The 56,986-nt window shown below is 61.5% G+C and carries 51 protein-coding genes and 1 pseudogene (2 of these 52 cut by a window edge); 12 read left to right on the top strand and 40 right to left on the bottom strand.

Annotated features, from left to right (window positions below):
• From pabB to ACZ3GY_RS11130, 4 genes are all read right to left on the bottom strand, one after another.
• On the bottom strand, positions 1-720 hold the 5' portion of the coding sequence (gene pabB, locus ACZ3GY_RS11115; RefSeq protein WP_465910067.1) for an aminodeoxychorismate synthase component I. 636 nt of this gene lie to the left of the window's left edge; only the first 720 of its 1,356 coding nucleotides appear in the window; the start codon lies at positions 718-720; its stop codon lies off the left edge, out of view.
• A 157-nt stretch (positions 721-877) separates the two neighbouring features.
• Positions 878-2,578 (bottom strand): DEAD/DEAH box helicase, encoded by a 1,701-nt coding sequence (locus tag ACZ3GY_RS11120; RefSeq protein WP_465910068.1) that lies wholly within the window; start codon positions 2,576-2,578, stop codon positions 878-880.
• A gap of 335 nt (positions 2,579-2,913) precedes the next feature.
• On the bottom strand, positions 2,914-3,312 hold the full coding sequence (locus tag ACZ3GY_RS11125; protein WP_465910070.1) for an ester cyclase: 399 nt from the start codon (positions 3,310-3,312) through the stop codon (positions 2,914-2,916).
• Between the two features lie 115 nt (positions 3,313-3,427).
• On the bottom strand, positions 3,428-4,201 hold the full coding sequence (locus ACZ3GY_RS11130) for a spermidine synthase (RefSeq protein ID WP_465910071.1): 774 nt from the start codon (positions 4,199-4,201) through the stop codon (positions 3,428-3,430).
• A gap of 172 nt (positions 4,202-4,373) precedes the next feature.
• On the opposite strand from ACZ3GY_RS11130, the gene ACZ3GY_RS11135 reads away from it, so the two are divergent.
• The 3 genes from ACZ3GY_RS11135 to ACZ3GY_RS11145 all read left to right on the top strand — a co-directional run bounded on the left by ACZ3GY_RS11135 (position 4,374) and on the right by ACZ3GY_RS11145 (position 6,877).
• Positions 4,374-5,720 (top strand): class II 3-deoxy-7-phosphoheptulonate synthase, encoded by a 1,347-nt coding sequence (locus ACZ3GY_RS11135; RefSeq protein ID WP_465910072.1) that lies wholly within the window; start codon positions 4,374-4,376, stop codon positions 5,718-5,720.
• 174 nt (positions 5,721-5,894) lie between these two features.
• On the top strand, positions 5,895-6,062 hold the full coding sequence (locus ACZ3GY_RS11140) for a DUF2897 family protein (RefSeq protein ID WP_463565298.1): 168 nt from the start codon (positions 5,895-5,897) through the stop codon (positions 6,060-6,062).
• A 59-nt stretch (positions 6,063-6,121) separates the two neighbouring features.
• Positions 6,122-6,877, top strand: a complete 756-nt coding sequence (locus tag ACZ3GY_RS11145) for a CPBP family intramembrane glutamic endopeptidase (RefSeq protein WP_465910073.1) — start codon at positions 6,122-6,124, stop codon at positions 6,875-6,877.
• A 53-nt stretch (positions 6,878-6,930) separates the two neighbouring features.
• Here the strand turns inward: ACZ3GY_RS11145 and ACZ3GY_RS11150 are convergent, their stop codons facing one another.
• The 5 genes from ACZ3GY_RS11150 to ACZ3GY_RS11170 all read right to left on the bottom strand — a co-directional run bounded on the left by ACZ3GY_RS11150 (position 6,931) and on the right by ACZ3GY_RS11170 (position 11,628).
• Complete coding sequence (locus tag ACZ3GY_RS11150; protein WP_465910074.1) at positions 6,931-7,446, bottom strand: hypothetical protein; 516 nt, start codon at positions 7,444-7,446, stop codon at positions 6,931-6,933.
• A 108-nt stretch (positions 7,447-7,554) separates the two neighbouring features.
• Positions 7,555-8,142 (bottom strand): hypothetical protein, encoded by a 588-nt coding sequence (locus tag ACZ3GY_RS11155; RefSeq protein ID WP_465910075.1) that lies wholly within the window; start codon positions 8,140-8,142, stop codon positions 7,555-7,557.
• The gene (locus ACZ3GY_RS11160) at positions 8,139-8,735 is read right to left on the bottom strand and encodes an RNA polymerase sigma factor (protein WP_463566073.1); all 597 of its coding nucleotides are present in this window, start codon (positions 8,733-8,735) and stop codon (positions 8,139-8,141) included. Before ACZ3GY_RS11160 ends, ACZ3GY_RS11155 begins: the two co-directional genes overlap by 4 nt.
• Entirely contained in the window at positions 8,732-10,393 is a 1,662-nt protein-coding gene (locus tag ACZ3GY_RS11165) for a vWA domain-containing protein (protein ID WP_465910076.1), read from the bottom strand. The genes ACZ3GY_RS11160 and ACZ3GY_RS11165 overlap by 4 nt, the downstream gene beginning before the upstream one ends.
• A 413-nt stretch (positions 10,394-10,806) precedes the next feature.
• Entirely contained in the window at positions 10,807-11,628 is an 822-nt protein-coding gene (locus tag ACZ3GY_RS11170; protein ID WP_463565303.1) for an AraC family transcriptional regulator, read from the bottom strand.
• A 102-nt stretch (positions 11,629-11,730) separates the two neighbouring features.
• On the opposite strand from ACZ3GY_RS11170, the gene ACZ3GY_RS11175 reads away from it, so the two are divergent.
• Positions 11,731-12,957: an MFS transporter gene (locus ACZ3GY_RS11175; protein WP_465910077.1), complete on the top strand. Its 1,227-nt coding sequence runs from the start codon at positions 11,731-11,733 to the stop codon at positions 12,955-12,957.
• Positions 12,958-12,990: 33 nt separating this feature from the next.
• Here the strand turns inward: ACZ3GY_RS11175 and ACZ3GY_RS11180 are convergent, their stop codons facing one another.
• The 4 genes from ACZ3GY_RS11180 to ACZ3GY_RS11195 form a co-directional block, all read right to left on the bottom strand.
• The gene (locus ACZ3GY_RS11180; protein ID WP_463565305.1) at positions 12,991-14,433 is read right to left on the bottom strand and encodes an aminotransferase-like domain-containing protein; all 1,443 of its coding nucleotides are present in this window, start codon (positions 14,431-14,433) and stop codon (positions 12,991-12,993) included.
• Positions 14,434-14,615: 182 nt separating this feature from the next.
• On the bottom strand, positions 14,616-15,425 hold the full coding sequence (locus tag ACZ3GY_RS11185) for an OmpA family protein (protein WP_465910079.1): 810 nt from the start codon (positions 15,423-15,425) through the stop codon (positions 14,616-14,618).
• Entirely contained in the window at positions 15,422-15,694 is a 273-nt protein-coding gene (locus tag ACZ3GY_RS11190; RefSeq protein ID WP_465911013.1) for a DUF4398 domain-containing protein, read from the bottom strand. The genes ACZ3GY_RS11185 and ACZ3GY_RS11190 overlap by 4 nt, the downstream gene beginning before the upstream one ends.
• A 90-nt stretch (positions 15,695-15,784) precedes the next feature.
• A complete protein-coding gene (locus ACZ3GY_RS11195; RefSeq protein WP_463565307.1) occupies positions 15,785-16,615 on the bottom strand; it encodes a substrate-binding periplasmic protein in 831 nt (276 codons plus the stop codon).
• 99 nt (positions 16,616-16,714) lie between these two features.
• Here ACZ3GY_RS11195 and ACZ3GY_RS11200 point away from each other — a divergent pair, with 99 nt between their 5' ends.
• A complete protein-coding gene (locus tag ACZ3GY_RS11200; protein WP_463569976.1) occupies positions 16,715-17,689 on the top strand; it encodes an alpha/beta fold hydrolase in 975 nt (324 codons plus the stop codon).
• An 80-nt stretch (positions 17,690-17,769) separates the two neighbouring features.
• On the opposite strand, the gene ACZ3GY_RS11205 is transcribed toward ACZ3GY_RS11200, so the two are convergent.
• Together ACZ3GY_RS11205 and ACZ3GY_RS11210 are read right to left on the bottom strand one after the other, a co-directional pair.
• Positions 17,770-18,699, bottom strand: coding sequence for an electron transfer flavoprotein subunit alpha/FixB family protein (locus ACZ3GY_RS11205; RefSeq protein WP_465910080.1), 930 nt, complete (start codon positions 18,697-18,699; stop codon positions 17,770-17,772).
• Complete coding sequence (locus ACZ3GY_RS11210) at positions 18,700-19,449, bottom strand: electron transfer flavoprotein subunit beta/FixA family protein (RefSeq protein WP_225833181.1); 750 nt, start codon at positions 19,447-19,449, stop codon at positions 18,700-18,702.
• A 313-nt stretch (positions 19,450-19,762) separates the two neighbouring features.
• On the opposite strand from ACZ3GY_RS11210, the gene ACZ3GY_RS11215 reads away from it, so the two are divergent.
• Positions 19,763-21,427 (top strand): electron transfer flavoprotein-ubiquinone oxidoreductase, encoded by a 1,665-nt coding sequence (locus ACZ3GY_RS11215; protein ID WP_465910082.1) that lies wholly within the window; start codon positions 19,763-19,765, stop codon positions 21,425-21,427.
• 45 nt (positions 21,428-21,472) lie between these two features.
• Here ACZ3GY_RS11215 and ACZ3GY_RS11220 read toward each other — a convergent pair whose 3' ends face one another.
• The 3 genes from ACZ3GY_RS11220 to ACZ3GY_RS11230 form a co-directional block, all read right to left on the bottom strand.
• Positions 21,473-22,039 (bottom strand): DUF1285 domain-containing protein, encoded by a 567-nt coding sequence (locus ACZ3GY_RS11220; protein ID WP_465910083.1) that lies wholly within the window; start codon positions 22,037-22,039, stop codon positions 21,473-21,475.
• A 43-nt stretch (positions 22,040-22,082) separates the two neighbouring features.
• Entirely contained in the window at positions 22,083-22,688 is a 606-nt protein-coding gene (locus tag ACZ3GY_RS11225) for a DUF4823 domain-containing protein (protein WP_225833187.1), read from the bottom strand.
• A gap of 101 nt (positions 22,689-22,789) precedes the next feature.
• The gene (locus ACZ3GY_RS11230; RefSeq protein ID WP_225833189.1) at positions 22,790-23,428 is read right to left on the bottom strand and encodes a TetR/AcrR family transcriptional regulator; all 639 of its coding nucleotides are present in this window, start codon (positions 23,426-23,428) and stop codon (positions 22,790-22,792) included.
• Between the two features lie 74 nt (positions 23,429-23,502).
• Between ACZ3GY_RS11230 and ACZ3GY_RS11235 the strand changes: the two genes are divergently transcribed.
• Positions 23,503-24,636, top strand: a complete 1,134-nt coding sequence (locus ACZ3GY_RS11235; protein WP_465910085.1) for an aminotransferase class V-fold PLP-dependent enzyme — start codon at positions 23,503-23,505, stop codon at positions 24,634-24,636.
• 318 nt (positions 24,637-24,954) lie between these two features.
• Here ACZ3GY_RS11235 and ACZ3GY_RS11240 read toward each other — a convergent pair whose 3' ends face one another.
• The 13 genes from ACZ3GY_RS11240 to ACZ3GY_RS11300 form a co-directional block, all read right to left on the bottom strand.
• On the bottom strand, positions 24,955-25,737 hold the full coding sequence (locus ACZ3GY_RS11240) for a TatD family hydrolase (protein ID WP_463565314.1): 783 nt from the start codon (positions 25,735-25,737) through the stop codon (positions 24,955-24,957).
• 82 nt (positions 25,738-25,819) lie between these two features.
• On the bottom strand, positions 25,820-26,176 hold the full coding sequence (locus ACZ3GY_RS11245; RefSeq protein WP_465910086.1) for a PilZ domain-containing protein: 357 nt from the start codon (positions 26,174-26,176) through the stop codon (positions 25,820-25,822).
• Positions 26,177-26,210: 34 nt separating this feature from the next.
• A complete protein-coding gene (locus ACZ3GY_RS11250; protein ID WP_465910087.1) occupies positions 26,211-27,197 on the bottom strand; it encodes a DNA polymerase III subunit delta' in 987 nt (328 codons plus the stop codon).
• A complete protein-coding gene (tmk, locus tag ACZ3GY_RS11255; RefSeq protein WP_463565316.1) occupies positions 27,190-27,822 on the bottom strand; it encodes a dTMP kinase in 633 nt (210 codons plus the stop codon). Before tmk ends, ACZ3GY_RS11250 begins: the two co-directional genes overlap by 8 nt.
• A complete protein-coding gene (gene mltG, locus ACZ3GY_RS11260; RefSeq protein ID WP_225833206.1) occupies positions 27,819-28,889 on the bottom strand; it encodes an endolytic transglycosylase MltG in 1,071 nt (356 codons plus the stop codon). The genes tmk and mltG overlap by 4 nt, the downstream gene beginning before the upstream one ends.
• Before the next feature lie 3 nt (positions 28,890-28,892).
• Entirely contained in the window at positions 28,893-29,705 is an 813-nt protein-coding gene (gene pabC, locus ACZ3GY_RS11265) for an aminodeoxychorismate lyase (protein ID WP_465910088.1), read from the bottom strand.
• Complete coding sequence (gene fabF / locus ACZ3GY_RS11270) at positions 29,705-30,949, bottom strand: beta-ketoacyl-ACP synthase II (protein ID WP_463565319.1); 1,245 nt, start codon at positions 30,947-30,949, stop codon at positions 29,705-29,707. Before fabF ends, pabC begins: the two co-directional genes overlap by 1 nt.
• Before the next feature lie 216 nt (positions 30,950-31,165).
• Positions 31,166-31,402, bottom strand: coding sequence for an acyl carrier protein (gene acpP / locus ACZ3GY_RS11275; protein ID WP_225833212.1), 237 nt, complete (start codon positions 31,400-31,402; stop codon positions 31,166-31,168).
• A gap of 192 nt (positions 31,403-31,594) precedes the next feature.
• A complete protein-coding gene (gene fabG / locus ACZ3GY_RS11280) occupies positions 31,595-32,338 on the bottom strand; it encodes a 3-oxoacyl-ACP reductase FabG (protein ID WP_465910089.1) in 744 nt (247 codons plus the stop codon).
• A gap of 15 nt (positions 32,339-32,353) precedes the next feature.
• Positions 32,354-33,304: an ACP S-malonyltransferase gene (fabD, locus tag ACZ3GY_RS11285; RefSeq protein ID WP_465910090.1), complete on the bottom strand. Its 951-nt coding sequence runs from the start codon at positions 33,302-33,304 to the stop codon at positions 32,354-32,356.
• A 99-nt stretch (positions 33,305-33,403) separates the two neighbouring features.
• Positions 33,404-34,420 carry a phosphate acyltransferase PlsX gene (plsX, locus tag ACZ3GY_RS11290; RefSeq protein ID WP_465910091.1) on the bottom strand — a complete coding sequence of 339 codons (1,017 nt, stop codon included), beginning with the start codon at positions 34,418-34,420 and terminating at the stop codon, positions 33,404-33,406.
• A gap of 3 nt (positions 34,421-34,423) precedes the next feature.
• Positions 34,424-34,606: a 50S ribosomal protein L32 gene (rpmF, locus tag ACZ3GY_RS11295; protein WP_025167420.1), complete on the bottom strand. Its 183-nt coding sequence runs from the start codon at positions 34,604-34,606 to the stop codon at positions 34,424-34,426.
• Positions 34,607-34,618: 12 nt separating this feature from the next.
• Positions 34,619-35,146, bottom strand: a complete 528-nt coding sequence (locus ACZ3GY_RS11300; RefSeq protein ID WP_225833221.1) for a YceD family protein — start codon at positions 35,144-35,146, stop codon at positions 34,619-34,621.
• Positions 35,147-35,257: 111 nt separating this feature from the next.
• Here ACZ3GY_RS11300 and ACZ3GY_RS11305 point away from each other — a divergent pair, with 111 nt between their 5' ends.
• The 3 genes from ACZ3GY_RS11305 (at position 35,258) to ACZ3GY_RS11315 (ending at position 37,259) form a co-directional block, all read left to right on the top strand.
• Positions 35,258-35,836: a Maf family protein gene (locus ACZ3GY_RS11305; RefSeq protein WP_465910092.1), complete on the top strand. Its 579-nt coding sequence runs from the start codon at positions 35,258-35,260 to the stop codon at positions 35,834-35,836.
• A gap of 277 nt (positions 35,837-36,113) precedes the next feature.
• Complete coding sequence (locus tag ACZ3GY_RS11310; protein WP_465910093.1) at positions 36,114-37,058, top strand: aliphatic sulfonate ABC transporter substrate-binding protein; 945 nt, start codon at positions 36,114-36,116, stop codon at positions 37,056-37,058.
• 66 nt (positions 37,059-37,124) lie between these two features.
• Complete coding sequence (locus ACZ3GY_RS11315; protein WP_465910094.1) at positions 37,125-37,259, top strand: hypothetical protein; 135 nt, start codon at positions 37,125-37,127, stop codon at positions 37,257-37,259.
• Positions 37,260-37,613: 354 nt separating this feature from the next.
• Here the strand turns inward: ACZ3GY_RS11315 and recD are convergent, their stop codons facing one another.
• Genes recD through recC form a run of 3 tightly spaced genes read right to left on the bottom strand, consistent with a single transcriptional unit; the run spans position 37,614 to position 46,716 of the window.
• Complete coding sequence (recD, locus tag ACZ3GY_RS11320) at positions 37,614-39,638, bottom strand: exodeoxyribonuclease V subunit alpha (protein ID WP_463565327.1); 2,025 nt, start codon at positions 39,636-39,638, stop codon at positions 37,614-37,616.
• Positions 39,635-43,270, bottom strand: coding sequence for an exodeoxyribonuclease V subunit beta (gene recB, locus ACZ3GY_RS11325; protein ID WP_465910095.1), 3,636 nt, complete (start codon positions 43,268-43,270; stop codon positions 39,635-39,637). Before recB ends, recD begins: the two co-directional genes overlap by 4 nt.
• Positions 43,267-46,716, bottom strand: a complete 3,450-nt coding sequence (gene recC, locus ACZ3GY_RS11330) for an exodeoxyribonuclease V subunit gamma (RefSeq protein WP_465910096.1) — start codon at positions 46,714-46,716, stop codon at positions 43,267-43,269. Before recC ends, recB begins: the two co-directional genes overlap by 4 nt.
• Positions 46,717-47,040: 324 nt before the next feature.
• Here recC and ACZ3GY_RS11335 point away from each other — a divergent pair, with 324 nt between their 5' ends.
• On the top strand, positions 47,041-47,883 hold the full coding sequence (locus ACZ3GY_RS11335) for a prohibitin family protein (protein WP_465911014.1): 843 nt from the start codon (positions 47,041-47,043) through the stop codon (positions 47,881-47,883).
• Between the two features lie 306 nt (positions 47,884-48,189).
• On the opposite strand, the gene ACZ3GY_RS11340 is transcribed toward ACZ3GY_RS11335, so the two are convergent.
• Positions 48,190-49,053: a methyl-accepting chemotaxis protein gene (locus tag ACZ3GY_RS11340; RefSeq protein WP_465911015.1), complete on the bottom strand. Its 864-nt coding sequence runs from the start codon at positions 49,051-49,053 to the stop codon at positions 48,190-48,192.
• A pseudogene (locus ACZ3GY_RS11345) lies at positions 49,045-50,112 on the bottom strand (methyl-accepting chemotaxis protein); the annotation flags it as partial. The gene ACZ3GY_RS11340 and the pseudogene ACZ3GY_RS11345, both read right to left, overlap by 9 nt.
• A gap of 333 nt (positions 50,113-50,445) precedes the next feature.
• On the opposite strand from ACZ3GY_RS11345, the gene ACZ3GY_RS11350 reads away from it, so the two are divergent.
• The gene (locus tag ACZ3GY_RS11350) at positions 50,446-50,634 is read left to right on the top strand and encodes a chaperone modulator CbpM (protein ID WP_465910097.1); all 189 of its coding nucleotides are present in this window, start codon (positions 50,446-50,448) and stop codon (positions 50,632-50,634) included.
• Between the two features lie 35 nt (positions 50,635-50,669).
• Here ACZ3GY_RS11350 and ACZ3GY_RS11355 read toward each other — a convergent pair whose 3' ends face one another.
• The 4 genes in view from ACZ3GY_RS11355 to ACZ3GY_RS11370 are tightly spaced (at most 1 nt apart) and all read right to left on the bottom strand, a layout consistent with a single transcriptional unit that may run on beyond the window.
• Positions 50,670-51,683 (bottom strand): Fic family protein, encoded by a 1,014-nt coding sequence (locus ACZ3GY_RS11355; RefSeq protein WP_465911016.1) that lies wholly within the window; start codon positions 51,681-51,683, stop codon positions 50,670-50,672.
• Positions 51,683-55,159 carry a DEAD/DEAH box helicase family protein gene (locus tag ACZ3GY_RS11360; protein ID WP_465910098.1) on the bottom strand — a complete coding sequence of 1,159 codons (3,477 nt, stop codon included), beginning with the start codon at positions 55,157-55,159 and terminating at the stop codon, positions 51,683-51,685. The genes ACZ3GY_RS11355 and ACZ3GY_RS11360 overlap by 1 nt, the downstream gene beginning before the upstream one ends.
• Position 55,160: 1 nt before the next feature.
• Positions 55,161-55,403: a 3'-5' exonuclease gene (locus ACZ3GY_RS11365; protein WP_465910099.1), complete on the bottom strand. Its 243-nt coding sequence runs from the start codon at positions 55,401-55,403 to the stop codon at positions 55,161-55,163.
• A protein-coding gene (locus tag ACZ3GY_RS11370) for a UvrD-helicase domain-containing protein (protein ID WP_465910100.1) crosses the window boundary here: on the bottom strand, positions 55,364-56,986 show its 3' portion. It continues 63 nt past the right edge of the window; 1,623 of the gene's 1,686 nt are visible here — the last part of the coding sequence; its start codon lies off the right edge, out of view; its stop codon occupies positions 55,364-55,366. Before ACZ3GY_RS11370 ends, ACZ3GY_RS11365 begins: the two co-directional genes overlap by 40 nt.

The following is a 56,986-nucleotide window of genomic DNA, read 5'->3' on the forward strand; positions in this document are numbered from 1 at the left end:
CGTCAGGTAGCCGGAAAACGGCGTCGGGCAGGCCTCACGCAGCGCGCAGTAGGCTTGCCAGGGCTCGCCCTGATAAGCGGCTCGAAAGCGCTGGGCGAAATTGACCTGGTAGCAATCACCGGAAGCGATGTAAGCATGAATGCGGGCGATGGCGCTGGCGTAGGCATCCGCTTCGATATCGGCCTGGAAGGGCCCAAGCAAGGCGAATGGCGCATCTTCCGCTACTACCGAGGGCGCTCCCTGGAACAGAGAGAGCAAACGCGCCTGCTCGCTGCTGGAGAGCGAGGGATGAAATACCAGTTGGCTGGTCTGCGCTTGGTGGTCGCTGATCAGTGCCCATGCGTACAGACCGAATACGGCATCGCCCAGACCCAGGTCGTCCCTGGCCTGCTCGGGCAGCACTTCGATGCGACGACCGAAATCGTAGCCGAGGTAACCCAGCAGGCCACCTGCGAACGGCAGCTCAAAGCCGACCGGCAGCTCGGCCTCGCCCAGCGCAGCCAAGCCCTCGCGCAAACGCGCGAAAAAGTTGGCGCCTGACTCGCCTTCCTGCGGGCTAAGGGTCGCCTGGGGCCAAGCGCTGAGCAGGTCGTAGCGCCCACGCGTGGCCGTCGGCCGCCCGGAATCCAGCAGCACCGCACCCGGTGCCTGGCGCACCCGCTCGAAATAAGCGGCAGGATCGGCCTGATAAGGCAGGGAATGGACAAGACAGGTAGACATTCAACACATCGCACAAACAAGGACGGCCGATTGTAGAGCCGCAGAAGGGATCGTCCTAGAGCTGTCGCCGCTTCGAGCGCCTGAGTGGACGATTTTTCAGTCACCGAAAACGACTCGGGGGAGCCAATGGCTCCCCCGAGTGTTACAGCATCGCTGATCAGTCTTCGCGATAACGGCGCAGCTTCAACGGCTTACCGGCAACGCGAGTGTCCTTGAGCTTGCCCAGCAGGTTCTCAAGACCTTCTTCTGGCAGTTCCACCAGGCTGAAGCTCTCGCGGATCTGGATGCGGCCGATGGCCTCACGAGCCAGACCACCCTCATTGAGGATTGCACCCAGCAGGTTTTTGGCAGCGATGCCATCACGCGCACCCAGCGCGGTACGGCAACGAGCACGGCCTTCGCCCAGCGGCATTGGCGCACGACGTTCGCGGTATTCACCACGCTCAGCAGTACTACGCTCACTGCTGCCGCGCTCACCATCACGCTCACGGCGCTCACGCGGAGCACCACCAGCGCCCGGCACGAGCGGCTGCTCGCGCTCAACACTGGCCAAGTCCAATGGCTGACCATTGGTGGCTTTTTTCAACAGCGCGGCGGCCAGGGCACGCAGGCTGCAACCGATATCAGCGGTCAGGCGATCAAGCAGCTCACCGTGGCTGGCTTCGGCATCAGCGACCAGCGGCGACAGGCTATTGGTCAACTTCTTGATACGCGCGTCCAGAACTTGCTGGGCGTTCGGCAGCTTGGCCTCGCCAACCTTCTGGCCGGTCACGCGTTCAATCACTTGCAGCATGCGGCGCTCACGCGGCGTCACCAGCAGCAGCGCACGGCCATCGCGACCGGCACGGCCGGTACGACCGATACGGTGCACGTAAGACTCAGGGTCGTACGGCATGTCGACGTTGAATACGTGAGTGATGCGCGGCACGTCGATACCACGGGCAGCGACGTCGGTGGCAACAACGATGTCCAGACGACCATCCTTGAGGGACTCGATCACGCGCTCGCGCTGGTTCTGGGCGATGTCACCGTTCAGCGCAGCAGCCTTGTAGCCCTTGGCTTCCAGCGCAGCGGCCAGATCCAGGGTCGCTTGCTTGGTGCGCACGAAGGCGATCAGTGCATCGAACTCCTCGACTTCCAGCAGACGCAATACGGCGTTGGTCTTCTGATCAGCATGGATCATCAGATGCGTCTGCTCGATACGCGAGACGGTCTGAGTCTTGGTGGCGATCTTGATGTGCTGCGGATCGCGCAGATGCTTCTCGGCAATGGCGCGAATCGAATGCGGCAGAGTTGCAGAAAACAGTACGCTCTGGCGGCTTTTCGGCATGGCTTCGAAGATCACTTCGAGGTCATCCATAAAGCCCAACTTGAGCATTTCGTCCGCTTCGTCGAGCACTAGGTACTGAATGGTCGACAGTACTTTTTCGTCGCGACGCAGATGGTCGACCAAGCGACCCGGCGTGGCCACGATAACCTGAGCGCCCTGGCGGATGGCTTTGAGCTGCGGGCCCATTGGCGCGCCGCCGTAGACAGCCACTACGTTCAGGCCAGGCATCTGCTTGGAGTAGGTCTCAAACGCGGTGGCAACCTGCAGGGCCAGCTCACGGGTTGGCGCGAGGATCAGCGCTTGTGGCTCACGCTTGCTCGGGTCTATTTTCGACAGTAACGGCAAAGCAAAGGCTGCAGTTTTACCGGTACCGGTCTGTGCCTGACCGATCATGTCCTGACCGGAAAGGATGACCGGAATGGCCTGAGACTGGATGGGCGACGGCTCTTCGTAACCGACAGCGAGTACAGCAGCGAGAATATTAGGGTGAAGTCCGAGTGCGGCGAAGCCGCCGATTTCCTGGGTCATGGGTCTGCCTCTAGTGCATCCGCAAAGACCCATGTTCCAAAGCTGCACATGCCATGTAGGACCTTGTGGGTCACCCTGGCAGCCTGGTCGGCGGGGATTTGCGAAAACGTGGTGGAAAGTGAATCGTCAAGATAGCCCGCTTGGCGGACTGGCTGCCGGAAATAGCTTCCCGGCGAGTTGCACGACTTGAACGTGGCCATGAATTGGCCGGCGCGTACTATACCGGAATTTCCACACGCATGTGTTGTTTTTACAACAATAAAGCCGCTCTTCAGCTAGACGCCAGCCCTTCCGCGACATTGTGCCGCAGCCTTGCTGCCGGACTGATCGGCCGGTCAGACCCGGCCTGCCAACTGAGCCTCGATCGCCGCCTTGTCGACGACCGACCAGACCTCGGCGATCTTGCCAGCGCTGAACGCATAAAAGACGTTTTCGCTGAAGGCGACTTTGCGGCCATTCACCGGCAGATCGAGAAACCGGCCTTTCGGCGAGCAGTGAAAATCCAGGCGGCTGGCGACGACTGACTCTTCGCAGGTCAGCAAGCGAATATTGAAGCGCAGGTCGGGAATCTCGCGAAAGTCCCGCTCAAGCATTTCGCGGTAACCGGACAAGCCCAAACGCCGGCCATTGTGAATCGCATCGTCATGAACGAAATTTCCCAGATTTGCCCAATCCTGAAGATTGAGGCAATCGATATAAGCGCGATATATCACGCGAAGATCTTGCTCGCTCATGGCATCGCTCCGTCAACATGGTTCTAGGGGCTGATCAGCTTTCAGTGCACCTCACGTTGCAGCGAAAGCTGATCAGCCCCTAAAAGGACATTGCAGATGCTGGTTAATTCCGGCCTCAACTGGCCATGCGCACGGCATTGATCAACGGCAGCAGCGAATAACCGAGCCGCCCCGCCAAGGCTTCAGCGCGGCGGCTTACAGCCTCGCGATCAAAGCGCTGATCGAGTTCGGCAGGCACTAGCACCACCACGTTGCCCTCCACCACCGGGCACTCCCAGTAATGACGGTGGTAAAGCCCGCGCAGCAGCGCCGCGCCCAAGGGCTTGCCATCCTCACCTGCCCATTGGTTGATGATCAGCCAACCACCCGGATTGAGCTTGGCTCGGCATTCATCGAGAAAGCGCCAAGCCAGGTGGCCAACACCGGGGCCGGTATCGGTATAGAGGTCAACGAAGATCAGATCCGCAGTTTCCGCACTCGGCAACAGCTCCATGGCATCGCCAATGCGTATGGTCAGCCGCGGATCGTCTTCCAGCCCCAGATATTCCATGGCCAGGCGCGGCACATCAGGGCGTAGCTCGATGGTCTCGACATCCTCGAGCGGCAGGAACTTCAGGCAGGCCTGAGTCAGGTTGCCCGCGCCAAGACCGAGGAACAGCGCTGTCTCCGGGGCTTCATGGCACAGCGCGCCAGCAAACATGGCACGGGTGTAGTCATACTCCAGCCAACTCGGGTCGGCGGTGAATACGCAGCTCTGCTCGATCGACTCACCGAACTCGAGAAAACGGTATTCGCCAATCTCCACAACACGGATCACGCCAAAGTCATCGTGCACCTCAGCCAGTACCACCTCTTCCTTCATGTCCTCCACCGGGGGCAAGCCAGGCATGCGCAGATTCTCCACCATCGCGTTCCCCGGCTCAGGCCGGGCTGAGACCGATTGTCGATGATGCACAGCGTTCAGGTCACGCGCTAAATGCCCGGCAATAGCGCGAACGTGCATGCATTGAGGCCCACAGGGATCGGTTACCATGGCTTACCGTCAAATAAGAGATGCCACCATGAGTCAGCCTTGGAGCCCCGACAGTTGGAGAAGCAAATCGATCCAGCAACAACCCCTCTATCCAGATGCCGCCAAGCTGAGTCAGGTCGAACAGAGTTTGGCCAGTTTTCCGCCACTGGTGTTCGCCGGAGAGGCACGGGAGCTGCGCAAGCAGTTTGCCGAGGTTACCCAGGGCCGGGCATTTCTGCTGCAGGGCGGCGACTGCGCGGAAAGCTTCGCCGAGTTCAGCGCGGCGAAGATCCGCGACACCTTCAAGGTATTGCTGCAGATGGCAATCGTCATGACCTTTGCTGCCGGCTGCCCGGTGGTGAAAGTCGGGCGCATGGCCGGCCAGTTCGCCAAGCCGCGCTCGGCCAATGATGAAACCATCGACGGCGTCACCCTGCCCGCCTACCGCGGCGATATCGTCAACGGAATCGGCTTCGACCCGGCCAGCCGGGCGCCCGATCCCCAGCGTCTGTTGCAGGCCTACCACCAGTCCACCGCCTCGCTGAACCTGTTGCGCGCCTTCGCCCAGGGTGGCTTTGCCGACCTGCACCAAGTGCATCGCTGGAACCTCGATTTCATCGCCAACTCGGCATTGGCGCAGAAGTATCACCAGTTGGCCGACCGCATCGACGAAACGCTGGCATTCATGCGCGCCTGCGGAATGGACAGCGCAGCCCAGGTCCGCGAAACCAGCTTTTTCACCGCCCACGAAGCACTGCTGCTCAACTACGAAGAAGCCTTCGTGAGGCGAGACAGCCTCACCGGCGACTTCTACGACTGCTCAGCACACATGCTGTGGATCGGCGATCGTACTCGCCAGGTGGACGGCGCCCACGTCGAGTTCCTGCGTGGCGTGGGCAATCCCATCGGCGTGAAGGTTGGCCCGAGCATGACCGACGAGGACTTGATTCGCCTGATCGACATCCTCAATCCGGACAACGATCCGGGTCGCCTCAATCTGATCGTGCGTATGGGCGCCGACAAGGTCGAAGCCGGCCTGCCACGACTGATCCGCACCGTGCAGCGCGAAGGCCGTCAGGTGCTGTGGAGCAGCGACCCGATGCACGGCAACACCATCAAGGCCTCGAGTGGCTACAAAACCCGTGATTTCGCGCAGATCCTCGCCGAAGTTCGGCAGTTCTTTGCCGTACATCATGCCGAGGGGACTTACGCTGGCGGCATACACATCGAAATGACCGGCCAGGACGTTACCGAGTGCATCGGCGGCGCCAAGCCGATCACCGAAGCAGGCCTGTCCGACCGCTACCACACTCACTGCGACCCGCGGATGAATGCCGATCAGTCCCTGGAACTGGCGTTCATGATTGCCGAAACCCTGAAGCAGGTGCGCCGTTAGGACGGGATAAGCGACGGTGGATCAGACTGCAATGATTCACCGTCATCAGCCTGCCAAGCTCACATGCCCTTCCCTGCTTTAACCTGAACGAAGCCAACCGACCAACGGTCTTCTGTAAAGAGCCGATCAACACCGACCTTATCAAGGCTCACCTATCCATAGAAGGAGTCGTATATGCCCTGGTATGCCTGGTTGATTCTGATTGTGGCAATCGGCTCCATTGTCGGTGGCCTGCTTATGCTACGTGACACGGCGAAGAAACTGCCGCTCAGTGAAGATCAGCTGAAACGCATCCATGAGCGCAACGTCGAGCAGGATGCCAAAGACGCTCAGGATCGCTGATCGTCCTCGAGCAACCTAGGTCACTGCCCTGTAAACTGCGCCTCCGATCAGGAGGCGCAATGCCCTTATCTCTCCGACTGCTATTGCCGGTTTCCACCCTCGCGACGGGTGTGATCCTGGGCTTCATCGAGCCAGTGGGATTGCTCGTCGCCTGCCTGTTCATCGCCCTGGTGCTTGTTGCTGACCGTCTGCCCGCGCGGATCTGGTATGCATTGGTGCTGATCGCCAGCCTACTACTGGCAGCGCACCTGCTGCCCGGCTTCGAACCCTGGATTATTAGGGAGCCCGAGCGGGTCAGCAGCGACGCGCCGCCCTATCTGCTGCGGCTGTCGTGGGACAAACTGCTGGTGGGTTGCACCCTGCTCGCCTGGTGGCTTGGCTTGCCCTCACAACAAGGCGACAAACCGATGCTGGCCATGCAGGTATATGTGGCGACACTGCTCACAGTGCCCACTCTGGCACTGCTGCTGGGAGTCGTGGCCTGGCAGCCGAAGTGGCCCGACATGCTCTGGCCCTGGCTGATCGTCAATGTGGGGGTGGCCGTGCTGGCGGAGGAGTTGCTGTTTCGTGGTCTGCTGCAGCGGTGCCTGGTCGAATGGCTCGGCACCTGGCAGGGAATTCTCTGCGCGTCCCTGCTGTTCGGCGCCGCACATATTCCGTTCAGCCCATGGTTCGCGGTAGTGGCGACCATCGCCGGGGTCGGCTACGGCCTGGCATTTCATCTGACCGGCCGGCTGAGCGTCGCCATCACCCTGCATGGGCTGGTCAACCTGCTGCATTTCACGCTGCTGAGCTACCCGATACGTCTCGGCTGATTGTTATGGCCTGAAACCGAGACGAGGGGGCGACTCAGTACGTGCAGTCCTGGTTAACGGCGAAACTCGAAATGCAGCTCTGCACCTTCGACCGAATTGGAAAACTCGGTGCCGGCCTCCCCGGTCAGCAGCTTGCCGCTGAGCTGGAAGGGGTTGAGCGAAGGTTTCTTCTCATCAAAGAACGCCGGCAGGATTGGCGGTAGCCCATCCTCGGCAGCCCGGTTTTCGGCGTCGAGCTGGGCGGCCAGTTCTTTTGGCAGACTCAAATCCAGCTTGGTCTTGGGTGGAGCCTGCACGACTTTCTGTGTTTTTTTCTCGGGCTTGGCCCGTTCTGCGGTCTTTTTGGCGGCCGCAGCAGGCTCAGCTTTCTCTACCGCCTCTGCGGCAGGCGGAGGTGCAACCTCTTTGGTCGCGGCCTCGGCAGGCTGCTTGGCTGGCTCGGCTGGCTGGCTGGTGGTAACCGCCGGCTCACTGTTCTTGCGCGGCGTCTCCCCGCCCTGCTCATCGGAGCCACAAGCGCTCAGCAGCACGGCAAAGAGTATTGGCAATAGGTAACGCGTCGAGGTCATCGGGGCAGTTCACGCAGTTGCGTTAAAAACTCATTCTAAAACGCCTGAAAAATAACGCCAGCCGGGCTGCACGAATGGCAGCACCGCCTGTCGATCCATAGTGGTGCGTTATGGTTGCGGCAAACGCATCAGCTCGGCCTCGACGTCCAGATCGGGATGTTGCTCCCTTAAGCGCTCGACCCGCTGCTCGGCCTCTTCCCCCTCGCCGCGCGCCCGCAGATCGGCGATCTCACGCAGCGCGTTCAACACATTGCCCGGCAATGGCGCGGTCTTGGCCGCCATGCGTGCAACGATCTTTGGCGCCTCGACCGCTTCGGCCATTACCGAACTCGCCGCAGGGCTTGGCGGCGCCTGCAATGCCATCGGTGCAGGAGCCTGGCGCTGCATCGCTGCTGGCGGCGCGTCATAGGTTGGCGGTACCTGCTCGAGGGTTTTCAGGCTCAGGCCAAGCCCCAACCCGAGCACCGCCAGACAGCCAAAGGCTGCCGACCAGCGCCCGCGCCCGGATGCGCCAGCCAACCAGCCCAGCAAACGCTGCCAGGCACTCTGCGCCTGCGGCTCTTGTGGCCTCGAGGCCTCGGCGGCGGCAGCCAGAATGCGGGTATCCAGCGCGGACGATGGCTGCTCACGATCGCACTGGCGCACGTGCCGCAGCAGAGCCTCGTCGCGCTCGAGATCGCGCGGATGATCGTTCATGGTGATACCTCTTCGGTCACGCTGAGCAGGCGACGCAATTTCTGCATCGCATAGCGCAGGCGACTTTTTACCGTTTCTGCCGGCGTGTGGGTCAGCTCGGCAATCTCGTGCAGCTCCAGATCGGCATGGGCGCGCAACAGAAAAACTTCGCGCTGCTCCGCAGGCAGGTCATCGAGTGCAGCCTGGATCCGCGCCTGATCCTGGCTAAGACTGAGTTGCTGCTCAGGATCAGGATCGCCACTGGCCTGGTCATGCAACTGCTCGTCGAACACGTCCTCATGCTGCTGACGCTTGCCATGCTTGCGCCAGTGGTCAATCAGGCGGTTGCGGGCGATCTGGTAGAGCCAGGTCTTGAACAGCACCGCCGCCTCGCGCTGCAGGGACTCACTGCGGATCAGGCTCATCCAGGTGTCCTGGAATACCTCTTCGGCGACCGCATGGTCGCCACACAAACCGAGCAGAAATCGAAACAGGCCAAGGCGATGCCGCTCGTAGAGTTGCGTAAAGGCAGCGGCATCGCCGGCCCGGTAGCGACGCAACAGCTCGGCATCGCCGGGCTCGACGGCAGTTGGGGGATTGGCGGTCACACTCAGTCGACTCCGGTAGCGCGGGAATCGCCAGTTTGCAGGCTTTGCGCCAGTTCCACCAGTTGCACGAACTCATTGCGCAGACCGAACGGATCGTCGCCACGACTGCCCCGCGCCAGCGCCGCCGTAGCGGCCCAGTCGAAGCTTGTGGTGTAGCGGCCACCGCTCAGTTGCTGGGCGAAGGCTGCCACGGAGGCCGCAAAACGCAGATCCTCACTGGCCTTGCTGATCGGCGTGTAGGACGCAGGCGCCTCGATGGCTGTCTCCAGTAGACGGCTGTGGTTCTGCTCGGGCGTCTTGTAACGGATGCGTAGCCAGGCCAGCTCGCTGTCGCCTGAGGTCGTTTGCGCCGCCTGACGATAGCGCAGCGGCTCCAGCCAACCCTGGTTGCCGACCGGCACGATCTCGTACAGCGCGGTCACGCTGTGCCCGGCACCGATGTCGCCAGCATCGACCTTGTCATTACTGAAGTCTTCACGCTTCAGGGCTCGATTCTCGTAACCGAGCAGACGGTACTCGCTGACCTGAGCGGGATTGAACTCGACCTGAATCTTCACATCCCGGGCGACCGTGGCTAGGGTCGAACTAAGCTGCTCGATCAGCACCTTGCGCGCCTCGCGCAGGTTGTCGATGTAGGCGTAATTGCCATCCCCGGCGTCGGCCAGTTGCTCCATCAGCAGCTCGTTGTAATTGCCCGTACCGAAACCCAGCGTGGTCAGCGAGATACCGCTCTTGCGCTTGTCGGCAGCGAGCGCCTTGAGGCTCTCGAAGTCGCTGATGCCGACATTGAAATCACCATCGGTGGCCAGCAGGATGCGATTGATGCCGCCTTTGATGAAGCCCTTCTGCGCCTGCTGGTAGGCGAGCTGGATGCCCGACTCCCCCGCCGTCGAACCGCCAGCCCGCAACTGCTCGATAGCCGCGCGGATATCCGCTTTGCGCGAGCCCGACGTCGGCTCCAGCACCACACTGGAGTCACCGGCATAGACCACCAACGACACGCGATCCTGAGCACGCAACTGGTCGACCAGCAGCTTCAGGGTGCTCTGCACCAGCGGCAGGCCATCTGGGCGATCCATCGAACCGGATACGTCGACCAGGAACACCAGGTTGGCGGCCGGCAACTCGGCGACCTGCAGGTCGGACGCCTTGATGCCGATCCGCAGCAGGCGGCTCTGCGGGTTCCAGGGCGTCACCGCCAGCTCGCTGCCGACCCCGAACGGCGCGTTGCCGCTGGGCACCGGATAGGCATAGGGAAAGTAATTGACCAGCTCCTCGAGGCGCACCGCTTCGGCCGGTGGTAACCGCCCCTCGTTCAGAAACCGCCGTACATTGGCGTAGCTGCCGGTATCCACGTCGATGCTGAAGGTCGACACCGGTGCCTCGGCAACCGACTGCACGGGATTGGCGGTCAGGCGCTGGTACTGCTCGCGACTGGCTTCGGTGACTGCCGCATAGGCATGATCAGCGGCGATTGGCGCGGCCATGCGCGTCATCATCGGTGCGGGACGAACCTGTTTCTGGATCGATGCAGCTTCAGTGGCAACCGGTGGCTCGCTGCGCGACGCCTCGGCAGCATCGTCATGACTGGCAGTGCAGGCAGCCAAAGACAGCACAACGCTGCCAGCAAGGCCACACAACAGAGGTTGGGGAATCATTTTCATGGTGCATCTCCTAGATAAAAAGAGTCGCTCTGATCCAGTAGACGCAGGCACCCCGCGTTTCGGGTTAACCGGGGCTCGTATGAAAGATCGCCGAACGCAGATACTTGCGCACGCAATCTAGGGTCTGTTGACGTTTCAGCGCGAGCCGCGTTGCTGCGAGAAATCTCGCCAGGCTAGGCGGAGGACGCAGGGAATTGTTGTTCCCTTGCCAAGTCCTCCAACGACGCATGGCGAGATTTCCCGCGCAACCCGCAGGGCCGGGCTCGTTTTGCCGAGATGCTGCGTTTCTCGGTGGCTCATTTGGCCAGCCAAATTTCGCACCTCGTGCCTTGCCTCGCGACAAAACGGGCTCCGGCGCGGCCGTGCGTGAAACCTCAACAAACCCTAAGATGGGGCGCCGCTAAAAAAGTGGCTTATCGAAAAAAGTTGCTGGGGGGCGTACCGAATTGCTTCTTGAACATGCTGGTGAACGCGCTTGGGCTTTCGTAGCCAAGCTCGCCAGCGATATTGATGATCTTCTCGCCCCCGGCAATTCGCTCCAGAGCGAGAAGCAGGCGAGCCTGCTGACGCCACTGACCAAAGGTCATCATCGTGCCTTTTTGAAATAGCCGCTGAATGGTTTTTTCATCCAGGTTCAGCCGAGCACTCCATTCGGATAGCGTGGAAGCGTCTCCGGGATCCGCCTGCAGGGTCGAACAGATAACCGTGATGCGTGGATCAGTTGGCTGCGGCAGATGTAGCGGCAGCGTCGGCAAGACTGCCAGCTCATCCAGAATCAGGCTCATCACTCTCGCCTCGCGCGAGTTCTGCAGGTACGGCTCCGCTATGTAGACAGAAGCCTTGATCAGTTCACTCAGAAGGGGAGAAATGCTCACGGCCCTGGTTTCGGTTGGCAAATCCGTCAGTTCATCAGGTCGTACGAAAACGCTGCGCATCTTTACAGGCCCTACGCAGCGAACCTCGTGAGTTTCTCCACTTGGCATCCAGAGGCCTCGACTCGGCGGCACAATCCATTGGCCCAATGCCGAGCGCACGACCATGACCCCCTGAATGGCGTAAATCAGCTGATGCTTGTTATGGCAATGAGGCGCGATATGCCAATCGCTCGGGTAATCGGTAGCGCTGCACCTGACCCGCCAATCCACGGCATCGATCTCACTAACGAGCTCATTCAGTAACTTGATCATTTCGCCCTTTTTGAGACAGTTATATCCCCATTCCCGCGAGACAGACATTTTCATCGCGCCTAGGATAGCGCCGAACCCTGAAATCCAGCAGCGAATTTCCGTCGGGCAGACTGCCTGCCGAGCACGCTGCTTTGTCTGGAAGCGTCTCGTATGTCGATCAGCTCCACTTCCCCTGCAACTGCACCCAGTTCAGTCGCTGAACAGGCCAGCCCTCTGGTCATGCGCGTGATCGGCGCCTGCGCCCTCGCGCACCTGATCAATGATCTGATTCAGGCAGTACTGCCGTCGATCTACCCCATACTCAAGGCCAATTATGGGCTGACCTTCACCCAGGTCGGCCTGATTACTCTGGTATTCCAGCTCACCGCTTCGCTGTTGCAGCCCTGGGTTGGCTATCACACTGATCGCCACCCCAAACCCTGGCTGCTGCCTGCCGGTTCGCTGTGTACCCTGGTTGGTATTCTGCTGCTGGCTTTCGTTGACAGCTTTCCGGCAATTTTATTGGCCGCAGCCCTGGTTGGTATTGGCTCTTCGACTTTCCATCCGGAGGCCTCGCGGATCGCCAGGCTAGCCTCAGGCGGCCGCTTTGGCCTGGCGCAGTCGACCTTTCAGGTGGGTGGCAACACCGGCAGCGCCTTCGGCCCATTACTGGCAGCCGCCATCGTCATTCCATACGGCCAGGGCCACGTGGCCTGGTTCGGCCTGTTCGCCGTATTCGCGATACTGGTGCTCTATGGCCTGAGCCGCTGGTACCGCAATCACCTCAACCTATTTAGACTCAAGCAAGGTGGCCAGGCAACTCATGGGCTGTCGAAGCGGCGGGTAACTGCAGCCTTGGTGGTGTTGGCGCTGCTGGTATTTTCCAAGTACTTCTACATGTCCGGCTTCACCAGTTTCTTCACCTTCTACCTGATCGAGAAATTCGGCGTCTCCATCGCCAGCTCTCAGTTGTATCTGTTCCTGTTTCTCGGCTCGGTCGCTGCGGGCACTTTCTTCGGCGGACCGATTGGCGATAAGGTCGGGCGTAAAAAAGTGATCTGGTTTTCAATTCTCGGCGTAGCTCCCTTCACCTTGGTGCTGCCCCACGTCGACCTGTTCTGGACCGGCGTACTGAGCATGATCATCGGCTTCATTCTCGCCTCGGCCTTTTCGGCCATCGTGGTCTTCGCCCAGGAGCTGATGCCCGGTAACGTCGGCATGATTGCGGGCCTGTTCTTCGGCATGATGTTCGGGTTCGGGGGTATCGGCGGCGCATTCCTGGGCTATCTGGCGGATATCCACGGTATCGAATACGTATTTTTCCTGTGCTCGTTCCTGCCGTTACTGGGAATCCTGACGATTCTGCTGCCTTCTACGCGAGCAAGTAGCGGCGCCTGAACAGGCCTCACCGGTTATGCATAAGGTAGGCCTCTAGAACCCGCTGGTCGCCGCCTCCTGACAGAGCTGACTGGCCAGCATGCCCAGGGTCATCAGCGCGCGCTCCGCTTCGCGATTCCACGGGATACCGCAGTTGAGGCGCACACAGTGATTGAACTGCTCGGTGTTACTGAAGATCAACCCCGGCGCGATGCTGATGCCCTGCTGCAAAGCACTGACATGCAGATCCTTGGTGTTGACCCGCGCGGGCAGGCTGACCCAGAGGATAAAACCGCCATTGGGCCGAGTGATCTGCGTGCCTTCGGGAAAATACTGCTGCACAGCCAACTGAAAGGCGCTGAGGTTCTTGCGGTATTCCTGACGGATATGCCGCAGGTGGCGGTCATAGCCACCATTCTCCAGATACGCTGCCACGGCCATCTGGGTGACGCTGCACGCCGAGTGGGTGGTGAACATCTGCAGCCGTTGGACTTCGTCGTGATACTTGCCAGCGATAATCCAGCCAATCCGTACGCCCGGTGACAAGGTCTTGGAAAAGCTCGAGCAGTACACCACACGCCCTTCCAGATCCCCGGCCTTGAGCGCCTTGGTACGCCCCTGCTCGAACATCAGCTCACCGTAGATATCGTCTTCGACAATCTGGATATCGAAGTCGCTGGCCAGGCGCAGCAGCTGTTTCTGCCGGGCCTCGGGAATGGTGCCGCCCAGTGGGTTACTCAAGCGCGCGGTCAGCACCAGCGCCTTGATCGGCCACTGGCTGGCAGCCAGTTGCAGAGCCTCGACGCTGATCCCGGTGGTTGGATCACTGGGGATTTCGATGACCTTGAGACCGAGCAAATCGGCCAGTTGCAGCAGGCCATAATAGGTCGGCGATTCGGTGGCGATCAGGTCGCCGGGGCGCGTCAGCACACGCAGCGACATCTGCAGCGCATCAACGCAACCGTGGGTAATCACCACTTCCGAAGGATCGACCAATACGCCTGCATCGCGCATACGGATCGCCACCTGCCGGCGCAGTGGCTCGAAACCTGGGCTGAACATGTAGCTGAAGGCGCGTGGACTCTGAAAGCGGGTGACCTTGGCAAGTTGCTGATGCAGCGATCGAACTGGAAGGTAGTCGACGTGAGGAACCGCAGCACCGAGCGGAAACACACCCTCGCGGCGCGCTTCGCCTAGCACCTGATTGATGATACTGCTACGCGTCACCAGGCCGGGTCGCTCGACCCGAGCGATATCAGGGGTATCGGCGGTCAGCGCTGGCGTCTGATGGACATAGAAGCCGGACTGCGGCCGCGCACGGATCAGGCCAAGGTCTTCCAGGTTGGCATAAGCCTGCAACACCGTGGCGTGGCTGACGCTGAGCTGAGCACTCATTTTGCGCACCGAAGGCACCCGCTCGCCGGGCTGATAGACGCCACGACGGATATCGTCCGCCAGCTGCTGAGCGATACGCTGATAGAGCAACAGATTGGTCATGGCTGTCTCATCCCGGTACTGAACCATAACAGTACTCCAAGTGAATGTTTCTGTACCGGTACAGCCCTGAAATATCTCGACGATACAGCCGCTTGTGACAGCCCAAAGAGTGAACGCCAGAGATGGCAGGCCATAAAAAACCCCGCCCTGAAGTACAGTGACGGGGTTCCTGGCCGGCAGACTTAGCGAGTGCTGCCTAAACGCCCCTGCTCATCGGAGAACACGATCTCGACCCGGCGGTTCTGCGCACGGCCCTTGGATGAGGCGTTTTCCGCGACCGGGAAGCTCTCGCCAAAGCCTTGTACCTCAATACGTTTGGCATCCACACCCAGATCGATCAGCGCATCGGCGACGGTCTGCGCGCGGGTTTTGGACAAGAGCAGATTTTCCTCGCGCTTGCCGCTGCTGTCGCTGTAGCCCTCGATACGCACGATGCGCCGCGGGTTCAATTGCAGAAACTGCACCAACTTCAATACGGTACGGTTGGCGTTGGTTTTGAGACGTACATCACCGGCATCAAACAGCACGTCACCAAGCGTCATCACCAAGCCGCGATCCGTCTGCGCGGTTGCCAGACTAACGATCTGCTCCTCAAGCCAGGCGTTCTGTTCTTGTACGCTGGTCAGCTTGGCTTCGCGCAATGCCAATTGCAGGCGCTGGCGCTCAAGTTCCAACCTGGCCGCGCGCTCCTGATCCATGGCGAGTTGAGCATGTTCACGAGCGATCTCGCTGTAACGCTGGCTCAGGTAAGCGTAGTGAGCCACATCGTCGGCGCTGCCCCAATAGCCGGACAACCGTTCGGCACGCCCCAAAGACTCGCCCGCACGGATGACGTCCTTAGGGGCGCTACGCAGCACTTGAGGATCCTCCTTGACTGCCTGAAAGCTGGCTCGGGCAGCCTCCAACGTAGCGCTATGTTCGTCATTGAGCCCGGCACAACCCGCCAGGGAAATACCGAGCAGCACCACGGTGCATGCGCGCAACCGGCTCATGGCATCGCTCCGAGTTGATTGCGCAGCCGTTCGTTATGGCGATTCAACTCCACAAGTTGCGCCTGACTGCGTAGCGTCAGCACGCGAGCCTCCGCCAGACGGGCATCGAGCTCGGCCTGTTCAGCCTGAATACGCGCGGCGCGATACGCCTTATCGTCCATGGCGGTACGCGCCTGGGCAAGTTTGTCTTCCGCTTGGGCCAACTCGGCGACAGTCTCGCCGGCTGCAACGGTACGAGCCTGCTCGACCACCTGCTCGGTCAGACGCATCTGCTCACTGGGAGCTGGATCGCTGGCACAGCCCTGAAGTAACAGCAGCGCCAGAGCGGCGCCGGTATATCGATAGATCACAAATTCGTCCTACTGATTCGGAACACTGGCGGACGCTTGCGGCTGTTGTTCCTTCCAGCGCTGCAAGTTGCGTTGCAGAAGGGTTTGCGGCATGCCAGCGGCGGTAAATTCTGTCATTTTCTTGGCCAACTGTCCGCGCAACCAGGCATCGTTACAGGCGGAGTTATGCGACAGCGCCAAATGCAGCCCTTCACTGGAAACCGGCGGCTCGAGCACCTGCAGGTCATCCTGCAAACCCAAAGACGAGGCTAGCGCCTGCCCCGGATAGCGCTCATAAAGCACATAATCGGTACGGCCAAGCAGCAGCTTCTGGAAGGCCTGGGTCAGGCTAGAGACACCTTCGAGGGTGAGATTGTTCTTGGCATAGGCATCGAACGTCTGCCCGAAGCTGTTATTGACCAGAGTATCGCCCGTGCGGCCCTGCAGATCAGCCCAACTGGCGTACGGAAAGTCGCTGCCCTTTCGTACCCAGACCACGCTTGGTGTAGACAAAAACGCCGGGTGAACGAAGTCCATACTTTCCAGGCGTGGCACGGTCAAGAAGGCACCGGCCAGCATATCGATACGCCCACTACGCACGTCTTCCTGTGCCCGCGACCATGGCCCGGCGTAGACGACCTCGATACCAACGCCAAGCTCTTCGGAAACCGCCTTGAGCAGATCGACGGTAGCCCCAATCAGTTGTCCTGGGTTCTGGGGGTCACGCCACAGATAGGGCGGGTATTCAGGATTACCGGTAGCGATCAGCCGCTCGCACTTGCCGGCGGCCTGCACGCCACTCGACAGCATCAATCCGGCGAGCAACCACAACCCTGACCTGACTAAACCTCGCTCAAGCATTGGCACTCTCTCGATTCAAATACCGGCCAGCCATCCACCGGCGGAAGATTCATGACATGCTAGCTCATTACGCCTCCGATAATCAGTGATAGACGCAGCATGAAGAAAATCATTCTGATGGTATTCGCCCTGCTGGCCAGCGCTGCAGCGGTAATCCTTTACCTGTCACCGGCCGCACAGCTGGCGAGTTACCAGCACGTCGAGCAATGGCGCGCCGGGCTGCATGAGCGCCGCACCAGCGTAAACGACTTGGACATCAGCTACTACGAGGGCGGCCCACAGAGCGCCGAAACCGTGCTGCTGGTACACGGCTTCGGTGCCGACAAAAGTACCTGGCTATGGTTCGCTCGGGAGCTTACCGAGCGCTATCACGTCATCATCGTCGATCTACCCGGTTTCGGCGCCAGTAGCAGGCCACATGGCAGCTACGATGTCGGCACCCAAAGCGAACGCCTGGCTGCGTTCATCGATGCACTGTCGATAAGGCGACTGCATCTGGTCGGCCACTCCATGGGCGGGCATATCGCGGCGTTATACGCGGCCCGTTACCCGCAGCAAGTCACTAGCCTTGCCCTGATGGCCAATGCCGGCATCAATGCGCCGCAGCGCAGCGCCTTCTTTCAGCGTCTGGAAGAACACGGCGACAATCCTCTTCTGATAGAAAGCACGCCGCAGTTCGATCAGCTCCTCGACTGGCTATTCATCGCACCGCCACAACTGCCAGAGCGTATCCACCAGTACCTGGCGCAACGTGCCGTCGACGACAGCGCGCATCAGCGGCAGATTTTCGAGCATCTGCGGCAACGCTACCTGCCCCTGGAACCCGAGTTGCCACGGATCAGCGCCCCAACGCTGCTGCTCTGGGGTGACCAGGATCGCATCCTGGACGTATCCAGCATCGAGGTGATGAAGCCGCTGCTCACCAACGCAAGCGTGGTGATAATGAAAAACTGCGGCCACGCGCCGATGCTTGAGCGGCCGGAGGAAACAGCAGCACAATACCTCCGCTTCGTCGACGCATTGAAGCAGCATGAGCCAGAACAGACCATCCAGAGCAGAGCACCTGCCGCGTGACGCCCCCTCAACCCCAAGATGATCGCAACCAATAAAAAACCCGCTCACTGAGCGGGTTTTTCGTTACTGCAAAAGCGGGATCAAACCAGCTTTTCCAGCTCCGGTACGGCTTCGAACAGGTCGGCTACCAGGCCATAGTCGGCAACCTGGAAGATTGGTGCTTCCTCGTCCTTGTTGATCGCGACGATCACCTTGGAGTCCTTCATGCCAGCCAGATGCTGGATGGCACCGCTGATGCCGACCGCGATGTACAGCTGCGGGGCGACGATCTTGCCGGTCTGGCCGACCTGCATGTCGTTCGGCACGAAACCGGCGTCGACCGCAGCACGGGAAGCGCCGACCGCTGCACCGAGCTTGTCGGCCAGGGTGTACAGGTGCTTGAAGTTGTCGCCGTTCTGCATGCCGCGACCACCGGAGACCACGATCTTGGCAGCAGTCAGTTCTGGACGGTCGGACTTCGCCAGTTCTTCACCGACGAACGCTGACTTGCCGGAATCGCCGCCCGCCGAAACGTTTTCGATGGCAGCGGAACCACCCTCGGCCGCCACGGCGTCGAAACCGGTGGCGCGCACGGTGATCACTTTCACGGCAGCGGAGGATTGCACGGTAGCGATGGCGTTACCGGCATAGATCGGACGCTTGAAGGTGTCCGGGCTTTCCACGGAGACGATCTCGGAGATCTGATCGACATCCAGCTGCGCAGCGACGCGCGGCAGAATGTTCTTACCATTGCTGGTAGCGGCAGCCAGAATGTGGCTGTAGGCATTACCCAGCTCGACCACCAGCGGCGCGACGTTTTCCGGCAGCTGATGAGCGAATGCAGCGTTGTCGGCAACCAGTACCTTGGCGACGCCAGCGATCTTGGCAGCCGCTTCGGCGGCAGCGCCAACGCCTTGGCCGGCGACCAGTACGTGGATGTCGCCACCGATTGCTTGAGCAGCAGCGACGGTGTTCAGAGTCGCTGGTGCCAGCGCGGAATTGGTGTGTTCAGCGATAACCAGGATAGTCATTTAGATCACCTTCGCTTCGGTTTTCAGTTTCTCGACCAGTTCGGCGACCGACTTGACCTTGATACCCGCACCGCGTGCAGCTGGCGCTTCGACCTTGATGGTCTTGACGGTGGAGGCAGTGGAAACGCCCAGCGCGTCAGGGGTCAGGGTTTCCAGCGGCTTCTTCTTGGCCTTCATGATGTTCGGCAGCGAAGCGTAGCGCGGCTCGTTCAGGCGCAGGTCGGTAGTGACGATGGCCGGCAGATTCAGCGCGACGGTTTGCAGACCGCCGTCGATCTCACGGGTGACGTTGACCTTGTCGCCGCTGACTTCCACCTTGGAGGCGAAGGTGCCCTGGGCGTAGCCGGTCAGCGCAGCCAGCATCTGGCCGGTCTGGTTGTTGTCGCTGTCGATTGCCTGCTTGCCGAGGATGACAAGCTGCGGCTGCTCCTTGTCGACCACTGCCTTGAGCAGTTTGGCGACCGCCAGGGAGTTCAGCTCTTCGGCCGACTCGACCAGAATGGCGCGATCGGCGCCCAGTGCCAGAGCGGTACGCAGTTGTTCCTGCGCTTGGGTCGGGCCGATGGAGACGACCACGATTTCGCTGGCGACGCCCTTCTCTTTCAGGCGCACGGCCTCTTCAACGGCGATTTCGCAGAAAGGGTTCATCGACATCTTGACGTTGGCAAGATCGACGCCGCTATTGTCCGGTTTGACGCGAACCTTGACGTTGTAATCGACCACTCGTTTGACAGCTACAAGAACCTTCATGGATTCCTCGTTACTCTCCGGTGAATAGGAATGTCGCCAGAAGCGAGCATGCGGGTGATGCAGGCAAGCAAACACCATAGCTCAGGCGGCGAGCGCAAAACCGCCCGTATCTTGACCGTCCGCCCTGGCTCGGTCAATACGCCCTGGCTGCGAGCCATTCGTGTTGTAGCCCGATTCTAGCAGGCCTACAGAAAATTCAAACAAACGTTTGTATTGGCCCTAATCGAGGCTGGCTATATACTGCGCGAGCGTGCCTTGGGAAGGTTGCTGGCTCGCCATGAAAAATTAGAGAGCCCTGATGAGGAGATAGCCCGTGGAACGCGAATTTATGGAGTTCGACGTCGTCATCGTCGGCGCCGGCCCTGCCGGCCTGTCCGCCGCTTGCCGCCTGAAGCAGAAGGCCGCGGAGGCTGGCCAGGAAATCAGCGTTTGCGTGGTCGAGAAAGGCTCCGAAGTGGGTGCCCACATCCTTTCCGGCGCTGTCTTCGAACCGCGAGCCCTGGACGAACTGTTCCCCGACTGGAAGGAACTGGGCGCGCCGCTGAATACGCCGGTAAAAGGCGACGACATCTACGTGCTGAAAGATGCCAACAGCTCCGTCAAGGTTCCGGGCTTCTTCGTGCCCAAGACCATGCACAACGAAGGCAACTATATCATCTCCCTCGGCAATCTGTGCCGCTGGCTGGCTCAGCAGGCCGAGAATCTCGGCGTGGAAATCTACCCGGGCTTCGCCGCTCAGGAAGCGCTGATCGATGAAAGCGGCGTGGTTCGCGGCATCGTTACCGGCGACCTGGGTGTCGACCGTGAAGGCAACCCGAAGGAAGGCTATTACACCCCTGGCATGGAACTGCGCGCCAAGTACACGCTGTTCGCCGAAGGCTGTCGTGGCCACCTCGGCAAGCAACTGATCAAGAAGTACAACCTCGACAGCGAAGCCGACGCTCAGCATTACGGCATCGGCATCAAGGAAATCTGGGACATCGACCCGAGCAAGCACCAGCAGGGCCTGGTGGTGCACACCGCTGGTTGGCCGATGGACATCATGGGCACCGAGAACACCGGCGGCTCCTTCCTCTATCACCTGGAAAACAACCAGGTGGTGGTCGGTCTGATCATCGACCTGTCCTACGCGAACCCGCACCTGTCGCCGTTCGACGAATTCCAGCGCCTCAAGCATCACCCGGTATTCAAGCAGTACCTCGACGGCGGTAAGCGTGTCGCCTACGGCGCCCGGGCCATTGCCAAGGGCGGCCTGAACTCGCTGCCGAAGATGGTATTCCCGGGTGGCGCTCTGATCGGCTGTGATCTCGGCACCCTCAACTTCGCCAAGATCAAGGGCAGCCACACCGCCATGAAGTCCGGCATGCTGGCTGCCGAGGCCATCGCCGAGGCCCTGGCTGCAGGTCGTCAAGGTGGCGACGAGCTGGGCAACTATGTCGATGCCTTCAAGGCCAGCTGGCTGTACGACGAACTGTTCCGCAGCCGCAACTTTGGCGCGGCGATCCACAAGTACGGCGCCGTGGTCGGTGGCGGCATCAACTGGGTCGACCAGAACCTGCTCGGCGGCAAGCTGCCCTTCACCCTGCATGACAACAAGCCAGATTACGCCTGCCTCAAGCCTGCCGCAGAGAGCAAGAAGATCGATTACCCGAAACCGGACGGCAAGCTCAGCTTCGATAAACTGAGCTCGGTGTTTCTTTCCAACACCAACCACGAAGAGGAGCAGCCCTGCCACCTCAAACTGGCCGACCCGAGCATTCCGATCGACAAGAACCTGCCGCTGTATGACGAACCGGCGCAGCGCTACTGCCCGGCCGGCGTGTACGAAGTGGTCGCCAATGACGATGGCAGCAAACGCTTCCAGATCAACGCGCAGAACTGCGTGCACTGCAAGACTTGCGACATCAAGGATCCCGCCCAGAACATCACCTGGGTGGCGCCTGAAGGAACCGGCGGGCCTAACTACCCCAATATGTAAGTGTTGAACTTAAAAAGGCTCCCTTGGGAGCCTTTTTCATGGGCGCTATTCCAGCGGCCCGATAGGAAAGAACACGCCACCACTCCACACGCCCAGCCAGGGCTGGCCGTCGATTTCACGAGTTTGCGCCAGCTCGACCAACTGGTAGAAAACGTTGCGATGGATCAGCGCTTCCAGGTTGGCCCGCACGTGCACGTAGGGCGATGGCTCCTGAGTCTGCGCATCCAGCTCGACCCGCAACGGATGCTCGTCACCCGCCTCGACCTCGTCGCCGACATTGCTGACGAAGCGCAGCACCTGCCCTTCACCCTGCCCCGACACCTGCACGGAGACCGCCACGAAAGGCGCGTCATCGACCTTGATGCCGACCTTCTCTACCGGCGTGACCAGAAAGTAATCGTCGCCATCACGGCGAATGATCGTCGAAAACAGCCGTACCATGGCTGGCCGACCTATGGGCGTGCCCATGTAGAACCATGAGCCGTCGCGGGCGATACGCATATCGATATCGCCGCAGAAATCGGGATTCCACAGATGCACCGGCGGCATGCCCTTGCTACCCGCTGGCGGAATCTGCGCCAGTAGATCACCGGCCTTGTCGCTGTCACTCATTAACCGTTCCTTACGCTCCGTGGAGCACCAGGCGGCAGTGCCCTCAACGACTGAATCCGAGCAGTGTACGCGCATAATCCTCGAGCGGCGCGCGGATCAGATCCTCTGGACTGGCGTCGTAGAACGTCAGGAATCCGCCACGACTGCGGATCCGCGCGGTATCCACTAGATAACGGGTATTGGTCTCGATCAGCATCAGCTGCAGCACGCTGCGGTCGGTACCGAGCCGATCGAAAGCCTCCTGATCTTCCCACTCCTCCATGGTGCCGATACGGTCATCGGCATAGGCGAAGCGGGTGTAGAGCAGATAGTGGGCACCGGCGGCGCGCGCCTCACCCAGCGCCTCGTCCAGGCCGACGGGGGCTCTGGCGCGGCGCACCATGGGGAAGTATTCGACGAAGCCGCGGAATGCTTCCTCGGCCACTACGTTGGGCCGTGGGTAGGCGTGCTTGCCACTTGGCGCGAAGTGGCCCTGGGCAATGTAGATGAACGAATCACCCTGCAACCGCCAGGACGCCGAGCGCCGCACCTTGCTGTGATCCAGCACGCCTGCATCACGCAGGTGGTAGGTGGCGCCATCGGCCATATCGCTGACATTCATGCAGCCAGCCAGGCTCAGCAATATGGCCAGGGCGAACAGATTACGCATGTGAACTCTCCCGACACCGGCGACGGAAAACCGGCGAATGACTGCTCCAAGCAGGTTTCGCGCCAGTCGGCTCACGCGTGGCCCGAATAGGGCCCGAGGGGTCAGGCGGGAGGCGTCTCGCTATCGCGCTTGCGCTTGTTGCCCATGCGCACGCCGATATCCATCAGGAACTGGAAGAAGCCTTCCTGATCTTCCAGCACATTGCTCCAGAACGGCGAGTGATAGAGCGCCACGGCCCCATGCACCAGTGCCCAGGCAGCGCAGTAGTGGAAGTACGGCGGCACGTCTTCGAGCTTGCCCTCGCTGATGCGACCCTTGATCAACTGGGTGAGACGCTCGAAGTTGGAGGCGCGAATGCTGTGCAACTGCTCGACCAGCTCAGGCACCTGATTGCCCTTGACCACCTTCTCTTCGAGGCGGTCGAACAGCCGGTAACGCTGCGGGTCACGCATGCGGAATTCGAAGTAGGCCCGCGACAGCGCCTCCTTGTCACGGTCGATATCGGACGAATGCAGCAACTCGTTCAGATCGCGCTCGTAGTCGAGCATCAGCCGCAGGTAAATCTCCGCCTTCGACTTGAAATGCTTGTAGATGGTGCCTTTGCCGATACCCACGGCGTCAGCAATCATCTCCACAGTCACGCTGTCCTCGCCCTGCTCGAGGAAGAGTTTCAGGGCAATGTCGAGAATCTCCTGCTCGCGGCGGCGAAACTCACGGATCTTGCGGGGTTCTTTCTGCATAAGGAAATGACAAGGTCGGAATTCAAGTCCGGTATTATGCCTAACTAACGCCAAATTGCACGGATCACGCGCTCATGAATGCCATCATCGACGAGTTTCCCCAACCGGCCGATCTCTACTACCTGAATCACGCTGCAGTCGCCCCCTGGCCGGCACGCACCGCACGGGCCGTAGAGCGCTTTGCCCGCGAGAACATCACCACTGGCGCGCGTGATTATCCGCAATGGCTGGAAACAGAACGCCGTCTGCGCGAGCGCCTGGCACGCTTGCTCAACGCGCCCTCACGAGCCGACATCGCACTGGTCAAGAACACTTCGGAAGCCCTGTCGTTCGTGGCTTTCGGCCTGGACTGGCGTGATGGTGACCAGGTCATCATCAGCACCGAGGAATTCCCGTCCAACCGTATCGTCTGGGAAGCACTGCGCCCACAGGGCGTAGAAGTCGTCCAGGTCAACCTGCAGGACGGCGATGCCGAAAGCGCCTTGCTCGCCGCCTGTACGCCCCGTACCCGCCTGATGGCCATCAGTGCAGTGCAATACGCCAGCGGTTTGCGCCTGGATCTGGAGCGCCTCGGTACCGGCTGCGAACAGCGCGGCGTTCTGCTCTGCGTCGATGCCATCCAGCAGCTGGGCGCCATGAGCATGGACGTGCAAAGCAGTCATTGCGCCTTCGCCATGGCCGATGGTCACAAGTGGCTGCTCGGCCCTGAGGGCCTCGGCGTGTTCTATTGCCGTCAGGACTTGCGCGAGCAGTTGACCCTGCATGAATACGGCTGGCACATGCTCGAGCACGCTGGCGACTATGACCGTGACGACTGGCAGCCAGCCCGCAGCGCCAGGCGCTTCGAATGCGGCAGCCCCAACATGCTCGGCGCCATGGCGCTGGAAGCGAGCCTATCACTGCTTGAAGAGGTCGGCATGCCGAGTGTCGAACAGGCCGTGCATGAGCGCGTGCAGTGGCTGCTCGACGGCCTACAGGGCATCCCCGGTGTACAAATGCGCAGCGTAATCGAGCGCGAGAAGCGCGCCGGTATTCTCACATTTTCCCTGGGCGGCTGGGACAATCGGGCCCTGCACGAGCACCTCAAGAGCGAACAGATCATCTGCGCCCAGCGCGGGGGTGGCATCCGTCTGTCGCCACACTTTTACACCGAGCCACGGGTCATCGAACACACCCTGAAACGGCTGCAGCACCTCGCCACCAAATGAGCACTCAGCAACGAGAAACGTATTCCAAATCCGTTTAAACCGGGAGTGGACGTCTACCATACATGACCAATACTCAAGGTACCGGCGCGGCATATCCCCCAAATGTTGCGGCGGCCGAAGTGCCGAGGATCGCGCACTTCGCTTGGCTCCTAATGGTCTTGACCCGGATTCCGTCCCGAAGCCGGGTTTTTTTTGACCTACATTACCTAACGTCCCAAGACGCCTGTTCAAAGGGGCCATTGCACGCAATGCCACAATCGCCCCCAGCTTTTTTGATAGCCAACCGCAGACTCCTCAAGCGCTTGACTCAGAAGGCGCTCAGGCCACACGAGCCAGAGGGAACAGCCGCTTGAAGTTCTCGCCCGTTTGTCGCGCCAGTTCTTCGTAACTGACGCCACGCAGCACCGCCAAGTACTCGGCGACATCGCGCACATACTCCGGCAGGTTGGGCTTGCCACGGTGCGGGATCGGCGCCAGATAAGGTGAATCGGTTTCTACCAGCAAACGATCCGCCGGCACCTGACGGGCGACTTCGCGCAATGCATCAGCATTGCGAAAGGTGACGATGCCGGACAGGGAAATATAGAAACCGATATCCAGCGCCGCCTTGGCCATTTCCCAATCCTCGGTAAAGCAGTGCAGCACACCAGCCTGTGGCAATGCCGCCTCACGCAGCAATGCAAGGGTATCGGCGCGGGCTTCGCGGGTGTGCACGATCACTGGTTTTCCGGTGATCTGCGCGGCCTGCAGATGCAGGCGGAAAGCCTCCTGCTGCAACTGGGCGGCTTCCGGCTCGTAGTGGTAATCAAGACCCGTCTCGCCAATGGCGACCACACCAGGGTGATCCATCTCGGCAAGCAGCCAGTCCAGTGCCGGCGCGTTTCCGGCGTCGAGATCGAGCGGGTGGATGCCAACCGAGCAATCGACATCGGCATAACGCTGCGCCAGATCACGAACAGTGGCCGCGTTATCGGCGCTCACGCCAATACATAGAAAATGGCCAACACCGCGTGCGCGTGCGGCGGCCAGCGCTTCGTCCAGGGAACCGCCGCGAGCGGTCAGATCGAGACGATCAAGATGGCAGTGGGAATCGATGAGCATGGGGTAAAGCCTCCAACGGCAAACATCGAGCCGCAAGCAAGTCGATGCTTACTTGTCGCTCGCGGCTGGTGGCTTGCAGTGATTACATTGTATGGGTGGGGCGATCGGACTTGAGGGCGCCGGCCAGGTAAGTCTCGATCTTGTTGCGGGCAGTGTTGTCGCCCTCGTTGAACTGCACGCCCACACCTGCGGCGCGGTTGCCTTGGGCGCCCTTCGGGGTGATCCATATGACCTTGCCGGCGACCGGGATCTTTTCCGGCTCGTCCATCAGGTTGAGGAGCATGAACACCTCATCGCCGAGTCTGTAGCTTTTGTTCGTGGGGATGAACAGGCCGCCGTTCTTGATGAAGGGCATGTAGGCGGCATAAAGCACAGATTTGTCCTTGATGGTCAGGGACAGAATGCCGTTACGGGGCCCCAGATTCGGTGGCAAGCTCATGCGTGATTCCTGATGTCGTGACGTGGGGTCGATTCTAGCCCGGTCCAGGCAGGCTTGCCCACTGAACCAGCAAGGCTTCGAGAAGCAGCACACGATTAAGGTTGGCCTTGCCCAACACTTTCTGACGCTGTTGCAGCAACCACCCCTGAATCTGCAGCACTTTAGCCTGCGGCGTCTTCTGCGCCAGGTATTGCACGACCTTGCCCATATCTGCCGGGCCAAGGCCTTGTTCATCCTGCGTCAGTTGGTAACGCAGAATCAGATGAGCCCAGCCGCAGAACCAGTCGAACAACAACGGCAAGGGCACCGTGCTCCAGCTCTCGGCCAGCTGACTGGCGGAAATCTGCTGTTTGTGCAGCTTTTTCACACCCTCGGCAACCAGCGCACGCTGCTCGCGCACACCTTGCGCCTGCAACCTTACCGCCGCCAGTGGCGAACCGGCGGCCAGGTACAGCAGCTCACGAATGTCCTGCTCGCCACTGTCAGGCAGCGCCTCGCTCAGCCACTGCAGGCTCATCGCCTCGCTTGGCAAGGGGCACGCCTGCTGCACGCATCGACTCTTGATGGTCGGCAGCAGGCGGCTTGGCTGATGACTGATCAACAACAGTACCGTGTTGCCAGATGGCTCCTCCAAACTCTTGAGCAGCGCGTTGGCAGCATTCAGGTTCATCGCTTCGGTGGGTTCGATCAGGATCACCTTGCGCCCACCCAATTGAGCGGTCTGTACAACAAAGTTGACCAGTGCACGCACTTGATCGACCTTGATCGGCTTATCGAACTCTTCCGGCTCGAGCACGTAGTTATCTGGGTGACTGCCCGCCGCGAGCAAATGGCAGGATTTGCAGTGGCCGCAGGCTTGCTGCGCCTCTGGCGACTTGCACAGCAAAAGCGCCATCAAACGCTCGGCGAGCGCGCGCTTGCCAATGCCTGCGGGGCCGTGCAGCAGGTAGGCATGAGCGTGCTGGGTCCGCCCGGCCAGTTGCTGCCAGAGCTCGGTCTGCCAGGGATAGACATCAGCCACGCTGCAGCTCCAGCAATTGTGGCAGCAGTGCATCGAGATCACGCTGCACGGCCTCGAGTGACTGGGCGGCATCGATAATGCGATAGCGCGCCGGCTCGGCCTTGGCCCGTTGCAGGTAGGTGCTGCGCACCGCCTCGAAGAACTCGCGGCCTTCCTGCTCGAAGCGATCCAGACGACCGCGGGCTGCCGCGCGCGCCAGGCCGACCTCGACCGGCAGATCGAACACCAGGGTCAGATCCGGACGCAGCGTGCCCTGGACGAAGTTTTCCAACTGGGCAATGCGCTCGACATCCAGGCCGCGACCGCCACCCTGATAGGCGTAAGTCGCGTCAGTAAACCGATCACAAAGAACCACTTCACCACGCTGCAGCGCCGGCACGATCACCTGGGCGAGATGCTGAGCGCGCGCGGCGAATACCAGCAACAGCTCGGTATCGCTGGCCATGGGCTCATCGCTGGGCGCCAGGAGCAGCTCGCGTACTCGCTCGGCCAGTGGCGTACCGCCGGGTTCACGGGTCAGCAGCACATCGATCCCCTGCTCGCGCAGCAGCGCCGCCAGGTACTCTCGATTGGTGCTCTTGCCGGCGCCCTCGGGGCCTTCCAGGGTGATAAACAAGCCGCTCACTGGTTGTCCTTATCGCTATCGCTGTTGCGGGGAATCGGCGCCGGGCTGGAACGGTAGTCCGCACGGCGCTTCAACTGGTATTCACGGACGGCACGGTTGTGTGCGTCGAGAGTTTCCGAAAAGACGTGACTGCCATCACCACGGGCAACGAAGTACAAGCTCTTGCCTGGCTGCGGATGCAACGCCGCATGGATCGCCTCACGGCCGACCAGAGCGATCGGCGTCGGTGGCATGCCGTCGATGGTATAGGTGTTGTAGGGCGTCGGCTCGCGTAGGTGGGCCCGGGTGATTCGCCCGTTATAACGCTCGCCAAGCCCGAAGATCACCGTCGGATCGGTTTGCAAGCGCATACCGATAGCCAGACGCCGCACGAACACGCCGGCAATCTCCCCGCGCTCCTCGGGAACACCGGTTTCCTTCTCGATCATCGAAGCCATGATCAGCGCCTCGTATGCATCCTTGTACGGCAGCGATTTGGAGCGGCCTTCCCACTCCTCGTCGAGTACCAACTGCAACCGCTTATGGGCCTGTTTGAGTAGATCCAGGTCGCTCATGCCGCGCACATAGCGGTAGGTATCAGGGAAGAAGCGCCCTTCGGGGTTGAGCCCAGGCTGGCCGAGCTTGGCCATCAGTTCAGCATCGCTCAGCTCGCTCAGGGTCAGTTCCAACTTGTCCTGACGCGCCAAGGCTGCACGCACCTGACGAAAGCTCCAGCCTTCGACCAGCGTCAGGCTGTATTGCACCACTTCGCCGCGGCGCCACAGATCGAGCAGGTCGCGTGCCCGCAGGTCAGGCGTCAGACGGTACTCACCGCTGTGCAGCGGCTGGCCCTGCAGGTTGAAGCGCCAGTACAGGCGCAGCCAAAAAGCACCGTCGATCACACCATCGGCTTCCAAACGGTTGAGCACGCCGCCAGGGGTAGCGCCCGCCGGCACCTCGATCAGGCGTTCCTCGCTGAGCACCAGGGGCTGCTCGAGGGCGCGGTGCTGTTGCCAAGCAGCAAAGCCCAGAGTCAGGGCAGCCAGTACCACAGCAATTTCCAGCACCAACAGTAATTTGCGAATCACGAATCAGCAGTCCAGTAGATGACGGGCAATGGCCTGCAGTTTACGGGTGAGCGGCCCGACCGACCAGTGACGGTCTTGCAACTCACGAACCGGCCATACGCCGTACAGGCTGTTGCAGAGAAAGACTTCGTCTGCGGCCAGCAGTTCGTTCAATTCGATATCGCGTGCCTGACAGGCAATCCCCAGGGCTTGCGCCTGCTCCAGCAGCTCGGCACGCATCACACCTGCCACCCCGCAGCGCGACAGTTCAGGCGTCGACAGCACACCATCGCGCACCAGAAACAGGTTGCTGAACACGCCCTCGACCACGCGCCCCGACACATCGAGCATCAATCCTTCGGCAAACTCACCACTCTGCCACTCGGCACGGGCCAGCACCTGCTCCAGACGATTGAGGTGCTTGAGACCGGCCAGCAGAGGCTGCTCGGCCAAGCGTGTTTCACAGGGGAATAGGCGGATGCCGCTCTCGCCATGCTGCGGCAAGTAAGCCGGCATGGCACCCGCCTGAAGAATGCGCCGCGACGCCCCGGCAGACGGAGCATAACCACGCTGGCCATCGCCACGCGTGACGATCAGCTTGGCAACGCCCTGCCCAAGTTCGGCGCAGAAGGCAGACAGCTCGCGACGTAACTGAGCTGCATCCAGGTCGATACGCAATCGCGCACAACCCGCAGTAACCCGCGCCAGGTGACGCTCAAGCAGCACGGGCTGACCGCCCCTTACTGCGATGGTTTCGAACAGGCCATCACCGTAAGCCAGACCACGATCCACCAGAGGCAGCGTCGTGGCCGGCTGACCGTCGACCCAACTGAACATCAATCGGCGTACCGACGGAATACCAGTGAGCCGTTGGTTCCACCAAATCCGAAGGAATTGGACAGCGCCACTTCTATCGGCATCTTGCGCGCTTCGTGAGGCACGAAGTCCAGGTCACAACCCTCGTCCGGCTCATCCAGATTGATGGTCGGCGGCGCTACCTGATCACGCAGCGCCAACACGCAGAAGATGGCCTCCACCGCACCGGCTGCGCCGAGCAAGTGGCCGGTCATCGACTTGGTCGAGCTTACTGCAACGGAGTGAGCGTGCTCACCGAACACCGACTTGATCGCCGATACTTCGGCCTTGTCGCCAGCCGAGGTGGAGGTGCCGTGGGCATTGATGTACTGCACGTCAGAAGGTTGTATGCCGGCATCGCGCAACGCGTTAGTCATACAGCGGGCAGCACCGGCACCGTCTTCGGGCGGAGAGGTCATGTGGAAGGCATCGCCGCTCATGCCGAAACCGATCAGTTCGGCATAGATGGTGGCACCACGCGCCTTAGCGTGCTCCAGCTCTTCGAGTACCAGCGCACCAGCGCCATCGGACAGGACGAAACCGTCACGCCCCTTATCCCAAGGACGACTGGCCTTGGTCGGCTCGTCGTTGCGGGTGGACAAGGCTCGTGCAGCACCAAAGCCCCCCATGCCCAGGCCGCAGGCAGCCATCTCGGCACCGCCAGCGATCATCACGTCGGCCTCGCCATAGGCAATGTTGCGAGCAGCCATGCCAATACAGTGGGTACCGGTCGTGCAAGCGGTGGCGATAGCATAGTTAGGCCCCTGCAGACCGAGGTGGATCGACAGGAAACCGGAAATCATATTAATGATCGAGCCTGGCACGAAGAACGGCGAAATTCGCCGTGGCCCCTGCTCAAGCAGCGATTTGCAGTTGTTCTCGATGTTGGTCAGGCCGCCGATTCCGGAGCCCATCGCCACACCGATGCGATCACGGTTGGCATCGGTAATTTCCAGGCCGCTATCACGCGCTGCCTGAAAGCTTGCCGCCAGACCGTACTGAATAAATAGATCGAGCTTGCGCGCCTCTTTGGCGGACAGATACGGCTCGACATCGAAATTCTTTACCGAACCACCAAAGCGAGTGGAATAGGCAGAAAGATCCATGTGTTCGATCAGGCCGATGCCACTACGGCCGGCCAGAATGCCCTGCCAGCTGCTCGGCACATCGTTACCCAGCGGCGACAACATGCCCATACCGGTAACCACGACGCGTCTACGCGACACAGCAATCTCCTCTTAATCAGGTTTTTCGACGCCTTGATGCACCTGGCAAGCCATTGCACAGGCAGATTGATCATCCGGCGATTGGCTCGAGGTGCAATTTCACCCGAACAGACAAACGCCATCGGCGCTTCTCTTGCGGCTACAGCGAACCGTCAAAGAAAAGCCGCACGCCTTTACAGACGTGCGGCTTTTCCAATTCGGGAAACGACGAACTACTTACTGCGCGTGCGTAGTAACGTAGTCGATTGCTTCCTGAACGGTGGTGATCTTCTCGGCTTGTTCGTCCGGGATCTCGGTCTCGAATTCTTCTTCGAGAGCCATCACCAGCTCAACGGTGTCAAGAGAGTCGGCACCCAGGTCTTCAACGAAAGAAGCGCTGTTGGTTACTTCTTCTTCTTTCACGCCCAGTTGCTCGGCAACGATTTTCTTGACGCGTTCTTCGATGGTGCTCACGTGTTGTCACTCCTATTGGACAAATCCAGCCAGCTGGTTGTGCCGGCAAGTGTATAGAAAGGGTTTTCGGCTTTTCAAGCTGAAAGCCGATGGCAGCCACGGAAATACCTCAACGACCCTTCATGCAAACCAGCAATTTTGCTACCAAGTTTGTATCGAATCGAAGACGTTCGCCGATGGCATCGCCCGTATTCAGCTCATGTACATCCCGCCGTTCACAGGGATAGTAGCCCCTGTGACGTAAGCTGCACCATCGGAAGCAAGGAAAGAAACCACGTTGGCGATCTCTTGTGCCTGCCCCAAACGGCCCAGCGGAATCTGTGTCAGCAGCGCTTCACGCTGTGCTTCCGGCAATTCACGGGTCATATCGGTATCGATGAAACCCGGTGCCACCGCATTCACGGTAATCGAACGCGAACCAACCTCACGAGCCAGCGCACGACCGAAACCTTCGAGGCCAGCCTTGGCCGCTGCATAGTTCACTTGGCCAGCGTTGCCCATGGCACCCACCACCGAACCGATGTTGATGATACGCCCGAAACGCGCCTTGGTCATACCGCGAAGTACTGCCTTCGACAAACGATAGAGGCTGTTGAGGTTGGTATCAATGACGTCATACCACTCATCGTTCTTCATGCGCAGCATGAGGTTATCGCGGGTGATGCCAGCATTATTGACCAGAATCAGCACCTGACCGAAGTCTTTCTGGATCTTTTCCAGAGTGGCCACAACGGATTCGTCGTTGCTCACGTTAAGCATCAGGCCAGTGCCTTCGATGCCGTTTTCCTTGAGGGTCGCAGCGATGCGCTCGGCACCCGCCTCGGACGTAGCGGTGCCGATGACCACAGCGCCCTGACGACCCAGCTCCAGGGCAATCGCCTGACCAATACCGCGGCTTGCGCCAGTGACCAGTGCAACCTTACCTTGCAGACTCATAGAATTCTCCTTTGTTCAGGACTGTACGGCGGCCAGTGCGGCACGCGCAGCGGCAAAAGCTTCAGGGGTGTCGAGGTTGTGCGTGTTGACGCCCTTGACACAGCGCTTGTTCAAACCCGAAAGCACCTTACCCGGGCCACACTCGACCAAGTCGGTAACGCCCTGCTCGCTAAGGCGAACCATCGACTCGACCCAGCGCACCGGGCTGTACAGCTGAGCCAGCAGGTCGCGCTTGAGGGTGTCCAGATCGGCCACTACAGCTGCACTGACGTTCTGCACCAGCGGAATCTGTGGGGCTTGCCAGGCGATGGCGGCGACGGACTCGGCGAAGCGCTCGGCAGCCGGGCGCATCAGCTCGCAGTGCGACGGCACGCTGACCGGCAACGGCAGCGCGCGCTTGGCGCCACGCGTCTTGCAGGCCTCGACGGCGCGAGCCACGGCTGCGGCAGAACCGGCGATGACCACCTGGCCCGGCGCGTTGTAGTTCACTGCACTGACCACGTCGCTCTGAGCCGCTTCGGCGCAGGCAGCTTGCACGTCGGCATCTTCCAGACCGATGATCGCCGCCATGCCGCCCTGCCCGGCCGGCACGGCCTGCTGCATCAGCTGGCCACGCAGCTCGACCAGCTTCACAGCCTCGGCGAAACCGATGGAGCCGGCAGCGACCAGCGCGCTGTACTCACCCAGGCTGTGCCCGGCGACGAACGCAGGGCGCGCGCCACCTTCGGCCAGCCACAGACGCCACAAGGCGATGGAGGCAGCCAGAATGGCGGGCTGGGTCTTGTCGGTCTGATTGAGCTGCTCTTCCGGGCCTTGCTGGGTCAGTGCCCACAGGTCATAGCCCAGGGCGCTCGAAGCTTCGCCGAAGGTATCGAGGATCAGCGCGTGCTCTGCGCCGTGTCCGGCCAACATGGTCAGTGCTTGCGAGCCCTGACCGGGAAAGACGAATGCGAGGGATGCAGACATGGAACGGTTCCCTTAGTGATCTTCTCGTCGAAAAATTAACGCCTACCCTCGGCAAGCGCTGTAAAACTGAAATTTTGGATGGCTGCCCATCCTAAGCGGTCACATATTACGGATTAAGTGCTCGATCCGACCACTCAGTCGCTGCGGCAAATCTTCCTGCACATCGGTCATTGCCCGGCGAATGGCGCTCTTTATACCATCCGGCCCGGCACTGCCGTGACTCTTCACCACAACGCCCTGCAGGCCGAGAAAACTCGCGCCGTTGTGCCGCGCAGGCGCCAACTCGCTGCGCAAACGCCGCAACAGCGGCAACGCCAACAGGCCGGCGACACGCCCCAGCAGCGTGCTGCGAAACAGCGCCTCGAGCCGCGACACAATCATGGTCACCAGCCCTTCGCTGGACTTCAACAGAACGTTGCCGACAAAACCATCGCACACCAGCACATCGGCATCGCCGTTATACAGCCCGTCACCTTCGACAAAGCCGATATAGTTAAGCCCCTCAATACCTTCGAGCAACGCAGCAGCCTGCTTGACCTGCTGATTACCCTTGGTTTCCTCGCTGCCGACGTTGAGCAGACCGACACGCGGTGAAGCCATGCCCTGTACCTCGGCAGCCACCGACCCCATGATCGCGAACTGACAAAGATGCTCGGCTGTGCAGTCGACGTTAGCGCCGAGATCCAGCAGATAACAGACACCGTTGCGATTGGGGATGGCCGCGATCATCGCCGGACGGTCGATGCCCGGCAGAGTCTTCAGTACATGCCGCGACAGGGCCATCAGGGCACCGGTATTGCCGGCACTCACGCAGGCATGAGCCCGCCCATCACGCACCATTTCGAGCGCCACACGCATGGAGGAGTCCGGCTTGCCACGCAAGGCCTGAGAAGGACGCTCACCCATATCGATGGACTCGGCAGCGTGCTCGATTTGCAGGCGAGAACGATCGACACCGGGGATACCAGCGATCAGATTTTCTATAAGAGAGGCTTGGCCGACGAGAACCAGGTGCAGCGAGGGGAATTCAGCCAGACAGGCGATGCTGGCCGGAACAATGCAGTGGGGACCGAAGTCCCCACCCATTGCATCAATCGCGATGATCGGAGCGGACAAGATTTACTCGTCAGCGCCCTTGTCGATCACTTTGCGACCACGGTAAACGCCTTCCGGCGATACGTGGTGACGCAGGTGAACTTCACCGGTGCTCTTCTCTACGGACAGAGCGTTACCCTCGAGCGCGTCATGCGAACGACGCATGTCACGGGCGGAACGGGATTTTTTGTTCTGCTGAACAGCCATACTAGTAAACTCCTAAACGTTTGGGTCACGCTTTAACTGTGCCAATACACTGAACGGGTTGGACCGCGTCACCCCGTCCTCGCTCGATTCGGGCTCATCAAGGCCCGCCGGCTGCTGGCAATCTTTCGGGTCATGTGCCGGCACGATGGGCAAAGCGAGCAATAGCTCATCTTCGACCAAGGCCAACAGATCCAGAGGATCCTCACCCATTTCCAGTACGTCATAGCCTTGCGGCACGGACTGGGTATTCGCGCCTTCCTTCACCACAGCGTAATGACACTCACTGAGGATCGGTAAGGTGACCTGATCCAGACAACGCTGGCAAACCATCTTGACTTCGACCTCCAGCTGGCTGTGTATGACCACAGCATGACGCTCGTCACGCTCGAAAGAAAACTTCGCGCGCACGTTACCGCCATTATCGGCAAGAGGGTCGCAGAGCCTCAACAAATCGGCTAGCGGTAACTCACCCTGGAGGGTGGCACCACGATCGGCGAGTTTGCGTGGATCAACGTGAGGTGGAATCGGGCCATTTGACATAGGCGCCGCATTCTATGGATGCAACCATGCGCTGTCAAAGGAAATTCTGCCTGTCCAGCATCTTTGCCGACAGCTAGAATTCTGCGCCCGTTCCGCACAAGGTCAACGCCGATGTCATCTCTGGTTCTCGCCTCCAGCTCACCCTACCGCCGCGAGCTGCTGAGCCGTCTGCGCCAACCCTTCGAGTGGGCTGCGCCAAGTATCGATGAATCGCGCCGGTCTGACGAGTCCGCCGAGGCGCTGGTACGCCGCCTGGCCAGGGAGAAAGCCCAGGCACTGGCAGGGCGTTTTGCTTCGCACTTGATCATCGGTTCCGACCAGGTCGCCGTGCTCGATGGGCAGATACTTGGCAAGCCGCACGATTATAAGCGCGCCCACGCACAACTCAGTGCAGCCAGCGGCAAGAGCGTCAGCTTTCTTACCGGCCTCGTGCTGCTCGACAGCCGCGACGGTTCCTGCCAGGTCGATTGCGTTCCTTATACGGTGCATTTTCGCACCCTGAGCGCCGAGCAGATAGAGCGCTATCTGAAAGCCGAAGAGCCCTACGACTGCGCCGGCAGCTTCAAGGCCGAAGGCTTGGGTATCAGCCTGTTCCGCAGCACCGAGGGCACTGACGTCAACAGCCTGATCGGATTGCCACTAATCCGCTTGATCGAGATGCTGGATGTTGCCGGCGTACAGGTGCCCTGAAATGCTTTCTTACAACTACTGAAACGCCTCGCCACGCCCTCTTTCGCTCCTCCACAAATACCGGCATTGCGCCAGCTCAAGGCTTTCAGAGCGGCGCGAATGCTGGAGCGTCGGCCTGCCTGCAATTGCATCTAAGCTAATTCCTTTAAATTATTGGCTTCGTATTTTTTAGATCGCCTAGTTTGCCTCTACCGGATCACCGGACACCCTGCTGAACCCAGACCGTCCCGTGACCCGCCTCAATCAGTGGCTGGCCACGCCATTGATGAGGCTTACCATGTCATTGCTCCGTCCCGCGCTGCTCGCCGCCAGCCTGCTGCTCGCCCTGCCCCAGGCTCACGCTGAAAACCTGCGCATCGGCTACCAGAAATCTTCGACCCTGATCAGCATCCTGAAAAGTCAGGGCACGCTGGAGAAGGCGCTGGCCGATCAGGACGTGACCATCAGTTGGCACGAATTCCCCAGTGGGCAGCCGCTGCTGGAGTCGCTGAACGTCGGCAATATCGACCTGTCCGCGGACGTCGCCGATACCGTGCCGGTGTTCGCCCAGGCAGCCGGCGCCGAGCTCACCTACTTTGCCCAGGAAGCCCCCTCGCCGGGTGCTCAGGCGGTGATCGTTCGCGAAGACTCGCCAATCAAGACCCTCGCCGACCTCAAGGGCAAGCGAATCGCCGTCACCAAGGCCGCCGGTAGCCACTACCTGCTGATCGCCGCACTGGCCAAGGCCGGCCTCAAATTCAGCGACATCCAGCCCGCCTACCTGACACCCGCCGACGGCCGCGCCGCCTTCGAGAACAAGCGCGTGGATGCCTGGGTGACCTGGGAACCCTTCCTCAGCGGCGCCCAGCAACAACTGCCGACCCGCACCCTGGCCGATGGCGAAGGCCTGGCCGACTACCAACGCTATTACCTGACCAGCACCCGCTTCGCCAAGGCCAACCCCAAGGTGCTGGAAACCGTATTCGCCGAACTGGAAAAGACCGGCGACTGGGTACGCAGCAACCCTCGTGAGGCCGCCGAACTGCTTGGCCCGCTGTGGGGCAACCTGGATCCGGCCATCGTCGAGAAAGCCAACGCACGCCGCAGCTACCAGGTTCGTGCGGTACAGCCTGGCAGCCTGAAAGAGCAGCAGAAGATCGCCGACGCCTTCTACAAGGAAGGCCTGCTACCCGCGCCGGTCGACGCCGTGGACGTCGCCACCTGGGCGCCAGAGAAGCGCTGAGTCAAAAGGTGCATTAAACCGCGCTGACTAGGCGCACGGGAAACGCTGCGCAACTTCGTCGGCGGCATGCTTGCCCTCGGCTGCACCGTCAGCACCCTGCTCTCCGGCATCATGGCCGGCGCCGCCTCCGGCTGGCTGTTCGCCGTGTTCTGCTTCGTCGGCCTGATCGCCATGCTGCGCCTGCGCAGGGTGATTGGCTAGAGATGACTCTTGAGCATGAGTCGGTGGTGGGCTGAAGCCCACCCTACTCCCCAGGGGCATGAACTGTAGGGTGGCGCTTTAGCCCACCAAAACCATTCAACACCGACGGTGGCTGGCGGTTCAACGCATGCGGTTCGGAGCGTCGGGTTGTTGGCGTTGTCGGTGGTGGGCTGAAGCCCACCCTACTCGCCAGGGGCATGAACCGTAGGGTGGCGCTTTAGCCCACCAAAGCCATTCAACACCGACGGTGGCTGGTGGCTGGTGGCTGGTGGCTCAGAGCATGCGGTTCGGGGCTTTGGGCTGTGGGTGTTGTTGGTGGTGGGCTTAAGCCCCACCCTACTCGCTGTTGGTGGGTTATGTGCTCAACCGCTCCCATAGCCCGCTGCGGCGTTCGACGCGGCGCCCGATGGCGGTTTCGAATACGCCGGCGCGGCTTTCGATGAGGCTGAAGCAGTCCCGGGCGCGGGTGATGCCGGTGTAGACCAGCTCCTTGGTCAGCACCGGGTTGAGGTTATCCGGCAGTACCAGGGCGCAATGGGCGAACTCCGAGCCCTGGGATTTGTGCACGGTCATGGCGAACACGGTTTCCACAGCGCCGAGGCGGCTGGGCAGGATCGAGCGCAGGCTGCCCGACCCGTCATTGCGCGGGAACACCACGCGCAAGGCCGAGCGCAACGGGCCGCCCGCCTCCAGCGCCGGCTCGGGCAAGCGCAGGGCGATGCCGATATCGCCATTCATCAAGCCCAGCCCGTAGTCGTTGCGCGTGACCAGCACCGGCCGGCCTTCGTACCAGCCATGCTCCTGTTCGATCAGCCCACGCTGCAGCAGCGCATGGGCGATGCGCCCGTTGAGCGCCTCGACGCCCCAAGAGCCCTTGCGTACTGCACACAGCAGTTGAAAACGATCAAACGCCGCCAGCACCCTCGCGGCCCAGGCATCCCAGCGCTCCTCTCCATCGGAAAGCCCAGGGCGCTGATCACGGAGAATGCTCAGGTAGTCGGCGTAGCCCACCGGGCGTTGCTCGCCACCTGGCAAACCATCGAGCAGCAAGCGTTCGAAGGCACGATCCTGCTCACCCGCCAGGCGTAGCTGGTGCAGATCCCCGCCACCGGCGGCCAGCACCTCGCGTGCCTCCATCGCAGCACCACGATTCACCGCCAAGGCCAGACGCCCGATACCGGAACCACCGGCGAAGCGCCGGGAATGGCGGAGCATAACGATGTGCTGCGACAGCGCCCGCTCTCCCGTCAGCAGTTGCGCATCATCAATCCGCTCGCCCGTCTGCCGTGCCAGCCACTCGCCGGTCGCATGGCTGTAACCGCCTGCCTCGGCATCACGGCACAAATCACCGAGCACCGCGCCCGCCTCCACCGACGCCAGCTGGTCCTTGTCGCCGAGCAGGATCAGTCGCGCATGCTTCGGCAGCGCATCGAGCAGATTGGCCATCATTTCCAGGTCGATCATAGAGGCTTCGTCGACCACCAGCACATCCAGCGGCAGCGGGTTGGCGGCTTGATGACGGAAATGCCGACTGTCCGGCCGACTGCCCAACAGACGGTGCAGGGTGGTGACCGTCTTGGGGATCTGCTCGCGCACCGTTTCGCTGACGGGCAGCGTCGCCACTTGCGCACCGATGGACTCGGTCAGCCGCGCCGCCGCCTTGCCGGTAGGCGCCGCGAGGCTCAGGCGCAACGGTGCGCCCTGATCCAGCGCGGCCGCCTGCAGCAGGGCCAGCAGGCGTACCACAGTAGTGGTCTTGCCCGTGCCGGGGCCGCCGGTGATCAGCGTGAAGCGCCCCCGTGCCGCCAGGGCGCAGGCCAGTTTCTGCCAGTCGGTGAGGCGCTGACCGCCCAGCTCCAAGGGCTCGGGAAACAGCACTGCCAGGCGCTGAGCAAGATCGGCCGGCGCATCCGCCGGGGCCTGCAAGCGCTCGCCGATATCAGCAGCGACGCTGCGCTCGTAATCCCAGTAACGGCGCAGGTACAGGCAGGTGCCGCGTAGCACCAGCGGCGCGACCTCATCCTCGGCATCATGCAGCAGCGCGCTGTTCGCGCAGGCCGCCAGCCAGGCATCGGTACTCAGACCGGCCAGCACTTCGGAAGGCAGCAGGCTGACGCCCTCGGCGTCCTCGCCTTCCGGCGGCAGCGACAGCGCCGAATCCGGATCGGCCAGGGTGGTCTGCAGGTCGAGGCACACATGCCCCTGGCCCAGTTGATGGCTGGCCAGCGCCGCTGCCAGCAGCAGCAAGGGCGATGCCTCGGGATCGAGTTCGGCGAAGAAATGCGCCAGGGTACGATCCAGCTCGCGCAGCCAGCCGCGCTCGCTCCAGGCGGCCAGCAGGGCGAACAGACCGTCACGATTGTCGAGCATCGGCGTCATGCCAGTACCTCCACGGGCTCGCCGAGAAACAGCGCGTCCAGTTTTTCGATCAGCGCCCGCTCCGGCCGCGCCAAATATTGCCCGGCCCCCGGCGCGCGCAGGAACAGGTACAGCGCGCCGCCCATGTGCCGGTCGTAGTCGTAATCGGCCAGGCGCAGCCGCAAGTGGCGATGCAGCGCCAGCACGTACAGCACGTACTGCAGATCATAACGGTGGCTGGCCACGGCAGCGCTCATGGCCTCAGCGGTATAGGCCTGCTCGTCGGCGCCCAGCCAGTTGGACTTGTAGTCGACCACGTAGTAGCGGCCCTCATGCTCGAACACCAGGTCGATAAACCCCTTGAACATGCCATTCAAGGTATCCGGGCTCAGTTGCGGGCGCGCCACGCCGGGCATTTCAGCGCGTTGCACCAGCGCATCCAGACGCAGCACGTCGACCCGGCGGGCCTCGAACCAGAACTCCAGCTCCGCCTGGTATTCGCCCAGGGTCGCCAGGCTCACCGACTGGCCGTTACCCAGCGCCATGGGCTGCACCAATAGGCCCTGCAGCCACAGCCACAGCGGCTCGATCCAGGTTTCCATGCCACGCCGCTGGCAACGCCGCGCCAGGTGTTCGCGCAGCACATCCGGCGCCGCCGCCATCTCCGCGAAGCCTTGCGCCGCAGCGATTTCCAGCAGGCCATGAAGGAAGGTGCCGGGGTTCGGCCCGCGCGGAAAACGATGCAAGCCCTGGGCGGAGACCGGAATCTGCTCCAGCGCCAGTGCCGGGCGCTCGTCGTCACTGGCGATCTGCACGGCCGAGCTGTCCGGGGACACATCGTCGTGGCGATCGACCGTACTGGCCTCGCCCTCCTCCATGCGCAAGGCACTGTAGGAGGCGATCCACCAATGCTCGGCAGCACGACGTGATGGCGTGCGCCACTGCGGCTCGAAGGTGTCGGCATCCTGCGCGCGGTATGGCTGATCACTGGCCTCGGGAGCCGGCAACGCCACGCAACGTGGCGGATCGGCCAGCGGGCTCAGCCAGTCGATCAGTTGCGCGCTTTGCGCCAGTGGCTGCCCGCCACCGAGCAGATAACCAAGGGCGCAGTGGTGCAGGCGCGAGGTCTTGGCGGTGCCGATCTTCAAGTCCGCGATACCCAGCCAGCAGGCGTGCTGGGCGCGGGTCAGTGCCACGTAGAGCAGGCGCAGGTCTTCACCCAGGCGCTCCTGCTCGGCCTGGGCCAGGCTGGCCTCGTCGGGCTTGAGCAACAGCCGGCGGCGCTCGCCGTCGTGCACCTGCACCGGTTTCTTGTCGTCCAGCGGGCGGAAGGAACAGATGAAGGGCAGGAATACCAGCGGGTATTCCAGGCCCTTGGATTTGTGGATGGTCACCACGCGCACCAGCGCATCGTCGCTTTCCAGGCGCAACACCTGCTCCTCGGCAGCCTGACCGCGCCCAGCCAGGGACTCGCCAAGATGACGGATCAGCGCCAGCTCGCCATCCAGTTCGGCGGCGGCCAGCTGCAGCAACTCGGCCAGGTGCAGCAGATTGGTCAACACCCGCTCGCCATCGGGACGGCTCATCAGCCGTTGCGGCAGGCCGAAATCCTGCAGCAATTGGCGCAGCATCGGCAGCACGCCCTGGCGCTGCCAGCGCTGCCGATAACCACGGAATTGCATGACTCGCGCCTCCCAGAAACGCTCGTCGAGGTTCAGCTGTTCCAGCTCGGTGAGGCTCAGGCCCAGGGTCGAACTGGCCAGTGCCGCGCGCAGCGGGCGATCCTGATCGGGCTCGGCGCAGGCGCGCAGCCACAGCAACAGGTCATGGGCTTCCACGGTATCGAACACCGAATCCTTGTCCGACAGGTACACGCTGCGTACGCCACGCATGGCCAGCTCGCCACGAATCGCCTGGGCTTCCTTGAAGTCGCGCACCAGCACGGCGATATCGCTGGGCTGCAGGGCGGTCAGCGTGTCGCCTTTGATGAAACCAGCACGTTGCTGCTGGCCAAGCACCAGTAGGCGGACGATCTCGCTCGCCGCGCTGGCGGCCAGGGCGTCCAGATAACGCCCCTTGGCGACCGCCTCGTCGCTGGGCAGGTGCCAGAGATTGAGCGCCGGCTGCGCCTCGCCCTCGACCGTCCAGACTTCCTTGCGCCCCTGAGCGCCGACCGCAATGAACGGCAGGTCGTCACGCAGCAGAAAGGCGCCCTGCCCGTCCTCACGGGACTCGGCCAGCTGGAACAGCCCGTTGACCGCCTCGACCATGTGCTCGCTGGAGCGGAAGTTGGTGTCCAGGTTGTAATGCCGCCCGGCGGTGGCACGCCGTGCACGCAGGTAGGTGTGGATGTCCGCGCCGCGGAAGGAATAGATGGCCTGCTTGGGGTCGCCGATCATGAACAGGCCGCAGTCGTCGCGATTCGCCTCCACCTGATACAGGGTGTCGAAGATGCGGTACTGCAGCGGATCGGTGTCCTGGAACTCGTCGATCAGCGCCACCGGGAACTGCTGACGTATCACCTCGGCCAGGCGCGGGCCGCTGTCGCTCTGCAGGGCGTCGTCCAGGCGGGTGAGCATGTCGTCGAAACCCATCTCGGCGCGCTGGCGTTTCTCGCGGTCGAAGCGCTGGCGGATCCAGGCGGCGGCGTGGCGCAGCGCGGCATCGCCCGGTGCGGGCAGCCCATCGAGCTGCGCCTTGAGCGCGGCCATGGCATCCAGTGCTGGATGCGCAGGCGGCGCCCCCACCTTCCAGGCCTCGGCCAGGCCGTGCGGGGTCAGCCGCGTGAAGCCGGTGCCGATATCCAGCACTTCATCATCGCCCAGGGCCCAGGCGCGCAGCTTGTCGAACCAGGGCACGTAGAAACGCGCCTGCAGCTTTCTGGCATCGACCTGCTTTCCGGCCGCCGCCTGGTCGAGCAGGCCCTGCAACTCGTCGGCCCAGGCTGCCCAGGGTTGCTTGAGTGCGATCAGCGCGCGCTGACGCGCCTGCAAGGTTCCATCCAGCAGATCGCCCAGCGCCAGGGCGGCGCCATCGCCGTCCTCGCCGAGCAGCGGGCGAATGCGCATGCCCAGCTCGTCCGGCGCGCCCCAGTTCTCCGCCACCCATTCGAGGGCCAGGCCCTGCAGCGGGTAGCAGTGCTGGCGCCAGTAGTCGCGCACCACTTCGGCGAGCAGCTCGCTGTGGTCGGTTTCCAGGGTCTGGCTGAACAGGCTGCCGCTGTCGAAGGCGTGCTCGCGCAGCATGCGCTGGCACCAGCCGTGAATGGTCGACACCGCCGCCTCGTCCATCCACTGCGCGGCCAGCTCCAGGCGCCGGGCGCACTCGGGCCATTGGTCGGAGGCGAAGTCGGCCTTCAGGGTGGTGAGCAAGGCGTCGCCTTCGGCATCACCGCGAAACACCGTGGCCGCCTGCACCAGGCGCGCACGGATACGGTCACGCAATTCACGGGTGGCGGCGTCGGTGAAGGTCACCACCAGAATCTGCGGCGGTAGCAGCGGCTCGCGAAAGGCGGCTTCACCGCCATGCTGGAGGATCAGGCGCAAGTACAGCGCCGAGATGGTGTAGGTCTTGCCGGTACCGGCGCTGGCCTCGATCAGGCGGCTGCCGTGCAGCGGAAAACGCAGCGCCAGGGGGCGTGTAGGCTGGCTCATGGCTGGTCGTCCTTGAGTTCGGCAATGTCTGCATCGAGCAATGATTTGTAGAGCACGGCGCCCCAGTGGGCGAACTGACCGTTTTGCAGCAGGGCGTCGAAGCCCGGGTACTGGCGGGCCAGGCTGGCGCTCTGCTGCACTTCACCGGTGACCAGGTGGCCACCCTCGTAGACCTTGCGCGCGGCATCTATGGCCTTGCCCTCATCCTCGTCCTTGTCGAGCTGGGCGAACCAGGCCGCGACCGTTCTGATCGCCACCGGCAGCGGTGCCTGCATGCCCTCGGCATAGGCTTCCAGCCACTGGCGCAGGATACGCTCGCCCTCGGCCTGAGCCAGCGGCTCGAAGGCCAGGCGCACGTCTTCGGCGACCAGCAGGGTGGTGAGTGGATGCCCACAGGCCGCGGCCACCACATGGCTGACCCACGGCCTGAGCAGGCGATGCCACTTCAGCGAGCGATCCTTGCGCTTCAGGCCCCCCGCTTGCAGCTCCAGGTGGGCCAGGGCGTCGCCGGCACTGCGCAGTTCACCGAGCCAGTCTTCGAGTTCCAGGCCGGCATGGGCGAAGCTCAGGCGAATCGGCGACGGCAGACGATCGGGCCAGCGCGCCAGCAGGGCCTCGTAGCCGCGCAGCTGCTCCGGCATCGGCTCGAGCAATTGCGCGCGCAGACGATCACCAAAGCCCGCCACCGGCAACAGACCGCTGCGCTGGATGCGCCGCGCGGCCCGCGTCAGCGCCGCGTCGACACCTTGGTTCTCTTGCAGCGCCAGGGCTGCAGCCTGCAGCAGCTCCTGCTGGATCTGGTGACGCTGCAAACCATCCAGGGCGAAGGGTTCGCTATCCAGCTCGGCCTGCTCGGTTTCGTCCAGGTGCACCTTGAGGCGCACGGTGAAGAAGTGCTTCACCGGGTCGCGCAGAAAGCGCTGCAGTTTTTCCAGATTGAGCGCGGCATCCGCCAGGTAGGCACCCAGCGGCTGGTCGGCGGGCTGAGCCAGCGGTGCACGGTGCGACGCAGCCCACTCGTGCACATAGCTGAACAGCGGCCCCCTGCCGGAAAAGTAACGGCGGCTGAAGGGTTGCAACGGGTGTTCGGTAGTCAGGGCGTGGAGCAGATCGCCGTCGTCCGCCAGGCGCCAGGCGCTGGCCAGGTGGTCGCGCAACTGGCCGATCAGTACCGAAGGCGGTCGCTCGGTGTTGTCGCGAATGCTGCGCCCTACCCAGCTGATGTAAAGGCGCTCGCGCACCGCCAGCAGCGCTTCGAGCAGCAGGTAGCGATCGTCTTCACGGCGCGAGCGATCGCCAGGGCGGTAGTCGCCGCCCATCAGGTCGAAGTCCAGCGGCGCCTGGCTGCGCGGGTAATCGCCATCGTTCATGCCCAGCAGGCACAGGTGACGAAACGGGATGGCGCGCATCGGCATCAGCGTGCAGACGTTCACCGCGCCCGCCAGGAAGCGCTGGCTGAGGCCACCCTGGTCGAGCCCGCCCAGCCAGGCCTCACGGACCACGGCCAGCGGCAGGGCTTCTTCCAGAGACGCCGCTTCGCAGAGTTCCAGCCAGCTCTCCAGCGCATCCTGGGCCTGGTTGCGCAGTACTTCGTCACGCTCGTCCTGGGGCAGGAAGAAGTCGTCCAGCAGCGCTCGCAAACGCTCGCCCCAGGCCACCGGCAGCAGCGTCTCGGCAAGGCTGTCGCAATGCGTTTCCAGCACGTCCAGCAGGCGCGTCAGCGGGCCGATCAACGCAGCATCCAGGCCGCCGATCTCGTCGTAGGGCTCGATGCCCGCACGCGCGCCAGCACCGCCCACGGCGTAGCCGAGCAGCATGCGGCGCAGGCCGAAGCGCCAGCTGTTCTGTTCCAACCCGGCTCCCAGGCCAAGGCCCTCACGCTGCTCGGCATCCAGCCCCCAGCGCACGCCAGCGCCCTCCAGCCAGCGGCGCAACACCGACAGCTGGTCTTCGGGAATGGCGAAACGAGCGCGCACCGCGGCTACGTCCAGCAGGTCGAGAATCTCGCTGACGCTGAAGCGGCTGTCCGGCAGACGCAGCAGATGCTCCAGGGCTATCACCAGCGGCTCCTTGCCGCGCAGCCCCTGATCCGCCAGGGTGAAGGGAATGAAGCGCGGATCGTCACTGGCAAACTGGCCGAACACCGCGCGGATCTGCGCCGCATAGCTGTTCACATCGGGCACCATGACGATGATGTCCCGCGGGCGCAGCGTCGGATCCGCGCTGAACGCCGCCAGCAGATGATCGTGCAGCACCTCCACCTCACGCTGGGCGCTATGGGCGACCTGGAAGCGCAAAGACTGATCCTCTACTGGGTCGACAGCGGGCCAATGCGTGCGGCTCTCTTCTACCGGGCGCAGGTCGAGAATGTCGCTTTGCAATTGGCCGAGCAGCGTGCTCTCGTCCGTTGTGCTGAACAGATCGATGCGCTCGAAATGCTCGCGGTAGCGCTGCGGCTCGTCGTACTGATCGAGCAGATTGATGTAGTCGCGGCCCTGCTTGCCCCAGGATGCCAACAGCGGCTGGCCATGCTGATGCAGCTCCACCGCGTCGAACAGCCCCAATTGGCCGACTTGCCCAGCCTGCCCGCCCACCTTGCGCTTGTGCCGACGGTACTCGTGGCGCAGCAGATCCTTGTCTTCGACGATATCGCCCCAGTGGTGCTGCGACGGGTTCTGCACGTAGAGCATCACCTGGCTGAAGCGTGCCATGGCCGCCAGCGCCTCTAGCATCTGCGCCGGCAGCGAAGAGATACCGAAAACAGTAACCCGGCGTGGCAGGCCACGGGGCGGCGCATCCAGCTCGGCCAGTTTGGCGACGAAACGCGGATGCACGCCCGCGCGGCTCTGGGACAGGTGCTCATCGCCGACATCCGCCAGCAACGTGCGCCACAACAGCGGTTGCCACAACGCGCTTTCGTCAAGTTCATGCACACCGCCACGGGCCGTGCGCAACTGATCGCGCCCTTCGGCCCAGTCCGCCAGCCAGTCGGCGCGGTACACCTGGTACTGGTCGAACAGATCGGCCAGGCGCTCGGCCAGTTGGTGGCGCTTGCGCAGGTCGGCATCGTCCGCCAGGAAGCGCCGCAACGGCGCGAAACAGGGCTCGCCCAACAAGCTCGGCAGCAGGCGCATCAGCCGCCAGGTCAGCGGTGCCTTGTCCAGCGGCGACTGCTGGGGAATCGCCTCGCTGCCCAGCACGCTGCGGTACGCCTGCCAGAGAAAGCGCGCCGGCAGGCTCACATCCGTGGCCGCCGCAATGCCGCAGCCCTCCTGCTCGGCCAGGGCCAGCTTGAGCCACTGGGCGATGCCGTTGCTCTGCACCAGCAGCACTTCGTTCTCCAGCGGCCGTAACGGATACATGCGCATCCACTCCAGCGCCAACGCCCGCAGTTCCTCGAGGCGATTGCCATGGATCACGATCAGACCGGGGTTCAGCGCCGACATGGATGGGGTTCCTGAGTGTGCAGAATCAGATCGCGAATGATGACAGAGCGAAGCGTCGACGTGTGACGCGCAGGCCGCGTGATCGGCTAAAAATCGGCGGCGACTTTCAGCGAGACGCCACCCCGCGCCGAGCAACAGGCCCAACGACTGTGCGCTCCTGCTCAAAAAACACGGCTGGCCTGCGAAATGTGGCCGATTGCCAAAGGATTTTGTGTCCGCCGCTTACTGACGACTGTCTAGCGTTCAGACATCAACATGGCCTGGCAGGTAGCCGGGCCGCGAGTAAGGGGAAGGACGTTGGAAAAGAATATGGGCGCCACGTACATGAAGCAGGGCGTTATCGCCGGATTGGTATTGGTCGTACTGATCGCGGTTGTCAGCAGCTTCTACACTGTCGACGAAAAAGAGCGTGCAGTGGTGCTGCGCAATGGCGCGTTCATCGAAGTCGCTGACCCCGGCCTGCACTGGAAAATCCCCTTCATCGACAGCGCGAAAGCCATCTCCGTGCAGAACAACGCCACCAAGTGGGACAAGCTGCAGGCCTACAGCCGTGACCAGCAGGCCGCGACGCTGTCGGTTTCGGTCAGCTGGCACGTGCCGGCTGGCGAAGTGGCTGCGGTCTACAAGGGTTACGCCGATCTGGACGGCCTGCTGGCCAGGGCCATCAGCCGCCACGTGCCGACCCAAGTCGAAAATGTCTTCGGTCAATACACCGCCGTCAACGCCGTACAGCAGCGTGGCAAGCTGGTCACCGATATCGCGGCCGCCATCAAGGGCGCGATCAGCGGCCCGGTGGTGATCGACAGCGTACAGGTCGAGAACATCGACTTTAGCGATGCCTATGAAAAGTCCATCGAAGAACGCATGCGCGCCGAAGTCGCGGTAAAAACCCGCGAACAGCAACTGGCAACCGAACAGATCCAGGCGCAGATCGTCGTCACCCAGGCCCAGGCAAAAGCCGACTCGGCTCTTGCCGCCGCCCGTGCCGAGGCGGAAAGCATCCAGCTGCGTGGCGAGGCAGAAGCCAAGGCGATTGATGCACGTGCTCGCGCCCTGGGCAGCAACCCGGGCCTGGTCGAACTGACCAAGGCCGAACGTTGGGACGGCGTATTGCCGACCACCGTACTGCCAAGCGGTACCCTGCCATTTATCGAAGCCAGGAAGTAACGCCCTACCGCTGCGATTGGTAGCCACGGGCAGACGGGCCTTTAGAGGCCCTTCTGTTCATCCGCACATCGCCGGCTACGAGCTCCTTCCCGGAGCTGCGTCAGCACGGTATCGAACACCTGCCATCCACGCCGACAGTTCCAGCCGAGAAACACGCGCGGAATCAGCTGGTCGCGGCCGTGCGTCTTAGCCTCATGCAGCACAAGGCGCACGTCACCGCTTCGCCCTACAACGCAAAAGGCCGCTGCCCGGGTATCGGACAGCGGCCTTTTTTCACGGTGCCTGGCGTCGAAACCCGCCAGGGCGCTACACGCGGAAGTGGCTGACCATCATCTGCAACTGATTGCCCAGACGCGCCAGCTCGATGCTCGATGCCGCGGTCTCCTCACTGGCCTCGGCGGTTTGCTCGGAGATGTCGCGCACGTTGACCACGCTGCGGCTGATCTCCTCGGCCACCGCACCCTGTTGCTCGGCAGCCGCGGCGATCTGCTGGTTCATCGCCTGGATGTTGGACACCTTGCGGGTGATCATCCCCAGCGCGTCACCGGCCTTGCGGGTCAGCGCCACGCTGCTGTCGGTCAGCTCGCGACTGCCATGCATGATGTTTGCAACTTGCTGAGTGCCCTGCTGCAAGCCGGCGATCAGACCTTCGATTTCCTCTGTGGACTTCTGCGTACGCTGAGCCAGCCCGCGCACCTCGTCAGCCACCACAGCGAACCCACGCCCCGCTTCACCGGCGCGTGCCGCCTCGATGGCCGCATTCAACGCCAGCAGGTTGGTCTGCTCGGCCACCGCTTTGATCACGTCCATCACGCCGCCGATCTTCTTGCTCTCGCTTTGCAGCTCGCTCATGGCATCGGTGGAACGGGTCACTTCAGCGGCTAAACGATCGATCTGCGCGATGGCTTCCGCCACCACACGATCCCCCTGGCTGGCCTCATGATCCGCATCGGACGCCGCCTGGGAAGCCTCGGCAGCACTGCGCGCCACCTCCTGCACCGTGGCCGACATCTCCTGCATGGCTGTGGCCACCTGATCGGTTTCCACCTTCTGGCTGTTAACCCCGGCGCTGGTCTGCTCGGTCACGGCCGAGAGCTCCTCGGCAGCGCTGGCAATCTGCGTAACGCCGTCACGAATGCCGCCAATCAGCTCACGCAAGGTGCTGCCCATGCGCTGGATACCTTGCTGTACCACACCCAGCTCATCACGACGGCTGACCTGCAGGGTGTGGGTGAGATCACCACTGGTGATTCGCTCCACCGCTTCGAGGGTTTCCTGCAGAGGCCGGGTGATCTGCCGGGTGATCAGCCAGGCGGCGAGAATGCCCACCAGCAATGCCAGCAGCGTGGCGCCGATCATCATGCGGTTGGCAAACTCGGCGTCGCGGTCACGCAGCGTAACCTGCATCGCCAGCAGCGCATCGCTGCCCGTTACGATCTCCTGTACCTGAGCGGTCATGGCATCGCGTAACTGCAATCGCTCGGCGGTTGCCGTGCGATAGGTGCCCAGCAGACTGCGGTAGGCGGTGACCGTGGCCTCGAGTTGCTGGATCTGCTCACGGTAGTCGCTGGCGAATACCGAATTCAGAGCGTCGAGCCCCTGATCGAGCCGGTCGATCTGTTGGTTCAGCGCCTGCTCGGTACGCTCACTTGTATCGGCGGTATAGCTGAGCACACGGTAACGCAGGGTCTGTACATCATCCTTGGCGCGGGCGATTGCCTGGTAACGCGCAAAGCCCGCTTCGTCGCCAGCGGCAGTGCGTGACACTTCGTCGATGACGCGATCAATCAACTCGCCGGCCCGATCCGCCAGGTCGACCATTTCGGTACGGGTCTTGTTGGCGGTGTCATAAGCACCACGCGTTTTATCGAAGGCTTGCTGGTACTGCCCCATCAACTCCACCTGCTGCTTGATCAGGCGAACGTTCTCCGGGTTCTGAAAGTGCGGCAACATTTCCTGCTGCCGCTGAACGAGCGTGCGGATACGCTGCTGTACCTTCTCGGCGTCAGCGGGAACACCGTTGCTGACCAGGTACTGCAGGCGCGCGATGCGCAGATCGGTCAAGGTGTGCGCCAGGTCGTTAACGTCCGTCATACGTTCGCTGCGCTGCACCACGCTGCCCAGGCTGGTCCAACCGACGATGGCCAGGGCCATGGTCAACAAGAGCACAAGGCCAAACCCCAAGGCCAGTTTCATGGTGACACTGATATTGCCAAACCACGTATTCATGGATCGCTCCAACTACAAAATTCAAGTGATCAGGAAACTGGAGACTTATTCTTGTTGAGCCAGCCCGCACTCCAAGCGCGGTTCTGAGACGGCATCCCAGCCGGTGTCGCGATGATTCACCCATCGAACTGACGATGCTGTGATGCTCGCCAAGCGAGCGATATCACTTTGATATTGCACAGACGTGCCGGCGTGTGGCTTGGTTCAACCTAAATCGCAATTGGCTGGAAAAGTGATAAGTAGCCTGATCATGCAATCTTCACGAGCCCTGCCAGAGCGCCAAGCTGCCACAGACCGTGCTGTTGGAAATCATCGAACACGGCGTGCGGCCCGATGCCGGAACAGTGGCTGTTCGAGCCCCGTGCCGCGGCCATCGTCAAGCGCGCGTTTCGTTTGCGACTCGAACTGCAAATTGAACGGGCTGGTATCGCCCTGGCACTGCAGTTACTCAACGAACGTGAACAGCTGCGCGCCGAAAACAGCCACCTATGTCGACGTTTGAGCCGCTTCGATCATCTGTAGCGCTCATCGCCGACTGAGATCAGGCACTACGCTGCTTAATCCAACCCCAGCTGAACGCGCTTACCCAACGGCGTCAGGTAATAACACTGCAAACGACTGTTGGGTTTCTCCGGCCGAGTCATCGCAATCAACCCTGCATCCAATGCTGGGCGCAGATAGCGCTCACGAAAAGACTTACGATCGGTCAAGCCCAGTGCAGCTTGCAGCACCTCACGGCTAACCTCGCCGAGCACATGCCTGAGTAGCTCAACGACTTGGGGGGTGACTTGGGGGGTGACTTGGGGGGTAATACTGAGCATCGCACCACGCAGCATGCTCAACATGAACAGAATAAACGGCGCGCTATCCGCTTGCTGGGTGCTCTCATTGATAGCCGCGTAATACTCGGCTTGATGCGCGTGCACCAGGCTTTCTACCGGCACATGCGCGAACAGTGGCTGCCAACGGCTCAGAATCAAGGTTTGCCACAGCCGCCCCATACGCCCATTACCGTCGGCAAAGGGGTGGATAAACTCGAACTCATAGTGGAATACGCAACTGGCAATCAACGGAGGCTGGTCGGTTATCTCCAGCCAATGCAGTAGGTCGCACATTAGTTGCTTCATGCGATTGGCCGGCGGAGCCATGTGCACCACCTGCCCCCCCTTCATTACACCCACACCGCCTTGGCGGTAATGCCCAGCATCGTCGATCAGGCCTTTCATCAGCAGTGCGTGAGCATCGAGTAGATGCTGTTCACTGGTTGGCTGCCAGGCCTCCAACTGCTCGTATACCGCCAGGGCATTACGCGCCTCCTGCACGTCCTTAGGTGGCGCGATGATGTGCTTACCGTCGAGAACCGCGGTAATCTGCTCCTCGCTCAGCGTATTACCCTCAATGGCCAGCGAGCCTTGTACAGTGCGGATACGGTTGATCCGCCGCAACAGCAAAGCATTGGCATGCTCCGGCTGGGCGCTTAACCGGCCGACGCTTTGCGCAATCTCCGCCACCAACGACAGAATGCTGCCGTTAAGCGTAAAGGGCGGCTGATAGTTCGCCTTGTTCATCATCACGCTGCCGCACTGCGCTTGATGGCCGCGATCACTGCCACAATCGCGTTGGCATCGGCGTCGCCAAAGGCACCGTCCAACCCTTCATGGTGCAGCGCGGTGAACGGCGGTTCATAGAGTTGGCCGGCCTCCATCACGCCCTGCCGGGTAAGGCGTTCGATGATCATTTCCACAAAGCGAATCTGCTGGCTGCTGTAGCGGTTCTCGTCGAGGAATTGGCCGAAAGCTTCTTTAGCGGCGTTGCGATCCAGGCCTACCAATGAGCGGATCAGCAGGGTCAGTGGCTGGTCAGCGCCATAGCACTGCTCGAACTGCTCGCGGCTCTGCACCGGCTCCGACTCGTAGACAAAATGCTCCAGTTCGCTGAGGTCACTCGGCGTCAGCGGTCGATTGAATTTAAGCTTGGCGATGGCCATGTGGTTCTCGTTGGCGCGGATATAGGCCTCGACCTTTTTCTTGTACTGCACAAGGTTGATGCCGGTGTTGAAGTCTTTCAGATTGACCACCACCGCCTCGCCAATCTCGTCGTTCAAGACGCTATACACCGGATTACTCGGACGACGCTCGATAAACTTGATCAGCTCGCGCATCTTGCGGCGCAGTTGCTCAAGCATTGGCAGGCGGATGTCCTGCCAGTACTCATCGGTTTGCACGTCCTGGAGTAACGCCAGCTCGGCGTGCACTGCCGGAATGCTCTCCATCACCTCCAACTGGCTGGCCAGCTCGACCACCTTGTCGCGATAAGTGATGAAGTCACTAGTCGAACGCAACAAAGCCAGCTGCAGGTTCAGGCAGACCAGATCAAACAGCTTGGCGGTGATGTGCTCAGCCGCGCGCTCACTCGGCAGCCCCGCGACATGGCTACGCAGATCGCCCAGCGCCGACTCATCCAGTGCATTCCAAACCTCCCGCTCGGCAAAACGACTCACGTGCTCAAGTTCGGTACGCACGATGAAGTTATCCTGGTTCATCGCCGCGACTTCGTCGTGTAGCTCGTTGGTCAATTCCGTGCGCAGTTCGACAAATACATCGTACTGGCCGCTGGTTTCCGCCAGCGGCCCAGGCTCGCGAACGTTCTTCGACGCCAACAGCGACAGCAGATCCAGCCGCGCCTTGAACAAGCGCTTGCCCAACGGTTCAGCCACACCGCCCAATGCGCCCTTGGGGTTTTCGTTGAAGTATTCGAAGTTGGCGCAGAAATCGAAGATGGCGAACTCACGCTTGCTCACGCCTGGCGCAAACAAATCCGGGCACAGGCGCGTGCCACGGCCGATCATCTGCAAGAACTTCACCTTCGAGCGCACGGCCTTGAAGAACACCAGGTTCAGCACCTGCGGCACATCGATGCCGGTGTCGAGCATGTCCACCGAAATGGCGATCTGCGGCAGCTTGTTGAGCTTGCTACTGAAGTCATCGATCAGAGTCTGCGCATAGCTCACCGCATGGGTGACTACCCGCGCAAACTCGCCATTGAAATGCGGATAGTGATGATTAAAGCGCCGGGCGATGAATTCGGCGTGCTTCTGGTTCACCGCAAAAATAATGGTCTTGCCGAGCTTGTCGCCCCCTTCAACTTTGAGGCCGTTCTGCATCAGGTGCTTGAGCATCAGGTCAACGGTGGGCTCATTGAACAACTGCTTATTGACCTCAGAGGCCAGCACCTCAGTAGGTGCATCGCCCTCGGCGCTGTAGTCCCCCCAATCCAGTGACTCCCAGTGCTCTTTTTCAGCATCGCTGAGCTGGTCGTAACGGATGCCTTCGCGCACGAACTTGATCGGCACCGAATATGCCTTGGGCGGCACCAGATAACCGTCCTCCACCGCCTCATTCAGGCCGTAGGCATCGGTCGGCACGCCGGTTTCCAGGCCGAACAGATGATAGGTGTCGCGATCCACTTCGTCGCGCGGCGTGGCGGTCAAGCCCACCAAGTAACTGTCGAAGTAACGAAAGATCGCGCCGTACTTCTGGTACACGCTGCGGTGTGCTTCATCGATCACAATCAGGTCGAAGTGGCCAACGCCGTACTTGCGACGGTCACCTTCCATCTGCTCGATCAAGCCCATCATGGTCGGGTAGGTACACAGATATACCCGTCCTTGGCCGCTCTTATCGGTAACCAAGTTGACTGGACTGCAGTCCGGCAGAAATTCTTTGAAGGCATTGGTGGCTTGCTTAACCAAAGCCACACGGTCAGCTAGAAACAGCACGCGCTTGACCCAGTTGCCGCGCATCAGCAGTTCGATCAAGGCAATCGACATGCGCGTCTTGCCGGTGCCTGTGGCCATGGTCAGTAAACCGGCGCGACGGCCCTGGCTGAGTGATTCGCTCATCGCGCGAATCGCCCGGTGTTGATACGCCCGCTCGACAATTTCGCTATTGATCGGCAGCTCGCTCAAATCGGTTTGCAGGCTGCGCCGCTGAATCGCCAGCTCCAGCTCTTCGCGGGTATAAAAGCCCTGCACTTCCCGAGGCCCCGAACGGCAGTCGTCCCACAGCTCCGTATGGGTGCCGTTACTGTAATAAAACAGCGGTCGCTGGCCTGTCTCGGCCTCCAAGCAATCGGCATACAGCTTGGACTGCTGCTGCCCTGCAGTAATGTCTTTAAGACTGCGCTTAGCTTCTACTACCGCCAGCGGTTTGCCATTGGCACCCCACAGTACGTAATCGACAGAGCCTTCGCCCTTCACGTTAGGCATGCCGCTGACCGGCACCTCGGCGTCGGCGTTCTTACCTAACTCCCACCCAGCCTCGCGCAGCAGCACGTCGATAAACAAACGGCGGGTGTCGGCCTCGTCGTAGTCGTGGGTGTCCGGAACCGCGATATTGGCGGCCTTGGCTTTGGCCAACTCGGCACGGGTGTCGGCCAAAGAGGCAAACGACAAACGCAGAATCGCCTCACGCTCCGCTGGCAACGCCGTCAGATCAGAGATAGCAGCTTCTCGCGCCTCCAATTGCGCATGCAGAGCGGCGATCTGCTGCTGGAATTTAGCTTCCTGCTTTTTCAGCTCTTCGCGAGTGAAAGCAGCAGCCTCAGCGACGCTGACCAATCTGGGGACACGCTTTTCGTCAAATTCAGCAGCAATACTTTTCGGATCGCTGGCGCGGGTATAGGTACGCGCCAGCCAGAACAGCAGATGAAACAGCTCGCGCACCAGCTTCATCGCATCACTGGAGCTAATCGGCTGATTGGCGTGCACCGCCTGATTACCAAACTTCTGAATCAGCCGCGCCTTCTGGTGGATCTGCGGCGGTAGCAAGCGCACGAACTCCACCTGGGTCAGCAACAGATTGAGGCCGTTGTCGTAAGGCATGCGCAGGTCGCGATCATGCTCGTACAGCCAATGCACCGCTTGCTCCAGGGCATGGCGGGTACGCATGCAGCAGGCACGCGGGTCGGAATACACCAGTTGTTCCGCGCCCTTGGCAGGCTCGAACAGGGTTTTGAATTCGGGAATGAGAAATGCAAAGTTGCTCATATCAACCAGCTGCCTTCTGTGAGTCCATATCGTCCAGGTGCTGGCGCACGCTGCCGATTGAGTCCTGAATTCTGCGGGTAAAGCTGGACGGCTCGCGGTAGGTCATCACCAGCCGATCAATCGCGCGGGTCATGGCCACATACAGCAAGCGCGCCTCGTCGACTTCGTCTTCACCCTTCTTCGGCATTTCACCCAGGTTGGGGATCAGCACCAGGCCGAACTCCAGGCCTTTACTCGAATGCATGCTGACGATCTTGACCGCCTCCTCGCTGCCATACAACGTGCCACGGCCTTGGCCGATTGGCCCGAGGCGAAGGCGATGCCGGCCTCGCTCAAGGCCCGTTCGATACGTTGCGCCTGGGCGGTGCTGCGATAGATCACCGCCATATCATCCAGCGCGCGGCCATGGCCTTGTTCATCGCGGATACGCTCGACGATGCAGTTGTGCTCCTGCCAATCAGACTCACAGCGCAGCAGCTCGGGGAAGGCGCCACGCCGGCCCGCGCTTTGTGGCGCGACGATGGGCACGCCATCCTCAGAGGCATCGCGGGCAGTCAACAGCTCCATAGCAAAGGCCCGCGCCACCGACAGCACCTCCACGGTATTGCGGTAGTTCAGGCGCAGGATGGTGGTGCGGCCCTGGGCCTGAATGCCGACACTGGCAAAACTGAAATCCATGCCGCTTTTACCGCCCTTGCCGCGATAGATCGACTGCGCATCGTCATACAGCACCAGCAGCGAATTGCTCTCCGGGTCGATCATCTGCACCACCAACTTGAACCACTCCGGCTGGAAGTCATGGCCCTCGTCGATCAGCACCGCGGCGTATTGCGCGCGGGGGATCTGCCCCCGGTCGACGCCATCGATGGTGTTCTCGACCATCTGCGCCATCTTTGCACTGACCGACAACTTATGATCCGGGCGATCGACGTTAAAGGCGGTAAGCATGTCCGAGCACCAGGCGTGGAAGTTACGCACTACTACCTTTTCGCTCAAGCCACGCTCGGCCAGCACTTGCTGCAAGCGGCCGGCCAGGGACTTGTTGTAGCACAGCACCAGCACCGGCTTGCTCGACACCTGCGCCAGGTGCGCACAGCGATAGCCGAGGATCATGGTCTTGCCGCTGCCAGCCGCGCCGTGAATCACTCGATGGCCCTCGCCCAGCGAGCGCGCCAGTTGCTCCTGCTGCAAGTCCATCACCTTGATCAGGCTGGGCAGCGGCGCGTCCTGCTCGGCAAATAAACCGAACTGCCCCGGCAGTGCATTGACCCGCACCTCGGGGTACAGGTGATAACGCACGCGGTCGATCTGCGGCAGGCTCAACTGGCAGGGGAAAACGTGGTGGAACATGTCCCACAGCCGTTTCTGGAAGACTTCGGCGTCGACCGTTTCGGTCATTTCATCCTGAAACAGCACCTGTTGCGGGTTGAGCACCTCGGCCAAATCCGTGCCCTCGAACTGCTTGCGGGTAATCGCGGTCAGCACCACGCCCCAGCCGAACGGCATGATCAGGTTGCCGGCGCGTGGTGAACCGGCGGGCTGTTTAAGCGCCGCATCGCGCTGCAGCATCATCACCACTTCCATGGCGTAGGCGCGTGCCTGCATCATCGGGTTCTTCTGGGTTTTCAGCACGCCATCGGCAAAGATCTTCGCCTGGCCGCGATCCATGCTCTGAATGGTATCCATCCTCCAGTCCTTGACCTCCAGCACCAGCACCCCGCGCAACGGATGCATCAGGACAAAATCTGGCTGCAAGGCTTTTGGCCCCACTGGGATATTGAACCAGCACAGGTAGTCGTCTTCGAGCTTCTTCTCCAGGCGCTCGGC

Source organism: Pseudomonas sp. PME37.24/006, from assembly GCF_055556635.1.

Excerpts from the sequence above, each read along its gene's own strand:
- ACZ3GY_RS11120 (WP_465910068.1), bottom strand. The coding sequence starts at position 2,578 with ATGACCCAGGAAATCGGCGGCTTCGCCGCACTCGGACTTCACCCTAAT.
- ACZ3GY_RS11125 (WP_465910070.1), bottom strand. The coding sequence starts at position 3,312 with ATGAGCGAGCAAGATCTTCGCGTGATATATCGCGCTTATATCGATTGC.
- ACZ3GY_RS11130 (WP_465910071.1), bottom strand. The coding sequence starts at position 4,201 with ATGCCTGGCTTGCCCCCGGTGGAGGACATGAAGGAAGAGGTGGTACTG.
- ACZ3GY_RS11135 (WP_465910072.1), top strand. The coding sequence starts at position 4,374 with ATGAGTCAGCCTTGGAGCCCCGACAGTTGGAGAAGCAAATCGATCCAG.
- ACZ3GY_RS11140 (WP_463565298.1), top strand. The coding sequence starts at position 5,895 with ATGCCCTGGTATGCCTGGTTGATTCTGATTGTGGCAATCGGCTCCATT.
- ACZ3GY_RS11145 (WP_465910073.1), top strand. The coding sequence starts at position 6,122 with ATGCCCTTATCTCTCCGACTGCTATTGCCGGTTTCCACCCTCGCGACG.
- ACZ3GY_RS11150 (WP_465910074.1), bottom strand. The coding sequence starts at position 7,446 with ATGACCTCGACGCGTTACCTATTGCCAATACTCTTTGCCGTGCTGCTG.
- ACZ3GY_RS11155 (WP_465910075.1), bottom strand. The coding sequence starts at position 8,142 with ATGAACGATCATCCGCGCGATCTCGAGCGCGACGAGGCTCTGCTGCGG.
- ACZ3GY_RS11165 (WP_465910076.1), bottom strand. The coding sequence starts at position 10,393 with ATGAAAATGATTCCCCAACCTCTGTTGTGTGGCCTTGCTGGCAGCGTT.
- ACZ3GY_RS11170 (WP_463565303.1), bottom strand. The coding sequence starts at position 11,628 with ATGTCTGTCTCGCGGGAATGGGGATATAACTGTCTCAAAAAGGGCGAA.
- ACZ3GY_RS11175 (WP_465910077.1), top strand. The coding sequence starts at position 11,731 with ATGTCGATCAGCTCCACTTCCCCTGCAACTGCACCCAGTTCAGTCGCT.
- ACZ3GY_RS11180 (WP_463565305.1), bottom strand. The coding sequence starts at position 14,433 with ATGACCAATCTGTTGCTCTATCAGCGTATCGCTCAGCAGCTGGCGGAC.
- ACZ3GY_RS11185 (WP_465910079.1), bottom strand. The coding sequence starts at position 15,425 with ATGAGCCGGTTGCGCGCATGCACCGTGGTGCTGCTCGGTATTTCCCTG.
- ACZ3GY_RS11190 (WP_465911013.1), bottom strand. The coding sequence starts at position 15,694 with ATGCGTCTGACCGAGCAGGTGGTCGAGCAGGCTCGTACCGTTGCAGCC.
- ACZ3GY_RS11195 (WP_463565307.1), bottom strand. The coding sequence starts at position 16,615 with ATGCTTGAGCGAGGTTTAGTCAGGTCAGGGTTGTGGTTGCTCGCCGGA.
- ACZ3GY_RS11200 (WP_463569976.1), top strand. The coding sequence starts at position 16,715 with ATGAAGAAAATCATTCTGATGGTATTCGCCCTGCTGGCCAGCGCTGCA.
- ACZ3GY_RS11205 (WP_465910080.1), bottom strand. The coding sequence starts at position 18,699 with ATGACTATCCTGGTTATCGCTGAACACACCAATTCCGCGCTGGCACCA.
- ACZ3GY_RS11210 (WP_225833181.1), bottom strand. The coding sequence starts at position 19,449 with ATGAAGGTTCTTGTAGCTGTCAAACGAGTGGTCGATTACAACGTCAAG.
- ACZ3GY_RS11220 (WP_465910083.1), bottom strand. The coding sequence starts at position 22,039 with ATGAGTGACAGCGACAAGGCCGGTGATCTACTGGCGCAGATTCCGCCA.
- ACZ3GY_RS11225 (WP_225833187.1), bottom strand. The coding sequence starts at position 22,688 with ATGCGTAATCTGTTCGCCCTGGCCATATTGCTGAGCCTGGCTGGCTGC.
- ACZ3GY_RS11230 (WP_225833189.1), bottom strand. The coding sequence starts at position 23,428 with ATGCAGAAAGAACCCCGCAAGATCCGTGAGTTTCGCCGCCGCGAGCAG.
- ACZ3GY_RS11235 (WP_465910085.1), top strand. The coding sequence starts at position 23,503 with ATGAATGCCATCATCGACGAGTTTCCCCAACCGGCCGATCTCTACTAC.
- ACZ3GY_RS11240 (WP_463565314.1), bottom strand. The coding sequence starts at position 25,737 with ATGCTCATCGATTCCCACTGCCATCTTGATCGTCTCGATCTGACCGCT.
- ACZ3GY_RS11245 (WP_465910086.1), bottom strand. The coding sequence starts at position 26,176 with ATGAGCTTGCCACCGAATCTGGGGCCCCGTAACGGCATTCTGTCCCTG.
- pabC (WP_465910088.1), bottom strand. The coding sequence starts at position 29,705 with ATGTTCAGTTGGGTCGACGGTCAGCCGGCCACGACGCTGCCTCTGGTG.
- fabG (WP_465910089.1), bottom strand. The coding sequence starts at position 32,338 with ATGAGTCTGCAAGGTAAGGTTGCACTGGTCACTGGCGCAAGCCGCGGT.
- fabD (WP_465910090.1), bottom strand. The coding sequence starts at position 33,304 with ATGTCTGCATCCCTCGCATTCGTCTTTCCCGGTCAGGGCTCGCAAGCA.
- rpmF (WP_025167420.1), bottom strand. The coding sequence starts at position 34,606 with ATGGCTGTTCAGCAGAACAAAAAATCCCGTTCCGCCCGTGACATGCGT.
- ACZ3GY_RS11300 (WP_225833221.1), bottom strand. The coding sequence starts at position 35,146 with ATGTCAAATGGCCCGATTCCACCTCACGTTGATCCACGCAAACTCGCC.
- ACZ3GY_RS11305 (WP_465910092.1), top strand. The coding sequence starts at position 35,258 with ATGTCATCTCTGGTTCTCGCCTCCAGCTCACCCTACCGCCGCGAGCTG.
- ACZ3GY_RS11310 (WP_465910093.1), top strand. The coding sequence starts at position 36,114 with ATGTCATTGCTCCGTCCCGCGCTGCTCGCCGCCAGCCTGCTGCTCGCC.
- ACZ3GY_RS11315 (WP_465910094.1), top strand. The coding sequence starts at position 37,125 with ATGCTTGCCCTCGGCTGCACCGTCAGCACCCTGCTCTCCGGCATCATG.
- recD (WP_463565327.1), bottom strand. The coding sequence starts at position 39,638 with ATGACGCCGATGCTCGACAATCGTGACGGTCTGTTCGCCCTGCTGGCC.
- recB (WP_465910095.1), bottom strand. The coding sequence starts at position 43,270 with ATGAGCCAGCCTACACGCCCCCTGGCGCTGCGTTTTCCGCTGCACGGC.
- recC (WP_465910096.1), bottom strand. The coding sequence starts at position 46,716 with ATGTCGGCGCTGAACCCCGGTCTGATCGTGATCCATGGCAATCGCCTC.
- ACZ3GY_RS11335 (WP_465911014.1), top strand. The coding sequence starts at position 47,041 with ATGAAGCAGGGCGTTATCGCCGGATTGGTATTGGTCGTACTGATCGCG.
- ACZ3GY_RS11340 (WP_465911015.1), bottom strand. The coding sequence starts at position 49,053 with ATGGGCAGCACCTTGCGTGAGCTGATTGGCGGCATTCGTGACGGCGTT.
- ACZ3GY_RS11350 (WP_465910097.1), top strand. The coding sequence starts at position 50,446 with ATGCCGGAACAGTGGCTGTTCGAGCCCCGTGCCGCGGCCATCGTCAAG.
- ACZ3GY_RS11355 (WP_465911016.1), bottom strand. The coding sequence starts at position 51,683 with ATGATGAACAAGGCGAACTATCAGCCGCCCTTTACGCTTAACGGCAGC.
- ACZ3GY_RS11360 (WP_465910098.1), bottom strand. The coding sequence starts at position 55,159 with ATGAGCAACTTTGCATTTCTCATTCCCGAATTCAAAACCCTGTTCGAG.
- ACZ3GY_RS11365 (WP_465910099.1), bottom strand. The coding sequence starts at position 55,403 with ATGCATTCGAGTAAAGGCCTGGAGTTCGGCCTGGTGCTGATCCCCAAC.